The 56481-nt window shown below is 63.3% G+C and carries 57 protein-coding genes (1 of these 57 only partly in view); 27 read left to right on the top strand and 30 right to left on the bottom strand.

The features are described 5' to 3' along the window. On the top strand, positions 1-1125 hold the 3' portion of the coding sequence (gene recD2, locus ACXJKO_RS04550) for an SF1B family DNA helicase RecD2 (protein WP_457089895.1). 1074 nt of this gene lie to the left of the window's left edge; 1125 of the gene's 2199 nt are visible here — the last part of the coding sequence; its start codon lies beyond the left edge, outside the window; the stop codon is at positions 1123-1125. A 49-nt stretch (positions 1126-1174) separates the two neighbouring features. Here recD2 and ACXJKO_RS04545 read toward each other — a convergent pair whose 3' ends face one another. Next, positions 1175-1501 carry a hypothetical protein gene (locus ACXJKO_RS04545; RefSeq protein ID WP_457089894.1) on the bottom strand — a complete coding sequence of 109 codons (327 nt, stop codon included), beginning with the start codon at positions 1499-1501 and terminating at the stop codon, positions 1175-1177. Between the two features lie 768 nt (positions 1502-2269). On the opposite strand from ACXJKO_RS04545, the gene ACXJKO_RS04540 reads away from it, so the two are divergent. After that, a protein-coding gene (locus ACXJKO_RS04540; protein WP_457089893.1) for an IS5 family transposase occupies positions 2270-3035 on the top strand; the annotation gives its coding sequence in 2 pieces (ribosomal slippage) (positions 2270-2586 and positions 2585-3035; 768 coding nt in all). Between the two features lie 4 nt (positions 3036-3039). On the opposite strand, the gene ACXJKO_RS04535 is transcribed toward ACXJKO_RS04540, so the two are convergent. After that, positions 3040-3741, bottom strand: a complete 702-nt coding sequence (locus ACXJKO_RS04535; RefSeq protein ID WP_457089892.1) for a DarT1-associated NADAR antitoxin family protein — start codon at positions 3739-3741, stop codon at positions 3040-3042. Between the two features lie 4 nt (positions 3742-3745). After that, complete coding sequence (locus ACXJKO_RS04530) at positions 3746-5179, bottom strand: DarT ssDNA thymidine ADP-ribosyltransferase family protein (RefSeq protein ID WP_457089891.1); 1434 nt, start codon at positions 5177-5179, stop codon at positions 3746-3748. Between the two features lie 383 nt (positions 5180-5562). On the opposite strand from ACXJKO_RS04530, the gene ACXJKO_RS04525 reads away from it, so the two are divergent. After that, on the top strand, positions 5563-6261 hold the full coding sequence (locus ACXJKO_RS04525) for an IS6 family transposase (RefSeq protein WP_457089890.1): 699 nt from the start codon (positions 5563-5565) through the stop codon (positions 6259-6261). A gap of 519 nt (positions 6262-6780) precedes the next feature. Here the strand turns inward: ACXJKO_RS04525 and ACXJKO_RS04520 are convergent. Together ACXJKO_RS04520 and ACXJKO_RS04515 are read right to left on the bottom strand one after the other, a co-directional pair. Continuing rightward, on the bottom strand, positions 6781-7419 hold the full coding sequence (locus ACXJKO_RS04520) for a class I SAM-dependent methyltransferase (protein WP_457089889.1): 639 nt from the start codon (positions 7417-7419) through the stop codon (positions 6781-6783). 71 nt (positions 7420-7490) lie between these two features. Continuing rightward, a complete protein-coding gene (locus tag ACXJKO_RS04515) occupies positions 7491-8375 on the bottom strand; it encodes an MBL fold metallo-hydrolase (RefSeq protein ID WP_457089888.1) in 885 nt (294 codons plus the stop codon). A 123-nt stretch (positions 8376-8498) separates the two neighbouring features. Here ACXJKO_RS04515 and ACXJKO_RS04510 point away from each other — a divergent pair, with 123 nt between their 5' ends. The 4 genes from ACXJKO_RS04510 to ACXJKO_RS04495 are packed head-to-tail and all read left to right on the top strand — an operon-like array spanning position 8499 to position 10739. After that, the gene (locus ACXJKO_RS04510; RefSeq protein WP_457089887.1) at positions 8499-9044 is read left to right on the top strand and encodes a rhodanese family protein; all 546 of its coding nucleotides are present in this window, start codon (positions 8499-8501) and stop codon (positions 9042-9044) included. Positions 9045-9086: 42 nt separating this feature from the next. Next, positions 9087-9869 carry a sulfite exporter TauE/SafE family protein gene (locus ACXJKO_RS04505; protein ID WP_457089886.1) on the top strand — a complete coding sequence of 261 codons (783 nt, stop codon included), beginning with the start codon at positions 9087-9089 and terminating at the stop codon, positions 9867-9869. Positions 9870-9892: 23 nt separating this feature from the next. Then, positions 9893-10285 (top strand): thioredoxin domain-containing protein, encoded by a 393-nt coding sequence (locus ACXJKO_RS04500; RefSeq protein ID WP_457089885.1) that lies wholly within the window; start codon positions 9893-9895, stop codon positions 10283-10285. A gap of 13 nt (positions 10286-10298) precedes the next feature. After that, on the top strand, positions 10299-10739 hold the full coding sequence (locus tag ACXJKO_RS04495; protein WP_457089884.1) for a TIGR01244 family sulfur transferase: 441 nt from the start codon (positions 10299-10301) through the stop codon (positions 10737-10739). A gap of 69 nt (positions 10740-10808) precedes the next feature. On the opposite strand, the gene ACXJKO_RS04490 is transcribed toward ACXJKO_RS04495, so the two are convergent. Further along, positions 10809-11720, bottom strand: coding sequence for a DMT family transporter (locus ACXJKO_RS04490; protein ID WP_457089883.1), 912 nt, complete (start codon positions 11718-11720; stop codon positions 10809-10811). A 214-nt stretch (positions 11721-11934) separates the two neighbouring features. Here ACXJKO_RS04490 and ACXJKO_RS04485 point away from each other — a divergent pair, with 214 nt between their 5' ends. The 3 genes from ACXJKO_RS04485 (at position 11935) to ACXJKO_RS04475 (ending at position 14520) form a co-directional block, all read left to right on the top strand. Beyond that, on the top strand, positions 11935-13260 hold the full coding sequence (locus ACXJKO_RS04485) for a molybdopterin-dependent oxidoreductase (RefSeq protein ID WP_457089882.1): 1326 nt from the start codon (positions 11935-11937) through the stop codon (positions 13258-13260). Positions 13261-13272: 12 nt separating this feature from the next. Beyond that, positions 13273-13644: a hypothetical protein gene (locus ACXJKO_RS04480; protein WP_457089881.1), complete on the top strand. Its 372-nt coding sequence runs from the start codon at positions 13273-13275 to the stop codon at positions 13642-13644. A gap of 180 nt (positions 13645-13824) precedes the next feature. Further along, positions 13825-14520, top strand: coding sequence for a gamma-glutamylcyclotransferase (locus ACXJKO_RS04475; protein ID WP_457089880.1), 696 nt, complete (start codon positions 13825-13827; stop codon positions 14518-14520). An 18-nt stretch (positions 14521-14538) separates the two neighbouring features. On the opposite strand, the gene ACXJKO_RS04470 is transcribed toward ACXJKO_RS04475, so the two are convergent. The 6 genes from ACXJKO_RS04470 to ACXJKO_RS04445 form a co-directional block, all read right to left on the bottom strand. Beyond that, complete coding sequence (locus ACXJKO_RS04470) at positions 14539-14928, bottom strand: rhodanese-like domain-containing protein (protein WP_457089916.1); 390 nt, start codon at positions 14926-14928, stop codon at positions 14539-14541. Positions 14929-14936: 8 nt separating this feature from the next. Further along, positions 14937-15848, bottom strand: coding sequence for an MBL fold metallo-hydrolase (locus ACXJKO_RS04465; RefSeq protein WP_457089879.1), 912 nt, complete (start codon positions 15846-15848; stop codon positions 14937-14939). Positions 15849-15912: 64 nt separating this feature from the next. Then, positions 15913-16371, bottom strand: a complete 459-nt coding sequence (locus ACXJKO_RS04460; RefSeq protein WP_457089878.1) for a DUF6691 family protein — start codon at positions 16369-16371, stop codon at positions 15913-15915. A 3-nt stretch (positions 16372-16374) separates the two neighbouring features. Next, positions 16375-16800 (bottom strand): YeeE/YedE family protein, encoded by a 426-nt coding sequence (locus tag ACXJKO_RS04455; RefSeq protein WP_457089877.1) that lies wholly within the window; start codon positions 16798-16800, stop codon positions 16375-16377. A gap of 12 nt (positions 16801-16812) precedes the next feature. Further along, positions 16813-17148, bottom strand: coding sequence for an ArsR/SmtB family transcription factor (locus ACXJKO_RS04450; protein ID WP_457089876.1), 336 nt, complete (start codon positions 17146-17148; stop codon positions 16813-16815). A gap of 261 nt (positions 17149-17409) precedes the next feature. Beyond that, positions 17410-17880, bottom strand: a complete 471-nt coding sequence (locus ACXJKO_RS04445) for a pyridoxamine 5'-phosphate oxidase family protein (RefSeq protein WP_457089875.1) — start codon at positions 17878-17880, stop codon at positions 17410-17412. Positions 17881-18134: 254 nt separating this feature from the next. Here ACXJKO_RS04445 and ACXJKO_RS04440 point away from each other — a divergent pair, with 254 nt between their 5' ends. The 5 genes from ACXJKO_RS04440 (at position 18135) to ACXJKO_RS04420 (ending at position 22149) form a co-directional block, all read left to right on the top strand. Next, positions 18135-18416 (top strand): hypothetical protein, encoded by a 282-nt coding sequence (locus tag ACXJKO_RS04440; protein WP_457089874.1) that lies wholly within the window; start codon positions 18135-18137, stop codon positions 18414-18416. Between the two features lie 9 nt (positions 18417-18425). Then, positions 18426-19409, top strand: coding sequence for a zinc-dependent alcohol dehydrogenase family protein (locus ACXJKO_RS04435; RefSeq protein WP_457089873.1), 984 nt, complete (start codon positions 18426-18428; stop codon positions 19407-19409). A gap of 64 nt (positions 19410-19473) precedes the next feature. Then, positions 19474-20319, top strand: coding sequence for a universal stress protein (locus ACXJKO_RS04430; RefSeq protein ID WP_457089872.1), 846 nt, complete (start codon positions 19474-19476; stop codon positions 20317-20319). A gap of 48 nt (positions 20320-20367) precedes the next feature. Continuing rightward, entirely contained in the window at positions 20368-20805 is a 438-nt protein-coding gene (locus ACXJKO_RS04425; RefSeq protein WP_457089871.1) for a universal stress protein, read from the top strand. A gap of 90 nt (positions 20806-20895) precedes the next feature. After that, positions 20896-22149, top strand: coding sequence for an MgtC/SapB family protein (locus tag ACXJKO_RS04420; RefSeq protein WP_457089870.1), 1254 nt, complete (start codon positions 20896-20898; stop codon positions 22147-22149). Between the two features lie 71 nt (positions 22150-22220). Here ACXJKO_RS04420 and ACXJKO_RS04415 read toward each other — a convergent pair whose 3' ends face one another. From ACXJKO_RS04415 to ACXJKO_RS04405, 3 genes are all read right to left on the bottom strand, one after another. After that, complete coding sequence (locus ACXJKO_RS04415) at positions 22221-22535, bottom strand: c-type cytochrome (protein WP_457089869.1); 315 nt, start codon at positions 22533-22535, stop codon at positions 22221-22223. Continuing rightward, positions 22535-22939, bottom strand: a complete 405-nt coding sequence (locus ACXJKO_RS04410; RefSeq protein ID WP_457089868.1) for a hypothetical protein — start codon at positions 22937-22939, stop codon at positions 22535-22537. Before ACXJKO_RS04410 ends, ACXJKO_RS04415 begins: the two co-directional genes overlap by 1 nt. A gap of 130 nt (positions 22940-23069) precedes the next feature. Then, complete coding sequence (locus ACXJKO_RS04405; RefSeq protein WP_457089867.1) at positions 23070-24692, bottom strand: MBL fold metallo-hydrolase; 1623 nt, start codon at positions 24690-24692, stop codon at positions 23070-23072. Positions 24693-24772: 80 nt separating this feature from the next. Here ACXJKO_RS04405 and ACXJKO_RS04400 point away from each other — a divergent pair, with 80 nt between their 5' ends. Continuing rightward, on the top strand, positions 24773-25468 hold the full coding sequence (locus ACXJKO_RS04400; RefSeq protein WP_457089866.1) for a DUF1003 domain-containing protein: 696 nt from the start codon (positions 24773-24775) through the stop codon (positions 25466-25468). A gap of 6 nt (positions 25469-25474) precedes the next feature. Here ACXJKO_RS04400 and ACXJKO_RS04395 read toward each other — a convergent pair whose 3' ends face one another. Then, complete coding sequence (locus ACXJKO_RS04395) at positions 25475-27301, bottom strand: heavy metal translocating P-type ATPase (RefSeq protein ID WP_457089865.1); 1827 nt, start codon at positions 27299-27301, stop codon at positions 25475-25477. A 414-nt stretch (positions 27302-27715) separates the two neighbouring features. On the opposite strand from ACXJKO_RS04395, the gene ACXJKO_RS04390 reads away from it, so the two are divergent. The 3 genes from ACXJKO_RS04390 to ACXJKO_RS04380 are packed head-to-tail and all read left to right on the top strand — an operon-like array spanning position 27716 to position 31969. Further along, complete coding sequence (locus tag ACXJKO_RS04390; RefSeq protein WP_457089915.1) at positions 27716-28435, top strand: ABC transporter ATP-binding protein; 720 nt, start codon at positions 27716-27718, stop codon at positions 28433-28435. Further along, entirely contained in the window at positions 28432-30780 is a 2349-nt protein-coding gene (locus tag ACXJKO_RS04385; protein WP_457089864.1) for an ABC transporter permease, read from the top strand. The genes ACXJKO_RS04390 and ACXJKO_RS04385 overlap by 4 nt, the downstream gene beginning before the upstream one ends. Before the next feature lies 1 nt (position 30781). Further along, complete coding sequence (locus ACXJKO_RS04380; protein ID WP_457089863.1) at positions 30782-31969, top strand: efflux RND transporter periplasmic adaptor subunit; 1188 nt, start codon at positions 30782-30784, stop codon at positions 31967-31969. A 108-nt stretch (positions 31970-32077) separates the two neighbouring features. On the opposite strand, the gene ACXJKO_RS04375 is transcribed toward ACXJKO_RS04380, so the two are convergent. From ACXJKO_RS04375 to ACXJKO_RS04360, 4 genes are all read right to left on the bottom strand, one after another. After that, on the bottom strand, positions 32078-32617 hold the full coding sequence (locus ACXJKO_RS04375) for a hemerythrin domain-containing protein (RefSeq protein WP_457089862.1): 540 nt from the start codon (positions 32615-32617) through the stop codon (positions 32078-32080). 105 nt (positions 32618-32722) lie between these two features. Next, positions 32723-33304, bottom strand: coding sequence for an NAD(P)H-dependent oxidoreductase (locus ACXJKO_RS04370; RefSeq protein ID WP_457089861.1), 582 nt, complete (start codon positions 33302-33304; stop codon positions 32723-32725). Beyond that, positions 33301-35898 (bottom strand): cation-translocating P-type ATPase, encoded by a 2598-nt coding sequence (locus ACXJKO_RS04365; RefSeq protein WP_457089860.1) that lies wholly within the window; start codon positions 35896-35898, stop codon positions 33301-33303. Before ACXJKO_RS04365 ends, ACXJKO_RS04370 begins: the two co-directional genes overlap by 4 nt. Before the next feature lie 33 nt (positions 35899-35931). Beyond that, positions 35932-36765, bottom strand: a complete 834-nt coding sequence (locus ACXJKO_RS04360) for a universal stress protein (protein WP_457089859.1) — start codon at positions 36763-36765, stop codon at positions 35932-35934. A 175-nt stretch (positions 36766-36940) separates the two neighbouring features. Between ACXJKO_RS04360 and ACXJKO_RS04355 the strand changes: the two genes are divergently transcribed. After that, positions 36941-38800, top strand: a complete 1860-nt coding sequence (locus tag ACXJKO_RS04355; protein WP_457089858.1) for a PHA/PHB synthase family protein — start codon at positions 36941-36943, stop codon at positions 38798-38800. 20 nt (positions 38801-38820) lie between these two features. On the opposite strand, the gene ACXJKO_RS04350 is transcribed toward ACXJKO_RS04355, so the two are convergent. The 3 genes from ACXJKO_RS04350 to ACXJKO_RS04340 all read right to left on the bottom strand — a co-directional run bounded on the left by ACXJKO_RS04350 (position 38821) and on the right by ACXJKO_RS04340 (position 41558). Then, entirely contained in the window at positions 38821-39894 is a 1074-nt protein-coding gene (locus ACXJKO_RS04350; protein ID WP_457089857.1) for an NAD(P)-dependent alcohol dehydrogenase, read from the bottom strand. A 187-nt stretch (positions 39895-40081) separates the two neighbouring features. Beyond that, a complete protein-coding gene (locus ACXJKO_RS04345; protein WP_457089856.1) occupies positions 40082-40663 on the bottom strand; it encodes an Hsp20/alpha crystallin family protein in 582 nt (193 codons plus the stop codon). Between the two features lie 280 nt (positions 40664-40943). After that, positions 40944-41558: a DUF6448 family protein gene (locus ACXJKO_RS04340; protein WP_457089855.1), complete on the bottom strand. Its 615-nt coding sequence runs from the start codon at positions 41556-41558 to the stop codon at positions 40944-40946. A 184-nt stretch (positions 41559-41742) separates the two neighbouring features. Between ACXJKO_RS04340 and ACXJKO_RS04335 the strand changes: the two genes are divergently transcribed. Both ACXJKO_RS04335 and ACXJKO_RS04330 read left to right on the top strand, forming a co-directional pair. Beyond that, positions 41743-42303: a Spy/CpxP family protein refolding chaperone gene (locus ACXJKO_RS04335; protein ID WP_457089854.1), complete on the top strand. Its 561-nt coding sequence runs from the start codon at positions 41743-41745 to the stop codon at positions 42301-42303. Between the two features lie 705 nt (positions 42304-43008). Next, positions 43009-44943 (top strand): M2 family metallopeptidase, encoded by a 1935-nt coding sequence (locus ACXJKO_RS04330; protein WP_457089853.1) that lies wholly within the window; start codon positions 43009-43011, stop codon positions 44941-44943. Between the two features lie 399 nt (positions 44944-45342). On the opposite strand, the gene ACXJKO_RS04325 is transcribed toward ACXJKO_RS04330, so the two are convergent. The 3 genes from ACXJKO_RS04325 to ACXJKO_RS04315 form a co-directional block, all read right to left on the bottom strand. Continuing rightward, entirely contained in the window at positions 45343-45591 is a 249-nt protein-coding gene (locus tag ACXJKO_RS04325; RefSeq protein WP_457089852.1) for a biotin/lipoyl-containing protein, read from the bottom strand. A 99-nt stretch (positions 45592-45690) separates the two neighbouring features. Beyond that, positions 45691-45924, bottom strand: coding sequence for a hypothetical protein (locus ACXJKO_RS04320; protein WP_457089851.1), 234 nt, complete (start codon positions 45922-45924; stop codon positions 45691-45693). 69 nt (positions 45925-45993) lie between these two features. Further along, positions 45994-46830, bottom strand: a complete 837-nt coding sequence (locus ACXJKO_RS04315) for a universal stress protein (protein WP_457089850.1) — start codon at positions 46828-46830, stop codon at positions 45994-45996. A gap of 363 nt (positions 46831-47193) precedes the next feature. On the opposite strand from ACXJKO_RS04315, the gene ppsA reads away from it, so the two are divergent. Both ppsA and ACXJKO_RS04305 read left to right on the top strand, forming a co-directional pair. Then, on the top strand, positions 47194-49626 hold the full coding sequence (gene ppsA, locus ACXJKO_RS04310) for a phosphoenolpyruvate synthase (protein ID WP_457089849.1): 2433 nt from the start codon (positions 47194-47196) through the stop codon (positions 49624-49626). Between the two features lie 25 nt (positions 49627-49651). Further along, the gene (locus ACXJKO_RS04305) at positions 49652-50704 is read left to right on the top strand and encodes a glucokinase (RefSeq protein ID WP_457089848.1); all 1053 of its coding nucleotides are present in this window, start codon (positions 49652-49654) and stop codon (positions 50702-50704) included. 2 nt (positions 50705-50706) lie between these two features. Here ACXJKO_RS04305 and ACXJKO_RS04300 read toward each other — a convergent pair whose 3' ends face one another. The 4 genes from ACXJKO_RS04300 to ACXJKO_RS04285 all read right to left on the bottom strand — a co-directional run bounded on the left by ACXJKO_RS04300 (position 50707) and on the right by ACXJKO_RS04285 (position 54623). After that, positions 50707-51546, bottom strand: a complete 840-nt coding sequence (locus tag ACXJKO_RS04300) for a universal stress protein (protein WP_457089847.1) — start codon at positions 51544-51546, stop codon at positions 50707-50709. A 337-nt stretch (positions 51547-51883) separates the two neighbouring features. After that, positions 51884-53320 carry an alpha-glucan family phosphorylase gene (glgP, locus tag ACXJKO_RS04295; RefSeq protein WP_457089846.1) on the bottom strand — a complete coding sequence of 479 codons (1437 nt, stop codon included), beginning with the start codon at positions 53318-53320 and terminating at the stop codon, positions 51884-51886. An 18-nt stretch (positions 53321-53338) separates the two neighbouring features. Next, a complete protein-coding gene (locus ACXJKO_RS04290) occupies positions 53339-53503 on the bottom strand; it encodes a hypothetical protein (RefSeq protein ID WP_457089845.1) in 165 nt (54 codons plus the stop codon). Positions 53504-53633: 130 nt separating this feature from the next. After that, a complete protein-coding gene (locus ACXJKO_RS04285) occupies positions 53634-54623 on the bottom strand; it encodes a 1-phosphofructokinase family hexose kinase (RefSeq protein WP_457089844.1) in 990 nt (329 codons plus the stop codon). A 126-nt stretch (positions 54624-54749) separates the two neighbouring features. Between ACXJKO_RS04285 and ACXJKO_RS04280 the strand changes: the two genes are divergently transcribed. The 3 genes from ACXJKO_RS04280 to ACXJKO_RS04270 form a co-directional block, all read left to right on the top strand. Further along, on the top strand, positions 54750-55205 hold the full coding sequence (locus tag ACXJKO_RS04280; RefSeq protein ID WP_457089843.1) for a hypothetical protein: 456 nt from the start codon (positions 54750-54752) through the stop codon (positions 55203-55205). 139 nt (positions 55206-55344) lie between these two features. After that, the gene (locus ACXJKO_RS04275; RefSeq protein WP_457089842.1) at positions 55345-56166 is read left to right on the top strand and encodes a universal stress protein; all 822 of its coding nucleotides are present in this window, start codon (positions 55345-55347) and stop codon (positions 56164-56166) included. Positions 56167-56192: 26 nt separating this feature from the next. After that, positions 56193-56481 (top strand): STAS domain-containing protein (locus ACXJKO_RS04270; protein ID WP_457089841.1); only part of this gene is annotated, 289 nt, incomplete at its 3' end.

The raw sequence follows: 56481 nt of genomic DNA, 5'->3' as shown, positions 1-56481 counted from the left end.
CCCGGCGTCGGCAAGACGACCCTTTTGGACACGATTCTCCGGCTCTTGGTGGCCAAGGGCGTAAAGGTGATGCTGACGGCTCCAACAGGTCGCGCCGCCAAACGTATGACGGAGCAGACTGGCATTGAGGCCAAGACGGTCCACCGGCTCCTTGAGATCGACCCCAAGCACGGCGGCTTCTCGCGTAACGAGGAGAACCCGCTCGACTGTGATCTCCTTGTCGTGGACGAAACCTCAATGGTCGATGTGCCGCTGATGAATGCACTCACCAAGGCCATACCATCCCATGCTGGTCTTCTCTTGGTCGGCGCTGTGGACCAGTTGCCTTCGGTTGGGCCGGGGCAGGTCCTGGCCGATATCATAGCCTCAGAACGTGTTCCGGTAGCCCGGCTGACGGAGGTGTTCCGGCAGGCGGCGGAAAGCCGGATCGTCGTCAATGCCCACCGGATCAACCACGGGCGGATGCCCGAACCACCGCAATCCGGAGAGGAAAGCGATTTCTACTTCATCGGCATTAGCGAGCCGGAACAAGGTGTCGGCAAGATCATCGAGATGGTCAGGGAGCGGATGCCAAAGCGGTTCGGGCTTGATCCGATCAAGGACATTCAGGTGCTCTGTCCCATGAACCGGGGCGTGCTCGGCGCCCGCAATCTCAACATTGAACTCCAGCGTGTGCTTAACCCTGATCCTCCAGCCACCGTAGAACGGTTCGGCTGGCGGTTTTCGCAGGGGGATCGGGTGATGGAAACACAGAATGACTATGACCGGGAGGTGTTCAATGGCGATCTTGGCATGGTGGTTCGGCTAGATGACGAGGAAGGGGCACTGATCGCCGCCTTCGACGGGCGGGAGGTTTCCTACCCATATGGTGAACTCGACACCCTGGTGCCCGCTTACGCGACAACCATCCATAAATCGCAAGGCTCAGAGTATCCCGCCGTCATTATCCCTGTCGTGACACAGCACTACACCATGCTCGCGCGCAATCTGCTCTATACCGGTGTGACCCGAGGCAAGCGTCTGGTTGTACTGGTCGGCCAGAAGAAAGCTGTGGCCATGGCAGTTCGAGGTGGAAACATGAAGCGGCGCTGGACCAAGCTGCGACAATGGCTATCGGCACCTTGATCGCGGAGGACTGGGCCTCCGCGTCACTGTCGTATGGGGCCATAGTCACTTAGTCGTTTTCGATCACGTGGAGGTCCATTCCGTTAATTAACTCGGCACGGCGGGCCTCGTATGCGCTGATCCTTCCAGTGATTTGATCCAGGGAACCCCGGCTTGTTCCAAGAAGGCTGATCCCGGCGAGTGTGGCGGCAATCCCGGTGACGACGAGGACTGGATCAGACCGCATCAAGCCTGTGAGAGACGCCCCGACCAGAAGGATGCCCACTCCAGTCGCGATCTTTGCCAGGATCATTGTTTTCCGRCAACGCTCTGCTGCATCCGACAGGTTGTCTACTTCAGCTTCAAGGTCGGCGATCTGCTGGTGGAGGTCGGTCATTCAGGTGCCGTTCTCAGCGGTTCGAACATGAACAATCAGGGCTTGCCGTAGCGCAAGTGGGTAAGGCAGGCCAAGAGCAGGATAAATACCTCGGAAACTAATTCAGCCGAGGCCATCATGCGCTATCAAGAGATTGTCGCCACCCCAGACCCAAACCCGCAAAGGAGGCTTTCGACCGCTACGCTATATGTGCTGCCCCACGAATGGGATCGCCTGGAAATTCTCCTGCACCCCCACGGCCCTACAACGATGACTGGAAAGTGGGCGCTCGCCCCAAGATTCCCAGGCCATTCGGTTGATGTGGAGTGCAGCAGCCCGGAGGTGGCGTCAAAGTTGCTGGGAGCGTGGACCAAGGGTTCTGGGCGGAATTGAGTAAAGAAACAAAACCGCTCGCTCCTCCATCACATCGCGATTGATTCCCCCCGGTATGTGCTCGCCCTGGTGCCCTGAAGCGGCGTATCGTCGATCATTGGTGGCCTGAACCCACAATGCCCCGGACAACTCGCTATCGGTGGTCTGGAGCCCGCTCGCGGTAAATTGTTTCCGCCACAGGACCAGGGCTCATCTTCCTTGTCACCACACTGGCTCCAGGCGTCGTACTAGTGATTAAAATCTAACACTTGGTACCCGATCCGCGATGCCCTGCCCAAACGCGCCACGCCTGCGGATCAGAACTTTTCACTTGGGTATTATCTAGGTCGTGAACCCATAAAAGATCTTTTCTTTGCAGTGAGTTGATGATTCACCTCGCAGTTTCGGGAGGATCTGATGCGCCGTCATGAGCTGACTGACTTCGAGTGGAAGGTGATCGAGCCGCTGCTGCCCAACAAGCCGCGCGGCGTGCCGCGGGTGAACGACCGCCGGGTGCTCAACGGCATTCTCTGGCGCTTTCGCACCGGCTCGCCCTGGCGCGACATCCCCGAGCGGTATGGGCCTCCCACCACTTGCTACAATCGTTTCGTGCGTTGGCGCGAGGCCGCCGTGTGGGACCGCATTCTGGATACGGTCTCGGCCGCTTACGACGGTGACCTGATCATGATCGACAACTCCTGTGTGCGCGTCCACCAGCATGGTGCTTCGGGTAAAAGGGGATCAAGATGGTGGCATGGGACGTTCCCGTGGCGGCCTGACCACCAAGATCCACGCGCTGGTGGATGCCGAAGGACGCCCGATCCGGATCTCTCTCACGCCGGGACAGGCGCATGACGGCACCGCCGCCGAGGAGTTGTTGGCCAACTTGAAGCCGGGCGCCACCCTGTTGGCCGACAAGCCTTACGACAGCAACGCCATTCGCGATCAGGCCCGGGAACAAGACGTCTGGGCCAACATCCCGCCCAAGAGCAACCGCAAGGGCTCGTTCGTCTTCAGCACCTTTCTGTATCGCTACAGAAATCTGGTGGAGCGCTTCTTCAACAAGCTTAAACAGTTCCGCGGCATCGCCACCCGATACGATAAGAACCCGGAAAACTTCCTGGCTGCCATCAAGCTGGTCTCAGCCCGCATCTGGATCCGCAGTTATGAGTCTACGGCCTAGGAAATTAAAGGAGGAGTCCTTGCCTGTCTTCGTTCTGTCTAGCGTTGCTGATAGGACGACCCCGGATTAGTTCAAGGAAAGCCTCCCTGTGGTCTGTGACCTCTTTCAGGAGCCTGCGCTTGTGCAGGGAGACGTATAGCGCGACCGCGTAAGCTTGGCAGTTGATCGACTTCTCTGGATTGAACTCAATATCGGTGAACGCCGAGTAATCGAGAACGCTCTCGGCCAGTTCCGGGTTCTGCGTCAGTGCGCGAATGTAAAGCCAGTCATAAAATGCCGTCTGAGGCTCAAGGGGCCAGTCCACGTCCACGAACCGGAAGCCGGTCAGTCGCCCAGACGACCGGATACGGTCGTCCTTCTTCGCTTCACGGGATGTCTTCCGGTAGAGGTCCGTAAAAGGACCACCCTTCTCGAATACCTTACTGCCTTGGAAGGCGCATTCCACGCTGAGTTCCATGAACTGGTCGGGCGTTGCGAACCTGAGATTGAAGGCGCTGAGATCGATTCCCAACGTTTCCCTCGACTTGCTGGACACCTCAAGCACCCTCTCGATACCCTTCAACTTCATCGCGGAGGCGTGCAGGGAGTCAATCGAACGCTGCTTCTGGGAAAAGTGCATCCCTGGGAACCATTCGAACGTGACGCGTTCGGTGCGTACCAACGTGCCGCCGTCGAAATTGGGAATAAAGAGGGGGCGCTGTGCCATTTGATTAATTGTATGCCTTTCGCACAAAGCTTCGACTTGCGAAGATTCCTCTGTTCTTGGAACCAACACGCCACATCCGTCGATTGTCCATCAGATGAGAATACTTGCTCATGATCTCATCACTCTCGAACGCGACATATTCAAGCAAGTCCGGCTCTATGGTTTCAAAGACTAGGACTTCGGCTTGGGGATCGGTGGGATCATGCCCCTCCAATCTTTGTTCCTGGCGTGAGGGAATGCCTTCCAATTCCTCGAACATGCCGCGAAGCGCATCAGCATTCATGAGATCGAAGGCCGACCGCTGTCGGATACGGTGATCGGCGGCATTGCGCTGGCAAAAGGCGCATTTCTTCTGCCAAAGTATGCCTGGTCCTATCACTAGGACCGCCCAATCCTCATTGGGCTCCTCCTGCCGATACTTGTAAAACATTTTGTAATTGGGAAACGAGATCGACAACGAGATCGCATCCGTATGACCATCGAGGCGGAGTGGGTCATTTGTATGGGGCTTGATACCCAGTACCCGGGACGTGGCGTTTGAGCACAAGCCATGCTTGAAGATAGATTCCAAGTTACGAGCACGGGTAAAATGCAAGAGCAAAGGAATCTTCAGCGCGATTGCGGCTTCCATTATTTCTTGCCTTTCTACGTCCGGCCGAGACGAGCTTTCTCCCGCTTGGGCAGGCAAACCGACAGTCGCATTCGACGAACCTGTTGCAGCCGGTGGCTGGGGCTGTTGCTTGCTTAATAATAATGCGGCAAGCGCCCTACCTTGCTCTGTTAATCGGACCTCGCGTGGGCGGGGTGATGATACGGGTGGAGACGGCGCATCGAGCTTGTTCTGGACATGCCGTTCGTTGAATTGCTGCATAACGGGTTGCAGCCGGTTGTAGTTTTCGATGTACAACTGCTTCAATTCAGGATCGGCTGACAGCCTTTTCTCAAGAGCTTTCTGGCGCTGCGCCTCTTCCTCAGCGGCATTTTCATGGAGTTCCCTGATATAGACCGCTTCTTCAATCTTTTGACGCGCGATCTGTTTGGCCTTGGCCTCCTCGATATTCTTATCCAGAAGGTCAAGGCCGGATGCAGCGGATTCGACAGAACGAGAGGTGGCATTCGCTGCGGTATTGATGCGGTCCAAGACGGAGACAGGATTGTTTCCATCATGCGATGCCTGGATGGCAGAGGCGCTTGAGTCTTTACTCTTCGGCTGCCCGGATTGCGAGCCGCCGTTATCCGAGTTGCGCCTGAGTCCACCTAGCAGGGCGAAAGTGCCCCAGATCACGAGCAATTGCAAAATTATCAGCGGTGGCCAAAACAGGTTGAGTAGCGTCAGGACAGTCCAGATCAGGGCGGCTGTTGAAAGTCGGGCCGGAGCCACAACCCGTGTGAGGACCAATGTCACGACAATAGCCAACTGATACAGCAGTACCGCCACGTTCTCGCCCCCGCGTGAATAGGGCTTTGTGGCATGGACAGGAACTACTTCTCAACTGGAATCTTGTATTACGACACTTCCGGTGAGTCACACGGCCTTGATCCCGGCTTCATCAGTGATTCGCGTTGTTGCACGAATAGGCGAGTTCGTAACCGGAACCGGGCGACATAGGAGGACCGTGCCCCTCCTGTCGGACATCTGCCATGCCCTTCAAGGCCAATGCCGCTCGCCGTCACCGCATCCCCAAGCAGCGATACCGGGTGACAAACTGGGCCAAGTACGACGCCAGTCTGCGTCAGCGAGGCAGTCTGACCGGTTCCGTCGCAAACCGTTTGTTTCAGAGTTTCAGCTACTGCTCTCCCGGTTCAGCGACGGAGGGTAGCATGTTCAAGGGCAGGCATTTTGATCAATCCGTGATCCTACTCTGTGTGCGGTGGTATTTGGCCTACAATCTCAGTCTCCGGAATCTGGAAGAGATGATGGCTGAGCGAGGCATCTCCGTCGACCATGCGACGGTGCATCGCTGGGTCATCCGGTACTCACCCGAACTGCTGAAGCGGTTCAATCAGCGAAAGCGAACCGTCACCGCCAAGTGGCATGTCGACGAGACATATATCAAAGTCCGGGGCCAGTGGCGCTATCTCTACCGCGCTGTCGACAGCAACGGCGACACCGTCGAGTTCTGGTTCAGCGAGCGGCGCAATCTGGCTGCGGCCAAACGGTTTCTGCAAAAGGCCCTCAAGCGGCATGGCCGACCTGAGAGGATTGTGATCGATGGCAGTCAGACCAACCGCGAGGCGATCCTGTCGTGTGATGCCGAAGGCCGTCTGCAGGATTGGTCAAGAGGTCGGATCAAGCCGATCCGGATCCGGCAAAGCGCCTACTTGAATAATCGCATTGAGCAGGACCACCGTGCCATCAAGCGGCGGGTCAGACCCATGCTTGGTTTCAAGTCTCTTGCCACTGCCCGCGTCATCCTCGACGGGATCGAAATGGTCCACATGATGCGGAAAGGACAGGCGAAGTACGCCTGCAATTTGAACCTGTCACTTGCGGAGCAGTTCGACCTGCTCGCCGCATGAGCGCTTCAGAGAACTTTAGCTCCCCTTTCGTCCTGCTCAGAATTTGCGACGCAACCGACGGGCCTCCTGGGTCCTCAATGGATCGCTCTGCATCTTGGCCGGCATCACAATCTGCCAGGCAGTCTCACAGGAGGCCTTCTGCCGGGCGCCCACGAGTATTCGCTGGCCATCGCGTGGCTCGCTTGGCAGCATGATGCGCGTACCTTGGTTGAACTCCGCAACGGGGCCACTGCCGCTCGCGCCTCTTCTACAACCGGGTCAAAGGTGAGGTGGAGGAGGCGATACGGGCGTCAGGTTCCCATTCCTGACCATCGTACGCCCTGCCTTGATCGGCGACCGAGAGGAGTTCCGCCCCGCAGAGTTCGCGGCCATGCGGATCCTGCGGCTGGCCGCACCGATACCGGGTGGTGCCTCGTGAGCGCATCGTCGCGACCTTTCTGGAGGCGGCGGCATCGCCCCATCCGGGGAGCACATCATCGAGTCCGGGCAATCAGGTCGGCGGCAAGTTAGCTTCCAGGCTCAGGCGACCCTGCCCAGCGGAGGATGCCGTTGAAACCGGGTAAACACGAACCTCTGTTGACTGCCAGACGGAGTCTGATGGTCCTCCTCGAAAGCATCCAGAAGATCAAAGCCAGGTCCGAGAAGGGTTGCAATCGCGCCCGGGTCCACCCGCAGAATTGGCAGACCGCTGCACTGCTCGGGCCCGGTCGGCGCAAAGCCCGAAATCAGCACGTAGCCGCCGGGTTTCACCGCTTGGCGAAGCGCATCTGCGTAAGCTGCCCGGTCCCGCGGCTCCGTCAGGAAATGCAGGACCGCCCGGTCGTGCCAGAGGTCAACGGCGACGTCGGGGCGCCAAGCCGCAATGTCGGCGACAATGAAGCGAACCGAGCGCCCTTTGCCGCCAAGGCGCGCTCTGGTCCGCTCCAGGGCGGCGGCCGCGACGTCCAACAAGGCTATGTTGGAGTACCCTTCGGCCAGGAGGGTGTCCGCCAGGCGGGATGACCCGGCTCCGACATCGAGGATAACCGCTTCCTTCGGAAGACCGCACGCTCGGATCAGACGCAAGGAGGTTTCCGGCACGGCCTGGAACCAGCTGACCGCCTCCTCCAGCTTGGTTGCGAAGACCTTGTCCCAATGCTCCTGCCGTGTGCCTGACATGGTCATACCCTCAAGGTTTGATCTCAGTGGGTGACTGGCCCCGGCCGTCGCCAAGGCCGGGGCTCCTCTTATTATACGACGTCCTCGGCCCCGCCCTTCAGCTTCACCGGGATCATCAGGTAGCGGACACCGTTTGCCTCCGCAGGCGGGAACTTGCCGGCGCGGATGTTGGTCTGGATCGAGGGCAGCAGGAGACGTGGCGCCGCGAGCTTCGCGTCGCGGGCCGTGCGCATGGCCACGAACTCCTCCTCCGTGACGCCGTCCTTCAGATGCACATTGTTCCTCCCCTCAGCGACCGTGGTCTCCCACGCATAGGTGTCGCGTCCGGGCGCCTTGTAGTCGTGGCACATGAACAGCCGCGTCTCGGGCGGAAGCGCCAGCAGACGTTTAATTGAGTGATAGAGCTTGTGGGCGTCGCCACCGGGGAAGTCGGCGCGGGCGGTGCCGTAGTCGGGCATGAACATCGTGTCGCCGACGAACACCGCATCCTCGACCTTGTACGAGATGTCGGCCGGGGTGTGGCCGGGCGTGTGCAGCACCTCCACGTCGAGCTCGCCGATGGTAAAGTGCTCACCGTCCCTGAACAGGTGGTCGAAGTCGCTGCCATCCGGGTTGAGGTCGGTGGCGTTGAAGATCGGACGGAAGATCTTCTGCACGTCCTTGATGTGCTCGCCGATACCGATCTTCGCACCGGTCTTTGCCTTGATGTAGGGCGCACCCGACAGATGGTCGGCATGGGCGTGGGTCTCCAGCGCCCATTCGACGGTGTAGCCCGCCTCCTCTGCCGCCCTGAGCATCGCCTCGACCGAGCGCGTGTCGACCGTGCCCGAGTTGTGGTCGTAGTCGAACACCGGATCGATGATCGCCGCCTTCTTGGTCGCCGGATCCGCCACGAGGTAGCTGACGGTGTTGGTGGGCTCGTCGAAGAACGCCCGGATGATGGGTTGGCCTGACATGGTCTGAACCTCCTCAATGGTTCGTTGCCGTTGTGGTTGACAATATATAAGCAATCACTAAATAAGCAATACCTAATAGAAGCGCGGGCTGTCTTCAAGGCTGCCCCACATCGGAGACCCGCCATGCCGCTTGCCACCCTCAGCCCCATCGAAGCCAAACGCCTGCTCGACCAAGGCGCCCTTCTCGTCGACATCCGCGAGGCCGACGAGCATGCCCGGGAGAAGATCCCTGGCGCTCGTTTGGCACCCCTGTCCCGGCTGGACCGGACGGACCTCGCCCTGTCCGAAGGCCAGCGGGTGATCTTCCACTGCAGGAGTGGCGCCCGGACCCAAGGCAACGCGGCCCGCCTTGCCGCCAAGGTCGGCAACGCCTGCGAGGCCTTCATCGTTGAGGGCGGGATCGACGCCTGGAAGAAGGCGGGCCTGACGGTGGCCGTCGACCGCCGTCAGCCGCTTGAACTTCAGCGCCAGGTGCAGATCGGGGCCGGCAGCATGGCCTTCCTCGGCACGATGCTGGGCCTGTTCGTGTCGCCCTGGTTCTTTGCCATCCCGGCGTTCGTCGGCGCCGGCTTGACGATGGCGGGCATCACCGGGTTCTGCGGCATGGCCCGGATCCTGAAGAGGGCCCCCTGGAACCGGGCCGCCTATGCCCAACCCAAGCACGCCTGACGCATTTAACAACCCGTGCAGCGGCTCTAGCAGGAGATCATGATGGATTTGTCGCTCACCCAGAGCGCCCTTGGCCTTGCCTCGGGCTCGCTCGTCGGCTTCACGCTTGGCCTCGTGGGCGGCGGCGGCTCAATCCTGGCGGTGCCGCTGCTCGTCTATCTGGTCGGTGTGACCAACCCCCATGTGGCCATCGGCACGAGCGCGGTTGCGGTGGCGGTGAATGCCCTGGCCAACCTCGGCAGCCATGCCCGTGGCGGAACCGTCAAATGGCGCTGCGCCCTGGTCTTTGCCGTCTCAGGCGTGATCGGCGCGTTCGGCGGCTCGACGCTCGGCAAGATGATGGACGGGCAGAAGCTGCTCGCGCTGTTCGCCGTGCTGATGATGATCGTCGGCGCTCTAATGCTACGAAAGCGCTCCGGCGAGGGCAACGCGTCGGTTAAGCTCGGGCGGGACAACTTCCCGAAGCTCGTCGGCATCGGCCTAGCGACAGGCGCCCTGTCGGGGTTCTTCGGCATCGGCGGCGGCTTCCTGATCGTGCCGGGGCTGATCATGGCGACCGGCATGCCGATCCTCAATGCCGTCGGTTCGTCCCTCGTGGCGGTGTCGGCCTTTGGGCTGACCACGGCGTCGAACTATGCCCTGTCGGGCCTGATCGACTGGCCCCTGGCGGCGTTGTTCATTGCCGGCGGCGTCTTGGGTGGCCTGCTCGGTACGCGCTCCGCCAAGCTGCTTGCGGGCAGGAAAGGTGCACTGAATACGGTGTTCGCTGGCCTGATCTTTGTTGTGGCGGTCTACATGCTGGTGCGCAGCCTCAACCTGCTCTGAGGTAAAAAGATTTGAGGTGGTCCATGTCGAAGTCGTTTCATGTGGTTTGCCCCCGCTGCGATGCAGTCAATCGCGTGCCGCGGGACCGGCCTGCGTCGCAGGCGGTCTGCGGCAGCTGCAAGGCGAAGCTCTTTGAGGGTCATCCCATCGAGCTTAGCGGCGTTCGCTTCCAGCGTCACGCCGAGCGCAGCGACATTCCGGTGATCGCCGATTTCTGGGCGGCGAAGGAGCTCGAACCGAAGGCCCGCTTCGTCAAGATCAACGTGGACAACGAGCCGGAACTGGCCGGGCGGCTTGGCGTTCAGGGCATTCCGGCCCTTTTTGTCCTCAAGAAAGGCTCCGTTGTCGCCCGGCAGGCGGGGCTGGCCAATCTGTCCACCCTGCAGAATTGGGTCCGGCAGTTCTCAACCCCATGAAAGGAGACGTCGCGTGAAGGTCACCAAGCTGACGCCCAACATCTCGGTCGCCCATCAACTGACCGAACAGGATTTTGAGCAGGCCGCGGCGGCGGGCTTCAAGACCATCATCAACAACCGTCCCGACGGGGAGGCGCCGGATCAGCCCCGAAGCGATGAGCTTGCGGCTGCCGCGAAGCGCCTGGGCCTCGCGTACCAACCCATCCCGGCCGTCTCCGGCCAGATCTCCAACAATCAGGTCGAGGCGTTTCGCACGGCCCTCGGCGGGGCCGCGAAGCCAGCGCTGGCCTTCTGCCGCACAGGGACGCGCTCAACGACCCTGTGGGCGCTGGCGGCCAGCGACCGCCTCTCGGCCAGCGAGATCCTGAAGACGATATCGGAGGCTGGTTACAACCTGGAGGCCTTGCGGCCCCAGCTGGAGGCCACCTCGAACAAGCGGTCGTCCAGTACCTGATCGTCCTGAACCTGTTTGATTGATGTCTTTAGTGAAGGGCGGGCGGCCGTTCCTGCCCCTCCGAGCCCTCTAACGCCAGAACAGGACGGCGGTGCCAAGAACCGTCACGAACGCGCCGCACCAGGCCTGCCACGCGAGCCTGGTGCCTGTGCGCAGCCACAGCATCGGCAGAATGGCGACCGGCGCCATCGAGGAGAGGGTCGAGGCGACGGCCACGCTGGTGCCGGTCAGGGCCACCATGAGCATCGACATCCCAACCACGTAGCCGATGAAGACCCCAAGCGAGACCCGGGCCAGGGTTTTTCGGTCCGGCACGGCGATGCCGGTCTTCCACGTCTTCGGGGACGCAAGGTGCCAAGCCCAAAGGACAACGACGGCCACGAGCCCGCGGGCCGCCATCACCGCAAACGGATCCGGGTTGTCGAGCATCACGGGCCGCATGGAGAGGATACCCACCGCTTGGCCGAAGGCGGCGAGCACGGCCAGCAGCACGCCCGCGGCCGACAGCCGGACCTCGGCATGGACGGATGCGTTCCGGTCCGACCCGGTGCCTGAAGTCGCCGGCCTGCGGCTGAAGCCGACGGCGAAGGCAATCCCTCCCGCTACCAGGGCGCAGCCGACCAGCTGGCTCGGGCCCAGCGTCTCCCCGAGAACCAAAAATCCCAACCCCGCGGCGAAAGGCGCGCTCAGCGAAAAGATCAGCCCAGTCCGCCGCGCTCCGATGAGGGCGATGCCCGCGTTCAGCGCCGGGTCCGCCACGACGATGGCCACAAGGCTCGACAGCACGATCAGCGGGAGGTGGCTGCCCGTCAGGCTGCTCCAACGTCCAACGGCTGTTGCGATAAGGGCCAGCATGAGAAAGCCGATGAGCATGCGCCAGCGCGACAGCGCCATGGGGCCGCCGACCGCCTTCACCACCTCGGCGGAGATAAGCGTTGCCAGCGCGATGCAGAACGATGTGCCGAGAGCAACAAGGGCCAAGGGGATGTCCTCGCCGGGGTTGTTCTCCCGGTTCTTGGATGGGATCAGATGCTTCCTCTAGCAGATGTCGATGAAACGGCTACAGGGATCGACCGGGATCAGCACGGCCCTGCACTGCCGCCTTGTCTTCACAGGCTAAGCTTGGTGTCCTACCATGCGGCAAACGACGCTGCGGCCACGGGCCTGGCGCGACGGGGGCATGTGGAGGAACGCCATGACACGCGAAATCAAGCGGTCGCCCCAAGAACCACCCATCAATAACCCGGAGCCTCAGGAGCCTGGAGGAGTTAGCCGCCGCAGCTTCCTCGGCAGCGTCAGCCTCGTGGGCCTCGGGGCCACCGTTGCGCCCCTCTCCTCCAACCTGTCAGGCTCAATCATTCCGGAAGCTATGGCACAGGGGGCTCCCGCATCGGGTGCTCCTGCCCAGCCTTCAGGGCCGCAGGCCCTCGACTATCCCGGCAAGGAGAAGGGTCTCGTCGTACTCGGGGAGCGGCCGCTGGTCGCCGAGACGCCCGAGCACCTGCTCGATGACGAGACCACCCCTATCTCGAAGTTCTTCATCCGCAACAACGGTCAGATCCCCGAGCCGGCGGCGAACCCGGATGCCTGGAAGCTCACCGTCGACGGCGAGGTGAACAACAGGCTTGAGCTGACGCTGGCCGAGCTGAAATCCCGCTTCCAGCCCAAGACCTACCGCATGGTGCTCGAATGCGGCGGCAATGGCCGCTCCTTCTTCCAGCCGCAGGCCAGAGGCAACCAATGGACCAACGGTGGCGCGGGCTGTGCCGAGTGGACCGGCATCCCGCTCACCGAGGTGCTCCAGGCCGCGGGGCTGAAGGACACAGCGAAGTACACCGCCCATTATGGCGCCGACCCGCACCTGTCGGGTGACACGACCAAGGACTCGCTCTCCCGCGGCATGCCCATTGCCAAGGCAATGGAGCCGCACAGCCTGATCGTCTACGCCATGAACGGCGAGCCCTTGCCCACCATCCATGGCGGGCCGCTGCGGCTGGTTATCCCCGGCTGGCCGGGATCGCTGTCGCACAAGTGGCTGACGCGGATCACGATCCGGGACCGCGAGCATGACGGCCAGGGCATGACCGGCACCTCCTACCGGGTGCCGAACACGCCCATGGTGCCGGGCGGGAAGGCGGACGAGAAGGACTTCCGCATCCTCGAATCCATGCCGGTGCGCAGCATCATCACCAGCCCGGCCAACGGCACGAGGCTGCCGGCCGGCACGCGGGAGGTGGCCCTGCGCGGCGCCGCCTGGGCCGGCGATCTCACAGTGAGCCGCGTCGACGTCTCCACGGATGCGGGCCAGACCTGGACGCAGGCGACGCTGGCCCCGCCCCGCAACCGCTACGACTGGAACCGGTGGACGGCGACCCTGCAACTGCCGTCGGACGGCTATTATGAGATCTGGACACGCGCCACGGACACGAACGGCCGGATGCAGCCGCCCGTCGCCCATAACTGGAACCCGCAGGGCTATGGCGGCAACACCATGCACCGCGTGGCCGTCCTGGTAGGTTGAGGGGCATTGATCGTGCGTCTGTTTCCCTGGCTGCCGATGCTTGCCCTGGCGGCATCGGCCTCTTTCATTCCCGCGCAGGCTCAGCAGGGGCCTGCACCCGCCTTTACGCCCAAGGACGAGCAGGTTGAGGACCTGCCGGAAGGGCCGGGCCGCGAGGAGACGTTCGGCCTGTGCACTGCGTGCCACGGCTACAGGCTGGTGTCGAACCAGGGCATGACGCGGGACAGATGGGACGAGACGATGACCTGGATGACGGAGCGGCACAGCATGCCTGACATCCAGGGCGCCGACCGCGACCTGATCCTCGACTACCTCGCCAAGCACCACCCGCCCAAGGCGCCGGCGCGGGCTGGCGGTTTCAGGAACCCGTTCGCGCCCCAATAACTCCCCGACGGTCGACCGGGCGTCACTTGTTCGAGCCGGCGCACCATGCGTGACACTGCCATGCGCCGGCGGCATGAACATCCCAGCCCCCCAAGACTTACATACCGGCCGATGGCATGCAGAGAGCCGAAGGGAACCGGCCCCCACGGCCACGTGAGTGCCGACCCAGTGGAGATTGGAATGGAAGGATCTGCCGCGCCGAAGCGGTCTCATCGCCTGATCCGGGAAACCCTCCGGGATGGCTTCGTGCATGAGATGATCGCCCGCTCCGGGACCAATCTGCCCGTGCTGAGCGATGCCGAGCGGCATGCATCCCTCCAGGCGACCCTGGCCGCGCAGCCCGCGCCGGGCGATGTCTGGCTGTTCGGCTATGGCTCCCTGATCTGGAACCCGGCCTTCCATCATGTCGAGCAGAAGCCGGTCCTGATCCGGGGCTGGCACCACGAGTTCTGCCTGTCCACGCCCATCGGGCGCGGCACCCCGGAGGCCCCCGGCCTGGTGCTTGGGCTCGACCGCGGCGGCTCCTGCCGGGGCGTGGCCTTCCGCATCGCCCGAGCCGAGGCGGAGGCCGAGCTGGAACTGGTCTGGCGGCGCGAGATGGTGACGGGCGCCTATGTGCCGCGCTGGGTCAGGCTGCACGGCCCCGACCTGCCTGAAGACACGTTCGGCATCGCTTTCACGATCAACCGCAAGGCCCCGAACTATGTCCGGTCCGCCTCGGAGGCCGATACGGCCCGGGTGATCGCCACCGCCTGCGGGGCGCTCGGCTCCTGCCGGGACTACCTCTTCGACACCATCCATGGATTGGAAGGCTTCGGGATCCACGACCATCATCTCAACCGCATCGCCCACCAGGTGCGCGAGCACCGGGGCTGAGCGACCGGTCAGTGTGGCTCAGCGGCCCTCTTCGATGGGCGCGCCCGCCCGCTGGAGGGCCGCAAAGCCGCCCGCCACATGCGCCACGTTCCCGATGCCCATCTCCTTTAGGGTCTTTGCCGCGAGCGCCGAACGGCTGCCGGAGCCACAATAGAGCACCAGGCGCTTGCCGCCGCCCAGTTCCGGCTTGTGCGAGGCGCTGGCCGGATCGGCCTGGAATTCCAGGAAGCCGCGGGGCACATGCACCGCGCCCTGCACCTTGCCGGTCTTCTGCAGCTCCTCGCCTTCCCTGACGTCCACCAGCACCACGCCGGGGCCGCCCACGAGCTTCACGGCGTCCTCGGCCGACAGAGTTTCGACCGTCTGGTTGGCCTCGGCCACGAGGTCCTTTGCCGACTTCGTCATGATCGTCTCCTTCACTCGTCCCAGGGGGCGCCGTCGAGCGCGTCGAGGGGGATCTTGAGGTAGCGCTTGCCGTTGCTCTCCGGTGCCGGCAGGCGGCCGCCGCGGATGTTGACCCGCAGCGAATGCAGAATGAGCTTGGGCATCGGCAGCTCGCGGTCGCGCGCCTCGCGGAGTGCGACGAAGTCCTCTTCCGTCTTCGCCTTCACCAAGTGTTTGTTCTCGCGCCGCTGCTGCCCGACCGTGCTCTCCCACTGCGCCTCGCGCCCGCCGGGCTGGTAGTCGTGCCCGGTGAACAGGCGGGTGGCGTCCGGCAAGGCCATGATGCGCTGGATGCTCTGCCACAGCGCCTTGGCGGAGCCCCCGGGGAAGTCGGCGCGGGCTGTGCCGCTGTCGGGCATGAAGAGTGTGTCGTGAATGAAGGCGGCGTCACCGATCACGTAAGCGATGGATGCCAGCGTGTGGCCGGGGGTGAACATCACCTCCACGTACAGGTTGCCGATTTTGAACCGCTCGCCGTCGGCAAACAGCCTGTCCCACTGCGAACCGTCCGTCGGAAAACTGTCGGGCCATTTGTAGAGGCCCTTCCAGAGCTTCTGCACCTCGACCACCTTCTCGCCGATGGCGGTGGGTACGCCGGTCCTGTCCGTGAGGTAGCCTGCAACCGAGATGTGGTCGGCATGAGGATGCGTGTCGAGGATCCATTCGAGGGTGTAGCCTTCACGCTCGATGTGGGCGAGGAGCTCGTCGGCCTGGATCGTGGCGGTCGCGCCGGACTTCGGGTCGAAGTCGAGCACCGGGTCGATGATCGCGCATTGCTTCGTCTCAGGATCGGCGACCACGTACTGCACGCTGCCGGTGCGCTTCTCGTAGAAGCCCTTCACGATGGGGCGGCCGTGCAAGGGTGACGAGGTCTGAGCAGACATAACGCGTGCTCCTGTTCTCAGGGAATGACGCAGTGTTTGAGATCCGGGTTGGCGGGCTTGAGCCTCAGCCATCCATGCGGGGGGCTTCGCGGCGGAAGGTGACCTGCGGCCAATCGGCGGGCACGAGGCGGAAGACTGCCATGCCGGCGATCATGGCAACGACGAAGACGAACACCTGCCACGGGCCGAAGGTCAGGCCGACCAGGGCCGGCCCGGGGCACAGGCCGACCAGGCCCCAGCCGATGCCGAACAGGGCGGCACCGCCGATCAGGCGCGGGTCGAGGTCGCGCCGGGTCGGGATCTCCAGCCGCGGCGCCAGCACGGGCACGCCGCGGCGCTTGGCGACAAGATAGCCCAGCGCCGACACCACAACGGCGCCGCCCATGACCAGGGCGAGGCTCGGGTCCCAGTTGCCGAAGATGTCAAGGAAGCCGAGCACCTTGGCTGCGTTGACCATCTGCGAAACGATCAGCCCAAGGCCGAACAGCAGGCCGGACGCGAAGGCGGAAACGATCAGGGGCATGGCTCACATCCCGATGACGTGACGGGCGAGGAAAACCGTGGCGATGGCAGTAGCCATGAAGACGAGCGTCGCCACGATGGAACGCGGCGAGCCCCGGCCGATGCCGCAGACGCCGTGGCCGCTGGTGCAGCCTGCCCCCAGACGCGTGCCGAAGCCGACGATCAGGCCTGCGACGACCAGAAGCGACAACGAGGCATCGAGCTTAATGGCTGGCAGCGACCCGCCCGACGCGACATAGGCCAGCGGCGCGATGAACATCCCGGCCAAAAAGGCGAGGCGCCAACCGGCTTGGCCGCGCTCGGGCGGGATTAGGCCGCCGAGGATGCCGCTGATGCCCGCGATCCGTCCGTTCAACACCAAGAACAGAGCGGCGGATGCGCCGATCAGAAGACCGCCGATGAGAGCGGAGACGGGAGTGAAGTTGTCCATGATCAACTCCGATCAGCGGGACTTGTTGGTCTTGGCCGGCTTGCAATACAGCTCATAGAGCATGCCGAAGAGCTGCTCGATGCGGGGGTCGGCGATGCGGTACCAGATCGTCTGGCTCTCGCGCCGGGTGGTGACGATGCCCTCATCCCGCATCTTGGCCAGATGCTGCGACAGGGCCGACTGCGACAGACTCACCGCTTCGTTCAGGGAGGTCACATTGGCCTCGCCCCACTCCACGAGCTTGCACAGGATCATCAGACGGCGCTCGTTGGCGAGCGCTCGCAGGATATCCGCGACCTCGGTCGCCTTCTTTTCAAATAACTCCAGATCGAGTTCCACACGGGTCATACGCACGCCTCAGGAAAATAAGATATTTCTAATTTAGAATATACTGATATTTATGCAAGAGGGCTGGCACGGCGTCTGCGCCTGTTGCCGCGCCATTCATCAGTGAGCCAGCATTGCCCCCGCGCCGTCCCTGACTGAGCCACGGCTGCCGTGCCTGGTCGAATTTGCGTCGGGCGGACAGGACACATCAAATGGCTTGATGCTCGGCATCCCCCGGCCAGCGACGGGGGACGTCGCTGAAGGCGATCACGGACGATGAGTCTATGCAGGCGTCAGGCCGAGATCGTTGCTGACGAGATCTGTGTGGCCGAAGCCCTTACGGTAATCGAGGACGGAGACGACTTTCGGGACGACCTTGAAGAACGCGACGCCCATCAGTGCGCCCGAGGCATATTCTGCGATCCCCTGCGGGAACTTCTGGAGCAGGAGCCGCCCCGCCTGCTCGATTTCGTCCGGGTCCGTGAGGCGGTTTGCATGACCTCCAATCGAGACGCCGCGGATCTCGCCCCAGTTCGCGTAGGGCAGGTTGATCGTGAGCGACACCTTGCCGTTGCGACTGATGTTCCGGGATTTCTGGGAATCCTCCGAACATCCGAAGTAGATGTCCAACCCCTCGTTGGCGTAGCTGACCGTCGTAGCTTGCGGGTATCCGTCCTGGCGGATCGTCGCGATCGTCATGTCGTTCGCACGATCGAGAATGGACAGGATCTCTTCGCGAATACCTGAGTCCATGGCGGCGTCCTCACAACAGACGGACCTTATCGAGCTGACAACCTATGATGGCTTCGCTCTCAGCCAACCACTTTGATTTAGATCAATGCCGCGTTGGACAAAGCCATCCATGATCTGTGCAGGTTCATTGAGAATGGCCCCTCGGTTAAACGCCAAGCGGCCGCGCCTTTCCGACGGCATCCAGCCCGATCTTCGCGTACCATCACAGGGCGCGAGCGAGCTTTTCACGAACCGGAACKACAGCGGAGGGCTCCATGATCGTCCGTGATGAGCGTTTGCAGGCTCCAGGTGAGCGGAAGGGTGACCGGGTCTATGATCCGGACATCCTCCCCAAGCTTCAGACTCTGCTCGCAATCCTGGCTGACCTGGATGTCGCCCACGGGAGCAATCTGCTGGTGATTGAGAGCAGGCCAATGGACAACGCCCGCAAGGACCAACTGATCGCCGATCTGTGGCAGACCCATTGCAAGCGGCGCGCATCCTACCTTCGCGAAATCGAGGCGCTCAGGAAGCGGGCGGAAGCCGCGTTCGGTTGAGGCGGTGCCATGAAAGCCATGGTCCTCCACAAGGTCCGCACACCTCTGATCATGGAGGAGCGCCCGCTGCCGTTGCCAGGATCAAGCGAGATCCGCGTTGCGGTGGAGGCCTGTGCGGTCTGCCGCACCGACCTTCACGTGGTTGATGGCGATCTTCTAAATCCCAAGCTGCCAATCATCCCCGGCCATGAGATCGTCGGAAGGGTGGAGGTGCTCGGATCCGGTGTCCGCGATCGGAAGCTGGGGGAGCGCGTGGGCATTCCCTGGCTCGGCCATACCTGCGGACATTGCCCCTACTGCATCGCGGGACACGAGAACCTGTGCGACGAACCGTTGTTTACGGGCTACACCCGCGACGGCGGCTTCGCTTCCCATGCAGTAGCCGATGCGGCCTACGCCTTCGGCTTGCCGGAGGACGATGATCCCATTGCCCAGGCTCCGCTCCTCTGTGCCGGATTGATTGGCTGGCGTTCGCTGGTGGCCGCCGGTCCCGGCGACAGGATCGGCATCTTCGGGTTCGGCGCGGCGGCTCATATCATCACCCAGGTCTGCACCTGGCAGGGGCGGCGCATTTTTGCCTTCACGCGCCCGGGCGATGTCGCGGCGCAGGATTTTGCCCGCTCGCTCGGCGCCGCCTGGGCCGGGGGCTCCGATCAGGAGCCTCCCGAACGTCTGGACGCGGCGATCATCTTCGCGCCCGTGGGCGATCTCGTGCCTCTGGCGCTCCGCGCCGTGCGAAAGGGCGGCCGCGTCGTTTGCGGCGGCATTCACATGAGCGACATTCCGCAATTCCCCTATCGGCTTCTTTGGGAGGAGCGGCAGATCKTATCCGTCGCCAACCTGACCCGTCAGGATGCCTTGGATTTCCTGGTGATCGCTCCCAAGGCCCGGATCAGAGCACAGACGGTCCGTTATCCCCTGGAGGCCGCCAATGAAGCCTTGGACGACCYGCGATCAGGACGGCTTCAAGGGGCTGCGGTCCTGATCCCCTGATGGAGGACGAAAGCAGATGTCATCAGATTCAAAAACAGAGCGACACGTCGAGAGGGAGGATTCCATGCTCCAGAACATTCGCAGCATCCTGATCGGGATTACGGAAGAAGGGGATGCCGAGGAACGCTCGTCCGCCCTGGCCTACGGGCTGTCGCTCGCCCGGCAGGCGAACGCCCATGTCACCATCCAGGCTGCCTCCCTGAAGCTCACTCTGACCCACGCCTTCATCAGCGCCTTCGCCGAAGGGCTGGTGGTCGCCGAGAACCGCCGGCTGAATGCGCTTGCGCGCGCGGTCGCCGACTCGTCGCAACGGGCCGCCGCCGCATCGGGCCTCGCCTGCACCACGCAGGCGCCGCAGCTTGCCTACCCGGCCCTCATCAGGAGCTTTGCCTCACTTGCCCGCGCCCATGACCTGACGATCCTCGACGCGGAGCCGATTGCCCTGGCCGTCGACCGGGGACTGATCGAGGCCGTGCTCATGGACAGCGGTCGGCCTCTCATCGTCGTGCCACAGGATCGCGAGGCCTTCGCGGGAAGCAGGATCGTCGTGGCGTGGGACGGCAGCGCCAAGGCGGCACGTGCCCTCAACGACGCCCTGCCGTTCCTGCGGGCCGCCACTCAAGTCGAGTTGGTCAGCGTCACGGGCGAGAAGGACCTGGAGCACACTCTGCTGCCCGGCGTGGAGATCGCTCCGCATCTCACCCGCCATGGTCTCACGGTGAATGTCCTGGTGCTGCCGGCCAAGGACGGGGATGTGGCCGAGACCTTGCGCAACCATGCTCATCTGACGCGGGCCGACATGATCGTCATGGGCGCCTATGTCCATTCACGCCTGCGCGAAATGGTGCTCGGCGGCACGACCCAGTCCCTGCTCAGGAACACCCCGGTGCCCCTGTTCCTATCCTACTGACCTTAGAGGTCCGGCATTCGCGCACGCTCTTCACCAAGGGAGGTCCGCATGTACAAGAACATTCTGATTGCCACCGACGGCTCATCCCTGGCGACCCGTGCCGTCGAACACGGAGTCAACCTCGCCAAGTCGCTGGGTGCGAACGTCCTGCTCCTGACGGTCACCGAGCGCTTCCATGTCTTCGCCCTTGAGGCCGAGCAGTTGGAGGAAACGTCGGACTCGTTCAGGGAGCACATGCAGAAGCTGGCCGACCGTACCCTGTCCGAAGCTTCCGAAATCGCGCGCAACCTGGGGGTCGAGGCCACGACGCTTCAGATGGAGGACGACGCGCCCTATCGGTCAATCATCCGCATGGCCGAGGATCACGTCTGCAACCTGATCGTCATGGCTTCGCATGGACGTGGTGGGGTCTCGGCTCTCCTTCTCGGGAGCGAGACGATGAAGGTGCTCGCACACTCGAACATCCCTGTCCTCGTCGTGCGCTAGTGTGCCCTCAGGCTCGTTGCTAACGCTTGCACCTGCGGCGCCTTCGAGAGTGGTTTAGGGAACGGGCCGGGTGGTCTGACGGCATCTCTCATGACTGACAGCTTGATCCTGCGTCTCGGTTTTGCGCTGGCGATTGGCCTAGTCGTCGGGATCGAGAGAGGCTGGCGCGAGCGGGATGCTCCCGCCGGAAGCCGCACGGCGGGTGTTCGCACCTACGGGCTCTCGGGTCTTCTCGGAGGGGTCTTTGCGGCTCTGGCGCAGGCCGTCGGAGCCCCGCTGCTGCTGGCGGTCGGGTTTCTCGGCTTTGCCGCGGTGTTTGCGTGGTTCAAAGTCCGTGAGGAGCAGGCCGATGAGAGTTTTAGCGTCACAGGCGTCGTGGCAGCGCTGGCGGTCTTTGGCCTCGGGGCGCTGGCTGTCGCAGGTGATTCCAAAGTTGCGGCTGCGGCTGGGGTCGCGACCGCCGGACTTCTTACCCTGCGCGATCCACTGCATGGCTTCCTGGAGCGCCTGACTTGGCAGGAGTTGCGCTCTGCGCTGCTTCTCGCTGCCATGACGGTCATCGCCCTACCGAACCTGCCCAACGCAACCATCGATTCCTGGGGAGGCGTGAACCCGCGGGAGATCTGGTTCTTCACGGTGCTGACTGCGGGCATCTCCTATGCCGGCTACGTTGCGGTAAAAGTGGCGGGCCCGGCGCGGGGCGTGCTTTTGAGTGCTCTGGCGGGCGCCGTTGTCTCCTCCACGGCAGTCACCTTGGCCTTTGCGCGCCGCGCCGCGGCCGGGGAGCCCGCGGGCCTCCTCGCGGCCGGCGCCTCTCTGGCGGGTCTCGTCTCGGTGCCGCGGGTCGTCACGATTGTCGTGATCGTCCGTCCAAGTCTGGTGCCTCACTTCGCGGTGCCGGCTCTTATCGGCGGTGYCACCTTCGGAGCCGGCGCCCTGATCCTGCTGCGCCAGCCTGGGGAGGCCAAGGCGCCCGATCCCGAAATCGGCAATACGTTCGACCTGGGGCCGCTTCTTCTGTTTGCAAGCGCGTTTGCAGGCGTCGCCCTTCTGAGCGCTTGGGCGACGCAGCATTTCGGATCTGGCGGCATCTATGTGACGTCGGGGGTGTTTGGCGTCATGGATGTTGACGTGGCGACACTGACGGCCGAGCGCTTGGCCGGCACCAGCATTTCCCTGCCGGCCGCGGCCCGGGCCATCCTCCTGGCGATTGCCGTCAACGCGGTCATGCGCGTCGTTTACGCAGGCTTTGCGGGTCCAGTCCCGTACGCCTTGCGGTTTGCCACAGTCACGCTCGCGGCGGTCATCCTCGGTGGAGTCATGGCGATAGCCACCGCGATGTGATGTCAGGCTTGGCGTCGCTTCTCAGGAATCGCACGAACCATTGGCCTCGGCGTATCATCGAGCGCCTGGACCTATCCCTGAACGGATTGCAGATAGGCGAGCAGGTCGTTGATCTGAGCCGGATCGAGCTGGAACTGGGGCATGGACGGGTGGCCCGTCGTGATGCCTTCCGCGAAGGCCTCGGCAAGGTCCTCGACGGGATAACGCGTGTGCAGGGCCCGGAAGGGCGGCGCCTCGGGAATGGGGCTCTCGCCGACACGGCCGATGGCATGGCATTGGGAGCAGTTCGTCTGCGCGAACGTAAACCCGCGTTGCACCCGGCCTGATTGCGCCAGGGCGGTCGACGAGGCGCATGCGACGACAAGGAGGAGAGCGAGCTGCCTCATCATCGCTGCTCCCCTGCCATGCCGGGTTCCGCCGGAGTCACCGAGACGACCTGGAACGTGTAGGGCTTGCCGTCATCGTCCTCGATGGTGACATACTCGCCCTCAATGAAACGATGCTGATGCAGGTGATAGCCCGCTTCTTCGTCGCCGGGCCGATCCTGGTTGTAGTCGATCATCCAGGTCGCTCCTCCGGCCCCGCCCGGCCGATGGACCAGAACACCCTGGCGTTCGCCCTCGTCCGCCCAGAAGCGCCTGACCCGGCAGTGGTTCCGTTTCGCTCCCCATTCGTCCTGATCGAGGCGCCCCTCTGTATCGAGCGGCGCGGTGATCTCGTAGCCATAACGAGAGCTTCCCTCCGGAAACTGCTTGCTGCGGGCCAGGTGGAGCGTGACGTGATGGAGCATGGGTCCCTCCCGGGTATGGCCGCGCCTCGAACAGGACAGGCCATTGTGGCAGAGCGTAGGGGGAACTCGCTCCGGCACCTTGATCCTGATCAACTTGGAACCAAACGGAGATCTTAAAGCCGATCCGAGGCTATTCGCGGGCTCCATCCTTCAAGGCATCCCTGAGGCGCCGGATGATGACTCCCTTTGCTTTCCTGCCGGCCGCTGCGTCCACGGCGTCGTTGATCTCAAGAAGCAGCTCCGCGTAGTCGTTGTGCCAGTCCCGGTGCCCGGCGCTTGCGCTCGGCAGACGCTCCTCATGGCGCTCGATCCGGACCGCCTGGTCGCCCGCCAGATCATAGACATCGTCAATCTCCGGGATGGTCGCGCGTGGCACGTGGTCGAGGTCGGCAAGGGACGCTTGCAGCGCCTTGAGGGGCGCATCCTCCCCATGCACGAGGAAGACCCCGCGCCGGACCGGAAGGCGCTCGGCCAGCCAGGCCTTCAGCTCGGGCCCGTCCGCATGCCCGGAATAGAGGTCGAGCGTCCGCATCTTGGCACGCACCTTCACCTCCTCACCGTGGATCCGGACCTTCGAGGCGCCGTCCTGAAGGATCCGTCCGAGCGTGCCCTGTGCCTGGAAGCCGACGAAGAGCACGGTGGCCTCGTCCCGCCAGAGCCACGCCTTCAGGTGATGCCGGATGCGGCCCGCCTCGCACATGCCGCTCGCCGCAATGATGATATGGAAGCTGTGAATGCGGTCGATGGCCTTGCTCTGCTCGACACTCTCCGTGAAGCGGACCCATCGGGACTCGAGCGCCTGAACCAGGTCGGCGCCGTTCCTGAGTTCTCCGGCATGCCTCTTGAAGATGCCGCTGGCCTTCGAGGCCAGGGGCGAGTCGATGAAGATCGGGATGTCCGGCAGTTCGCCTGATTCCATCAGTTCCATGAGATCGACGAGGAGTTCCTGCGTCCTCTCGACCGCGAACGATGGAATGAGCAACACACCGCTCGGATGCATGGCCGCGCGGACCTCGTCGCGCAGCAATTTGCGGCGGCTCTCGATGGTGGTGCCTGCGCGATCCGTGTCGCCATAGGTGGATTCCAGGAGGACGTAGTCGAGGTTGCGGGGACCGTCAGGATCGGGTTGCAGGAGCTTGTGGTCGGGTCCGACATCACCGGAGAACAGAAGGCGCGTCGGCTTCCTGTCGCCGCCGGACGTCACCTCTATCTCGATAGACGCCGAGCCCAGAAGATGACCCGCATTCCAGTAGCGGGCCCGGAAGCCGGGGGCGACATCCTGCCATTGGCCGTAAGCCACAGGCCGGAACTGCGTAAGGCATGCAATGGCGTCCTCTTCCGTGTAGATCGGGGACACCGTCTCTCGCCCGCGGCGGCTGTTGCGGCGGTTGAGCTGGTCAACCTCCATCTCCTGGATGTAGCCGGAGTCCGGCAGCATGATGGACGCAAGATCGGCCGTTCCGGCCGTCGCATAGATTGGCCCGTCGAACCCGGCTTTCACGAGCTTCGGCACGAGACCGCTATGGTCGATGTGGGCGTGGGTGAGGCAGAGAGCGTCAATGCCGGCCGCGCGGAACGGGAAGTGCTGGTAATTGAGCTCCCTCTCCTCCTTCGATCCTTGGAACATTCCGCAATCGATCAGGACGCGGGCCGCTACCGTCTCGAGCAGGAAACAGGAGCCCGTCACGGTTCGGGCGGCGCCGTGGAAGTGGAGGCGAAGCGACAAGGGAACCTCCTGGATGCGAGGACGCATCAGCTAAGGAGAATGGCATCTTGGTACACCCTCGTCGAGCCGTTAGGTTTGATCCATGCCAAACCAGCGGAACGGCGATCATGACCTCCCACGCAGCGTCATCCAGCGGCACCTGTCCGATCACGGGCAGAACCTACCCTCCGAGAGAGTTCATCCTCATCGATCAGTTGCATCCGGCCCTGGCGGAAAGGATCCGGCAGGAACACCCGAACTTGACGGATCATAGCCGTGTCAGCCGAGCCGCGGTCGATCAATATCGCCTGCTCTACGTGGAGGAACTCCTGCGCCAGGAACGCGGGGAGTTGAGCCGGCTCGACAAGGAGGTGGCGCGCAGCCTCGCCGAAGGCATCCCGGTCACAGCCAATGTCGAGGAGAATTATGACGAGAGTCGCACTCTCGGCGAGCGGCTGTCGGACGGGCTGGCCACTTTCGGCGGAAGCTGGCCGTTTCTCATTGTCTTTGCCCTTGCGCTTGGCGTGTGGATCATCTTCAACGTCACGCGCGGGCCTGCGGCCTTCGACCCCTATCCGTACATCCTGTTGAACCTTCTCCTATCCTGCCTTGCCGCCGTTCAGGCTCCCATCATCATGATGAGCCAGAGGCGCCAGGAGGCGAAGGATCGATTGCGCTCCCTCAACGACTATCAGGTCAACCTGAAGGCGGAGCTCGAAATCCGGCACCTGCACGAGAAGATCGACCACCTGATCACGCGCCAATGGGAGCGGCTCGCGGAAATCCAGGAACTCCAGATCGAACTCTTGCAGGAGCGCCGCTGATCGTGATCAGGATGGCTCTGATCCCCACAAGGCCCGCAGGGCATTGAGGATCACGGCGACATCGATGGCTTCCTGGATCAGGGCTCCCTGCACCGGCGTCAGGTAACCCAGCCCGGCCACGATCATCCCGACGACGGACAGGCCGATCCCGGCATAGACGCTCTGGAGCGCGATGTGGCGGGAGCGGCGCGCTACCTCGATCGCCGCAGGGATCTTGTCGAGGCGATCGACGAGAAGGACCACGTCGGCCGCTTCGGCGGACGCGGCGGCACCTTTCGCGCCCATGGCGACGCCGAGATCGGAGGCGGCAAGGGCCGGCGCATCGTTGACGCCGTCGCCGATCATCATGACAAGTCCGTGCCGCTTCTCGTCCTGCACGATGCCGATCTTCCGCTCCGGCGTGAGATCGGCATGGACTTCGTCGAGATGCAAACCGACGGTGACCGCCTCCGCCACGTCGTGGCGGTCACCCGAAGCCATGATGATGCGGATAATCCCCAACCGACGAAGACTATGGATCACCTGCGCGGCCTCCGAGCGCAGTGAATCTGCCAGGATCAGGAGCCCAGCGGGTTCGCCATCGACTGCCACGGCCACCACGACCGACCCGATGGGATAGTGGCCGTCCGCAAGCGCCCCAGTGGTCTTCGGAACACGTTGCGAGACGAAACGGACTCCCCCCACAACCACACGGCAGCCATCGACGATCCCTTCCAGCCCCTCGCCCGGGATCTCCTCGACGTCCGTGGGAGGCCGGAGATCGAGCCCCCTGGACTGCGCCTCCAAGACGAGAGCACGCGCAATGACGTGCTTCGATGCCTGGTCGAGCGACGCTGCAAGCTGGAGAAGCTTCTCAGGGGATGGTCCCGCCACCGGGCGAATGTCGACGATCCGCGCTTGCCCGTGTGTGAGGGTGCCGGTCTTGTCGATGACTAGCACCCGCACGCGGGCGAGCGCTTCCAGTGCCCTCCCGCCCTTCACCAACACACCGGCCTTCGCGGCGCGAGATACCCCCGACACGATGGCCACGGGCACGGCAAGGATGAGAGGACACGGGGTCGCGACGACGAGCACGGCCAGGGCCCGGATCGGATCGCCGCTCCACAGCCAGGCACCACCGGCGAGCACGACCGTCAATGCGAGGAACGCTATGGCGAACCGATCCGCGAGCCGCGCCATGGGGGCCTTCGAGGCTTGCGCGGCTTCGATCAGGCGGACGATGCCGGCATAGGTGCTCTCGGCGGCGCGATGCGTGGCCGACAGATCGAAGGCGCCGCCCACGTTCGTCACCCCGCTGATCACAGGCTCACCGGCTGACTTCTGCACGGGGATCGACTCGCCCGTCAGTGCCGACTGGTCGAGGATAGCCACACCCTCCACGACGACCCCGTCCACCGGCACCACATCCCCTTGGCGGATGAGCAGACGATCTTTGATCTCGACGGCGTCGAGAGGAACCTCCTCAAGCCTGCCGTTGCGATGGCGGACGGCCGTGCGCGGCACGCGCGACAGAAGGGCCGTCATCTCGCGGTTGGCACGGCGCTCGGCGAAGCTCTCCAGGTACTGTCCGCCCGCATACATGAGCGCGACCACAACAGCCGCGAGGTGCTCCCCGAACGCAAGAGCACCCGTCATCGAGAGGGCGGCGACGATATCGAGCCCTACGTCCCCCCGCCTGAGGCTTACCACGATCTCGACGAGCAAGGTGCCCAGGACCGGGACGGTCGCCGCGGCCCAGATTGGCCCGGACCATTGCCCGGCTCCCGCAAGACGCGCTCCAAACCCCGCGACCAGCCCTAGCGTGGGCAGGATCACCAGGACCGGACGGATCACCCTACGGAACCTGTGCAGCAATGGCACAGCAGGAGCATCCGGAGGCGGAAGCCCGGCGGACGCCGAAGGATGGAGTTTCTCAGAGCCGAGCATCAAGCAAGGTCCATGGATGTGGCAGCACAATAGTGAGATCATCCAGAGCGCCCATCAACCCAGGTCCATCCCGGACGGCCCAAGATGGCCGAAGGAATGGGTCGCGGCAGAACGAACATGGTGGCATCATGGCAGCCGGACGTATGAGGTCCATGACCTTGATCAAAGGCATGCATGGACGGATCAGCCCTCAACACGGATTGCGGCCGATCAAGGCGGCGGGCGCGGCTCAGGGCTTTTGCAAGGACGAGTGGAGAGGAGTTCCCCAAGGTGGCCGCGATACCCGCTCCCATCAGCGAGGGCTCGTCGATCAGCGAAGCCGTGCCGCACGGCGCGCCGGCCCCCGTCTTCGTCGCCCGCGGCTTGTGCAAGACCTATGGCTCCGGTGAGGCTCTCGTCTTTGCCCTGCGCGACGTGGACCTCGACATCTACCAGGGCGAGTTTGTCGTCCTGCTCGGCCCCTCCGGCTCGGGCAAGTCGACCCTCCTCAACATCCTTGGCGGACTCGATGCCCCCACCTCCGGCAAGGCCACCTGGCGCGACCACGAGCTGACCGGGGCCTCCGAGGCGCAGCTGACCGAATACCGCCGCGAACATGTCGGCTTCGTGTTCCAGTTCTACAACCTGATCCCGAGCCTCACCGTGCGTGAGAACGTGCAGCTCGTCGCCGAGATCGCCGACAACCCGATGAAGCCGGAGGAGGCGCTTGCCCTCGTTGGCCTGTCCCACCGGCTCGACCACTTCCCGTCCCAGCTCTCTGGCGGTGAGCAGCAGCGAGTGGCGGTCGCCCGCGCCATCGTCAAGCGGCCGGACGCCCTGCTCTGCGACGAACCGACCGGCGCTCTCGACGTCGAGACCGGCAAGCTGGTGCTCGCCGCCATCGCCCGGGCCAATGAGGAGGTGGGCGCCACCACCATTGTCATCACCCACAACACCCCCATCGCCGGCATGGCCCACCGCGTCCTACGCCTCAGCGGGGGCCGCATCGTCGGCATTGACGTGAACCCGCACCGCGTCTCGCCCGAGGAGCTGACCTGGTGAGCGTGCTCGACCGCAAGGTGCTGCGCGATCTCTGGAACCTGCGAGGCCAGGTGCTCACCATCGCGCTCCTCGTCGCCACCGGCGTGACCGTCCTGGTGGGCTCGGTCAGCACCTATGCGTCGCTGCTAAGCACGCAGGAGACCTATTACCGGGACAGCCGGTTCGCGGACCTGTGGTCGGACATGAAGCGGGCGCCGAAGAGCCTGCTCTCCAGCCTGTCCAAGATCCCGGGGGCGGCACTCGTCGAGGCGCGGGTCGTCAAGGACGTGCGTGTCGCCTGGCCGCAATCCGATCTCTCGGTCGCGGGCCGCGTCATCTCAATTCCGGTCAACGGGCAGCCTCAGCTCAACCAGCTTCATCTGGTCAAAGGACGCTGGATCGATCCGCTCCGGCGTGACGATGTCCTCGTCAATGTCGGCTTCGCCGAGACATGGGCCGTCGTGCCCGGCGATCCCATCGAGGTCATCCTGAACGGACGCATGCAGACGTTTCATGTGGCGGGGATCGCCCATTCGCCCGAGTTCGTCTATGCCTCACGTCCCGGCAACCCGCTGCCGGACGACCTGACCTTCGTGGTGCTCTGGGCCGGCGAGGACGCCGTCGCGGCGGCCTTCGACATGGAGGGCGCCTTCAACAACCTTGCCGTATCCCTCGCGCCCGGCGCGTCCGCCGCCGTCGTCATGGCGGCGCTGGATGACCGGTTGGATCCCTACGGTGCGCCCGGAGCCTATGAACGCCGCGATCAGCCGTCCCACCGCTTCCTGTCGGACGAGCTCGCCGAGCAGCGGACGCTCGCCATCACCGTCCCGGTGGTATTCTTCGGGATCGCGGCCTTCCTGCTCAACGTGGTGCTTGGCCGGCTCGTGGAAGCCCAACGCGAGCAGATCGCTGCGCTCAAGGCGCTGGGCTTCCCGACGCTTCCCATCGGCCTGCACTACGTGAAGTTCGTCGCTGCGGTCTGCGCGCTGGGATCCGTCGCGGGGGTTCTCGTGGGGATCTGGTACGGCCACGGCATGCTGAACAACTACCGCCCCTTCTTCCGCTTTCCGGAGCTGGCCTACACCTTCCCGCCCTGGCTGCCCGTTGCGGCCCTGGCGGTGAGCTTTGGGGCGGCGGTGGCTGGCGTCCTCGCGTCCGTGCGGCGGGTGCTGCGCCTCACGCCGGCCGAGGCGATGCGCCCTCCGGCGCCCGCCGCCTTCAGCCGGGCCCTGGCGGGCGGACGGATACGGCCCGGCGCCAAGATGGTCCTGCGGGGCATCATCGGGCGGCCACTCCGGTCGCTCCTGACCATCGTCGGACTGGCCTTTGCAATCCCGATGATCGTCCTCGGCCTCTTCTGGTGGGACGCCCTCGACCACATGGTCGCCGTGCAGTTCGATGGCATCGAGCGCGGCGACGCCTTCGTGACCTTCTCCGACCCAGTCTCCAGCCGGGCGGTTCGCGAGATCGGGCACATCCCCGGTGTCCTCACTATTGAGGGGCAGCGGATCGTTCCGGTCCGCCTGCGGGCCGGGCACCGCACCTACCGGATCGGCCTAACAGGCCTGACTGAGGGATCGGAGCTGCGGGTGCCGCGCGACAGCGACTTGGCTGCCCTGCCCGTGCCGCGTGACGGGGTGATGATCAGCACCGGGCTGGCCGGGAGACTAGGGGTCGGGATCGGCTCGGACCTGACGGTCGAGGTCCTCGAAGGCGAGAGGCCGATCCGACAGCTCCCGGTGGTGGCCCTTGTTGACGAGATGCTCGGCTACAGCGCCTATATGGAGATCGGCAGCCTCAACCGTTTCATGCGCGAAGGCGACCTTGTCTCCCATGCGGCGCTGCGGGTCGATCCGGCCCTCGCCACGGAGGTTTGGCGACGCCTCTCGGAGTTCCCGCGCATTGTCTCCACGTCTGTGAAGTCCGTCTGGCTGCGCGTGTTCGACGAGAAGATCGCCGGCATGGTGTTGATCTCTGCCGTCGTGCTCACGGCCTTCGGCCTTATCATCGCAGTCGGTGTCGTCTACAACAGCGCCCGGATCGCGCTGCAGGAGCGCGCTTGGGAGCTCGCCAGCCTGCGGATCCTCGGGTTCAGTCGGGCCGAGGTGTCGCGCATCCTGCTGGCTGAACTCGGGATCGAGATGCTGGTCGCGATCCCGCTCGGGCTGGCCATGGCGCAGGGCATCGTCGGGCTTCTTCTCGGATTGCGCGACACCGAGACGTTCCGGATCCCGGCGGTGATCAGCGAGGCAACGTTCGCGACCGCCGCCCTGACAGTCGTGGCTGCCGGAGTGGTCAGCACCCTCCTGGTGCGGCGCCGGATCGACCGGCTCGACCTCGTCGCCGTTCTCAAGACGCGAGACTGAAATGCGGTGGCTGACGCGTATCACGGTGTCGGTGGCCCTGCTGGCGGTGCTGGGCGGGGCGATCTACTGGGCGTTCCGGCCGAAGCCCATCCCCGTCGAGATCAGCTCAGTGACGGAAGGACCGTTTCGCGCCACAATGGAGGAGGACGGGCGGACCCGGGTGCGTGACCGCTATGTGGTCTCGGCGCCGCTGGCAGGACGGCTGCTGCGCGTGGAGATCAAAGCCGGCGATCCGGTGAAGGCGAACGGGCGTGTGGCGACCCTCATGCCTTCCCTGCCGCAGCTTCTGGATCCCCGCACCCGGCGCGAACTCGAAGAGCGGGTGGGCGCCGCCGAAGCCACCATCCAGGAGGCGGACGCCCGCAGGGAACGGGCCCAAGCGCAGCTCTTGCAGGCGCAGGCCGACGTCCAGCGCGTGCGCACCCTGCAGCAGAGAGGGGTGGCCGCGGTTCAGCAGCTGGAGCGGGAGGAGCTTAGCCTTCGCTTTGCCGAACGCGACCTGCAGGCCGCCACGTTGCGCAAGCATGCGGCCGAACACGAGCTCGATCAGGCCCGCGCCATGCTGCGCCGCTACGACCAGCCCGAGCCTAGCGAGGGCTGGGAGATCACCACGCCGGTAAGCGGACGCATCCTGCGGGTGACGCAGGAGAGCGAAGCTGCCGTTCCGGCAGGGGCACCGCTTGTCGAGATCGGGGACCCGGACGACCTTGAGGTGATCGTCGACGTGCTCACGACAGATGCTGTCGCCATCCGGCCGGGTGCGCCGGTCGAGATCACGCGTTGGGGTGGCCCTCGGGACCTCCAGGGCCGGGTGCGCTTGGTCGAACCATCGGCGTTCACCAAGGTGTCGGCATTGGGCGTGGAGGAGCAGCGGGTCTGGGTGGTGATCGATATTACCTCGCCGCGGGAGGCGTGGATGGCGCTGGGCGACGGCTACCGAGTCGATGCCCGGATCATCGTGAACGAGATCCCCAAGGCCACGCTCGTCCTGGCCGGTGCGCTCTTTCGGCGGGGCGACGGCTGGGCGGCGTTCGTCGTCGCCGACGGTGTCGCGCAGGCGCGGATGGTTATGGTGGCCCATCGCTCGGGCCAAATGGCCGCTATTTCGGACGGGCTGCGCCCGGGCGAGCGGGTAGTGCTCTATCCGCCGACCGCGCTCTCGGACGGAGCGTCGGTCCGGGAGCGCTGATGGCTGCCGTGGCTGGCGCAGGCTCTTCCGTCGATGACGTGATCGCGCCTGGAGGCGACCGTTACGGTGTTCCCAACCCGGCCCGGGTCACGGTCGATGGAACGATCCTCAGTGAAGGTACTTCGCCTTCAGCGCGTGAAGCATGTGATGAAGCTCCTCATGCCGTCCATGCCCGATCACCTCGTCCTCGTGCTTTACGAATGCGCGATGAAGCGTATTCAATTTAACTTCGTCAAGGACCTGCTCCGCCGTGGGGAACAGGATCTTGTTCTCCCTCTCGATGTGGGCCCTGAGGTGACGTGAATAGGCCTTTGCGGCTGCAGAGAATTGTTCAGGCTGGAGCACTGGGTGGCTCGCCTCCTCCATCGCCTTGATGAGGGCCCGCCCCTGCTCATGCTCGGACAGTAGCGTGGGAACAGACGGCTCCCGTTCTGATGCTCCCGCCCTAGTCAAAGCAGGGAACAGCATTCTCTCCTCCTTGCCGTGGTGGCACTTATCCACGAACTCTTTCAGGAAGCTGATGAACGCCGCAATGTCACCGGTTGCGGCGGCGCCCTGCCTTGCTTCGACTTCGATACGGTCGAGGATATCCAAGGCCGAGAGGATCGCGTCATGTTCGCGCCTGAGATCGTCAATAGCCTGGCTCATGATCGTCTCCTGTGAGTGCGATTGTCGTCCCTTGCAGCGTCTGCATCAACCTTGTCGATCCGCGGCAGTCGGCAGACTGGTAAAACCAAGAAGCCCACGCAATGGTCATCGAGCCCTCTTGCCGAGGCGGCGCATGGCATCGAGCCATGCCGCCCGTTTGGCGTCGTTCATGCCCTCGATCAAGCCGATGAGCGTATGCCGGTTTGGGCCCATGCCGACGAGGGACAGGATGCTGCGCTTGAGGCTCTTGAGGCTGTGCGCCCCAAAGTACCATCGGTAGACGAAGGCGGGCATGCCCATGGTGATTACGATCCGGGAGGATCTACCCTTGAGCGCGCTCTTCCAACTCGCGCCTTCCCGGCCGCCCGTCATGAAGGCTGGGCGCAGAGCCTGCTCCAGAAAACCCTTGAGGAGGGCCGGCATCCCTCCCAGCCACAGCGGATAAATGATCAGCAGATGCTCGGCCCATTCAATCGTCCGTTGAGCTTCCGCAATGGCGGATGGAGGCGGGGCGCCGTCCCAATCGGCTTTCGAGCGCAACAGCGGGAAGTCGCGGTCGGCAACCATAATGAGACGGACCTGATGGCCGCCTGCGAAGGCCCCTTCCGCGTAGGCCTCTGCCAACGCGTGGCAGAAATGCCCGCCGCCGGATGTGGGATGGCCCTGGATGAGGGCGATGCGCGTCATGCCGTTGTCCGCTGCTCGTTGCGTGGTGCCCACACTGCCCGGAGTCGCTTGGCCAATCCGAACCAACCGCCGGCGAGAACCGCGACTGTCAGGGTAATCGCCAACCATGTCTGGCTCGGCGCTGCGATACGAAGGATGGCGGATAGGGGTGGAACATAAAGGATCGTGACAACGAGGACGGTAGCCCCGGCTCCGATCCCCCAGAACGCGAGTCTCCTGCTGTCGAAGAAGGAGGTTCCCGGCTCGGCCGCGTCGGCGAAGGCGAGAACAAGGTTGCCGAGCACCAGGGCGACAAAGGCCACAGCCCGTGCCTGCATCTCGGGGACGCCGGCATGCAGCGCCCACACATAAAGGCCGAGGACGGCCCCAAGAACGACGGTTCCCTGAATGAATCCGAGCACGACCTGCGAGGCGCCGAAGAGTCGCTCGGTGGCGGGCCGCGGCGGCTTCTCCATTGCATGCCGCTCACTGGGTTCCCCCTCGAACACGAGCGAGCAGACCGGATCGATCACCAGTTCCAGCAGGATCACGTGCATCGGATACAGGATCGGCGGCATGCCCATAACGAGGGGCAGCAGGGCCAGCCCGGCGATGGGCACATGGATCGCCGTCACGTAGGTCAGCGCCTTGCGCAGGTTCGCAAAGATGCGCCGCCCGAGCCGCACGCCGCCGATGATTGAGACGAAGCGGTCGTCGAGGAGCACGAGATCCGCGGCCTCCCGGGCCACGTCGGTGCCACGCTGGCCCATGGCGATGCCGATGTGGGCGGCTTCGAGCGCCGGCGCGTCGTTGACGCCATCCCCGGTCATGGCGACGACCTCGCCATTGGCCTTCAGCGCCTCGACCAGCGTGAGCTTCTGCTCTGGCATGATGCGGGCGAAGATCCGGATCCCCCGCACCCGCTCGCGCAGGGTCTCCGGATCGAGGTCGGCCACCTCGTTGCCCGTGAGCACGCCAGCGCTCGTGTCGATCCCGGCCTGGCGGGCGATCTCCCGGGCCGTGGCCGGATAGTCGCCCGTGATCATCGCAACGGTGATCCCGGCCCGCTTCGCCTCGGCGACGGCCTGCGGGACATCGGATCGGACCGGATCCGCGAAGCCGATCAGGCCCTCGAAGGTGAACGCCAGGTCCTCGGGTGCGGTCGGGTGGTCGTGATCGTCGCGCCGGGACGCCACTCCGAGCACCCGAAGGCCGCAGCTCGCCAAGCCCGAAACCACCTTGTCCATGGTGTCCCGTTCGTCGTCGCTCATGTGGCAGAGCCGGAAAATCGCCTCCGGCGCCCCTTTCGCCGCGAGCAGGACGCCGCCGCGCGGTTCCGCCCAAACCTGGATGAACGCCAGAAGCTCGGGACGGAGCGGATAGGTTCGGAGTGGAGCCCCGACTCCATCTGGCTCTGACGGAGGTTGCACACCCAATTCATGGACGGCCCTGTCCATCGGGTCGACGGGGCGCACGGCCGAGGCAAGGGCAGCAACCTGAAGCGAATGCACAACAGACTCGGGCAGCCTACTACCGTCCTTGAGCTCCTGAAGTCTGCCGTCCCGCCAAACCGTGGTGAGAGCCATCCGGTTTTCGGTCAGCGTGCCGGTCTTGTCGACGCACAGAAAGGTGGCTGCCCCGAGCGTCTCGATCACCGCGGCGCGGCGCACCAGCACCTTCTGGCGGGCGAGGCGGAAGGCCCCGAGCGCCATGAAGATCGCCAGCACCATCGGGAATTCTTCCGGCAGCAGCGCAATGGCCAGCGTGATCCCAGACAGGGCGCCTCCGACCCAGTCGTCCCGCAACACGCCATATGTCACGGCGACAAGAGCGCAGAACCCAAGCGCGAGGATGCCGAGTTTGGCGATCAAGGCGCCCGTCGTCTTCTGCAGCAGTGTCGGCTCGTCCTCGATGGCGGCCAGCGAGGCGCCGATGCGCCCGAGCCGGGTCGAGGTGCCGGTGCGAACGACGTGAACCATGCCTTGGCCGCGCACGTTCAAGGTCCCCGCAAAGAGATACGGGGTGTCATCTCCCCCCGGCTCGGGATCACCGACATCCGTGACCTGATCAGCCGATGGCCGTTTGGAGACCGGCACGGACTCGCCCGTGAGGGCGGACTCGTCCACCGTCAGCGCATCGCCGGCGATCAGAATACCATCGGCGGGCAGGCGCTCCCCTTCGCCGACAAGGATGAGATCGCCCGGCACGAGTTCGCGCGCCGGGATGCGTCGCTCGCTTCCGCCGCGGATCACTCGGGCGAAAGGCTCCGTGAGTTCGCGCAGGGCGGCGAGCGCCCGCTCGCTCCTGGCTTCCTGCAGCACGACCAGCCCGATTGTCACGGTGGCGCCGGCCATCATGAACAGGCCCTCGCCGATGTCGCCGAGCACCAGGTAAAGCCCCGCCGCGGCCAGCAGGAGCAGGAACATCGGCTCGCGCAGGATTCCACGGACAATGTCGACCAGGCTGCGGGAGCGCTTCCCCGCGACTGCGTTGGGCCCATGCCGCGCGAGGCGGCCCTGCGCCTCGGCCTCGTTGAGACCGGTCAGGCTCGCAGGCATGACGGCCGGAGCGCCAGTCTCATTGTGGTTCGACGCGCCCCGCGCCTGCACAGGCATGCCCTGCTCTCCAGGCAATTGGCACGGCCCGCCTCAATGGGCCACCAGCAGCGGGCTGTCCGCTGCGGACAAAATATCCCGCGTCGCACCACCGAACACATGCTCCCTGAGGCGGGCATGGCCGTAGCCGCCCATAATGATGAGATCCGCCGAGACGCTCCGCGCCTCGTCGAGGATGACATCGGCGACGCTGCGGTCCTGGCTCTCGGCCGTGGCGACCTCCGCGACCACGCCATGCCGGGCGAGATGGCCCTCCACCTCCACCCAGGGCATCGTGTCCGGCGGGGGATCCACGACGAGGACAACTATGCGCTTCGCCTGCTCGATGAAGTCCATGCCCTCACGCAGGGCGCGGGCGGCCTCGCGGCTGCCATTCCACGCGACCAGCACGGTCTGGATCGGCCCCTGCCGATGGCGACCGGGCGGCACGAGCAGAAGCGCACGCCCGCTGCCGAAGAGCACCGCCTCGACAAGGTCCGGCCAAACCGGTGTCTCGGTCCCACCATAGGGCAGCGTGGCGATGAAGAGATCGGCGCAGCGGGCCTGCTCCACCACCTTTCCCGACAAGGCGCCGAAGATCTCGTCGAGCCGCCGCAGCTCGCTCGGCACATGCAGGCTGGCCAGCCGCTCGGTCAGCCGCTGGGCGGTGGCGTCGCCGTCCTGGCGGGCCTTGTCCTCCAGCTCGGTCAGCACCTGCATCGCGGCCGCACTTACGTCTATCGGCATGGCGACGGTGAGGTCGGGCAGCAGGTTGGTGAAGATCCCGATCAGGTGGGCCTGCCCGGCGGATGCGATGGCCTGCCCGTGCTCCAGACGGATCTCATCCTCGGCGCTTCCGTCGAGATGCACCATGATGTCCCTGATCATCGCCCTCTCCCCCTGCGTACCCGCACACACCTCTTGTGCCGGAGCTACTATCGATCATCATGTGGTCGAAACCAGGGTGGATACTTTGATCTGGAGCAATTCGCCTGAGAATGTCTGGGGCTAGTATCAAACAATCTACTGGTCTCGGCACATGTGGCAAACCCTGGAGGTTGCGATGCCGTYCCGTTCATCCGGTGCTCTCGCAGGCGGTCGCGCGCCCAGCGCATCTGTCGTCCCGCTGCCTGCGAGGATGCCCGATCCGGCTCCCTCCCCCGCAGCGCCCTCGGCCGACCTGTCGGATGATGCCGAGCTTCACCAGGTCCGGGATGCCCTCGATCATGCCGCTCATGCCAGTCTGGCGCACCTCACGGGCGGCTTGTCGCCTGCGGCACTCACCGCCGCCTACATGGATTGGGCTGTCCATCTTGCCATCTCGCCGGGCAAGCAGGTCGAACTCGCCGCAAAGGTAGCCCACAAGTGGACCCGTCTGGCCCAGTTTGCCACTCGTTGCGCCATGAACGGTGGGATCTGCGAGCCATGCATCGAGCCGCTGCCCCAGGATCGTCGTTTTGTCGGGGACGAGTGGCAGCGCTGGCCCTTCAACATCATTCATCAGGCTTTTCTGCTTCAGCAGCAATGGTGGCACAACGCGACGACCGATATCGATGGCGTCACCCGGCAGCATGAGGCAGTGGTCGAGTTCGTCTCGCGCCAGATCCTCGACATGGCAGCGCCTTCGAACTTCGTGGCCACAAACCCGATGGTGCAGCGGCGCATCCTGGAAACGGGCGGCCAGAACCTCGTGCAGGGAGTCGGCAATTTCCTGGATGATTGGCAGCGGATCGTTCGCTCAAAACCCGCGGTCGGCACCGAGGCTTTCCAGGTCGGTCGCGACGTGGCCGTCACCCCCGGCAAGGTGATCTACCGCAACCGTCTCATCGAGCTGATCCAGTATGCGCCAACGACGGATCATGTCCGACCTGAACCGATCCTGATCGTGCCCGCCTGGATCATGAAGTACTACATCCTCGACCTGTCCCCGGCAAACTCTCTGGTCCGGTACCTGACGGTCCAGGGCTTCACCGTGTTCATCATCTCCTGGAAGAACCCGACCGCGGAGGACCGAGATCTCGGGATGGACGACTACCGAAAGCTCGGGGTGATGGCCGCGCTCGATGCGGTCAGCGCCATCGTGCCGGACCGCAAGGTTCACGCGGTCGGCTACTGCCTCGGCGGCACGCTCCTGGCGATTGCCGCGGCTGCCATGGCGCGTAACAGAGACGAGCGCTTGCAGACTTTGTCGCTGCTGGCGGCGCAGGCCGACTTCCGGGAGGCGGGAGAACTCACCCTGTTCATCAACGAGAGCCAGGTTCACTTCCTGGAAGACCTGATGCGCAGCCAGGGCTATCTCGACACCCGGCAGATGGCCGGAGCTTTTCAGCTTCTGCGCTCGAACGACCTGATCTGGTCGAGGCTCGTGCGGCATTACCTGATGGGCGAGAGGACGCCCATGAACGATCTCATGGCCTGGAACGCCGACGCCACCCGCATGCCGTACCGCATGCACGCGGATTACCTGGAACAACTCTTCCTCGATAACGACCTAGCCGAGGGCCGCTTCAAGGTCGACGGCCGCCCCATCGCCGTCAGCGACATCCGCGCGACGATCTTTGCCGTTGGCACGGAACGCGATCACGTGGCACCGTGGCGATCGGCCTTCAAGATCCACCTGCTGGCCGACACGGATGTAACCTTCCTCCTCACGACGGGCGGCCACAACGCCGGCATCGTAGCAAACCCGGACCGTCCGGGCGGGCGTTTCCAGGTTCTGACGAAGTCCGCCACGGACCATTACCTCGATCCGGACACCTGGGCCAGGATCGCGCCCTGGCATGAGGGCTCGTGGTGGCCGGAATGGACGAAATGGCTGGCCTCGCATTCCGGCAGGACCACGCGTCCTCCCGCAGTGGGCTCGCAGTCGCGTGGCTATCGCGCTCTTTGCGACGCCCCCGGAACGTACGTCCTGCAAACCTAGTCCTGTGCACCCCGGCAGAGCTACGGCGTGATCGCCACCTTCAGCACGCCATCGCGCTGATGGCCGAACAACTCGTACGCCTCCTCAATCTGATCGAGCTTGAAGCGATGGGTCACCAAGGGGCGCGTGTCGACGCGTCCTGAAGCGACCACCTCCATCAGGCGCCGCATTCGCTCCTTGCCGCCGGGACAGAGTGTCGTCCGGATGGTGTGGTCGCCAAGCCCAGCCAGGAAGCCGTCGAGCGGGATCTTGAGATCGCCCGAATAGACCCCGAGCGACGACAGCGTGCCACCGGGACGAAGCACACGGAGGGAGGCCTCAAAGGTCTGCTGGCGTCCGAGCGCCTCGATGGAGACATCGACTCCGCGGCGATCCGTCAGGCGGCGGATCTCCTCGACCGGATCGACCTTCGTGAAGTCGACCACATGGTCTGCGCCCATCCGGCGCGCCATCTCCATGCGCTCGGGCACGCTCTCGACCGCAATGATGGTCGTCGCGCCCATCAGCCGTGCGCCGGCCGTGGCGCACAGGCCAATCGGCCCCTGCGCGAACACCGCCACCGTATCACCGATGCGGATGCGCCCGCTCTCCGCTCCGGAGAAGCCGGTCGACATGATGTCGGGGCACATGAGCACCTGTTCATCGGTGAGCCCGTCCGGCACAGGGGCAAGGTTCGTCATGGCATCAGGAACCAGCACGTATTCAGCCTGGCAGCCGTCGATGGTGTTGCCGAAGCGCCAGCCGCCCATCGGCTTCCAGCCGTGCTTGGTGCCGGCCCCGTCCTGAGAATGGCAGCCACACAGGCAGGCCGCGCTGTGTCCGCTCGGCGTGATCGCACCGGCGATGACCCGCTGGCCCTCGCGGTAGCCCTGCACCGCCGAGCCGAGCTTCTCGATGATGCCGACCGGCTCATGGCCAATGGTGAGCCCTCGGGCCACCGGGTACTCACCTTTGAGGATGTGAATGTCGGTGCCACAGATGGTGGTGGTGGTGATGCGGATAAGGGCATCAAGCGGTCCGACGTCGGGGATTGTCTTCTCATCGAGAACAATGCGGTCGGGCTCCACAAAGATGGCGGCTTTCATCTTGGGCATGGCAGTCCTCCCCGTTTGGTTCATGTGGGGCGTGTTCGCATCTGGAGTACGCGATACGGATCGTGGCGTAGTTGCCGGACACCGACATTGACCTGGATCAAAACCATTCGAGGAGCCTCGCCTCTCCGTGGCACAGGGCCGTCCTCAATGGGGACAGGTGCACGCCCACTATCACATGGGCTGACGRTCAGCCGGATTTCGTGTCTTCGGATTGGTCCGATGGACCGGTTGGCTCCGCCCCTCTTCCACCAGATGAGCCTTGGACAGTCGCGCCCCGTCCTTGAACCTGGATGCGCCGGGAGCGCTCCTGCTGGGTCGTCTTCGGCAGCGTCACCGTGAGCACGCCGTTCTCGAAGCTGGCCTGCACCTGCTCCGGATCCACCGGGAAGGGCAGCCGCAAGGAGCGCTGGAAGGTGCCGTAGGAGCGCTCGACGAAGTGGAAGTTCTCCTTATCGTCCTTGCGCTCGAACTTCTTTTCGCCCCGGATGGTCAGCACATCGTCGTCGAGGCTCACGTCGATGTCCTGCTCGGTGACGCCGGGCAGCTCTGCCGTGATGCGGATCTCCTTGTCCGTTTCCGACACGTTCATGCTGGCGTTGACGAAGGTGCCGACATCGCCCTGGCCTTGGCTGCTGGTCGCAGCGGGCAGACCAGTGCCGCGAAAGACATCGTCAAAGAGGCGGTTCATCTCGCGATGCAGCGAGAGAAAAGGATCACCCGGAACCATTCCGCCACCGGGACGGAAAGGGGTCATGGGGTTACGGGCCATTGTGCGCTCCTCCTCATTCAACCTGAGATCTGCGGCCGGGGCGTTCCGCCCCGGAAGGGCAATACAACTCGGACTGGATGTTGTCGGATCGGGCTTTTTCGCCATGGGCGGAGCCGGAGCGAAGGCGCTCGATCCGCAGGACAAATCATAATCCTCCATCGATCGCGCCGAAATGAAAATTAGGACTAGGTGGCGCCGCCGCCCGGAGTCTGTCGACAGCCATGTGGAGGCGCATCGCCGGCTGCACATGCTGACGATCAACGGCCGGGCTGGGCGGTCCTCAGTGCCCACACTCCTTGGCAGCCGCCGCTCCCTCGCCATGACCGCTCCCCTTCACGGCGAGGTAGATCCCTTCCACGTAGCCGATGAACCCGAGCTGCTCGCGGGCACGCTCGCGGGCGACAGGCAGGTCCGCCGCATCAACCGGTTCCCTGGGTTTGGCACCAGCTGCGTGAGTGAAGCGCTCGCGCACGCCGTGCTCGATCTCGCGTGACAAGAACTCCAGAAGAGTTTCGACCTTACCAGAGGCGAGGGCCTGCTCGGCCGCAGGAATAGCCGGACCGAAATCGGTCCCGGCCGGCTTGAGGCCCGTGTAGGGAGCGCCCTCCCCGGCCCGATGCAGCCGGACCGCCGTCTCCATAAAGTACCGGTCGGCCAAGGCCTTGGCCTCGGGCCCACCTGCCCGCACGGCCATGGCCTGGGCAAAGGCCGTCGTCAGCTCCGGCTCGTCGGATGCCGGGACATAGGGGAGAACGGCATTGACGTTGCTGGTGTCGAGCGCCTGCACTGCTTCCGACGTGACAGGTCCATCAATGCTGTCGCAGTGAGCGTGCGTGGGCGCGGCAACACCAAGGCTTGCTCCAATAATCGTTGCAAAGAGAAAAGGCCTCGGCATGGTTGGCTCCGCCCGGGATTGTTCGGGTTGCAATCGGCAGGTTACGTGAGTCCTCAGCCGATGAATTGCGGTTTGTCAAAGACGGCCAGTTCCTGCCGCCAGATCATGGATTCTGTTGGCGCATAAATCTGGAGCGGGGCAGGATTGATACGCTCTGTTCCCGATCCAGGCGGAGGAGAGTCTCATGAGAAAGCTGATACGTCTGGCAGGCATCCTCACAGGAAGCCTTTTTGTACTTGGTGCACCGGCCGTCGCGCAGAGCGTCGACGCAATGTCGGACATGATGATCAACAGTCCTGACAGATGCATGATGAGCCGCTTCTCCGCCGAGGACATGAGCGCCTTCGTCGATGCCCATATCGCGGCCCTGAAGGCCGGGCTGAAGCTGTCGGCCGAGCAGGACAAGTTATGGCCCCCCGTCGAAGACGCGATGCGTAATCTTGGGAGCCTGCACCTCACCCACATGCAGTCCGCGCACCAGGATCAAAGCATGACCGGAGACGATCCGGTCGGTCTGCTCCGCCGCATGGCGGACCGCATGAGTCAGGGCGCGGACGCGATGCGAAAACTCGCGGATGCGGCAGCTCCGCTCTATGCGATGCTTGATGACACACAAAAGCGGCGGCTTCATGCGCTCCGCCGTGCGGGCATTTGTGGCTCGGCCGGCGCGAGCATGATGGTCCCCGGCAGCCAAGACACGATGAGGAGATGGTTCCGTAATGATGATGATTCTGGCGAACGCTGAGGTGCCACCACTCTGTTCATATCGGCAGTCTCTGGAAACTTTCCCCTGCAGGACTCTTCAGTGCATGGTCGACAAGACCACCCCTTTTGTGGTTCAGGCTCGACATGGGTAGGCAATCAGACCGCAACAGCCGCGGCCAAGGGCATTCCGGCATTGGGTCGGATGATGAGCTCCGGAGGCCCTTCGGCGAGAGACGAACATAGCGAAAGTCTCTGCAGCATCAGCTGTCTAATCTTCGCCGTGGCAATCCAGGGGCACCCGCCATGACACGCCCTCTTCGCCTCGCTCTGATCATGCTTCTGATGTGCGCCGGCATCGTTGTCGCGGCGCCCCTTGTCACGAGGGTCAACACAAGCGAGCGGGCCTTGACTGCTAAGCCTGGTCCGGCCCTGGCGCGTGAAACCTTCGTTCTTCAGGTCGACCGAAGGTCCGGATGCGTCTGGCGGGTCTCAACCACGACCGGCCGGCGTGAACTGGGCTTTCTACCCTGTCGGCGAACCAAGCAGCATCTGGACCTCCGGCTTCTGTCGGGTCCGCAGGTGAGACGGGAAGCCCAGACTGCACCGACGATCCGCAACACGACAGGCCAACGGAGGTCTCGGTAAGCTGATGAAAACACAGCGGCACAGCAGGGTGAGCTCTCCTAGCCGACCGACCCGCGTCGCATCAGGAACGGGCCCTGGTGAGCAGAAGGCGCAACCGATCATGGCAACAGCAATCCGATCCACGGTATTTGCCCTCACCATGCTCCTCGCCAGCTGTATCCCTGCCCTGCTAAACTCAGTGGCTCTGGCGGCTTCACCGGTCGTGGAGGCGGATAGAGAGCCAGCCGCTGCTGATGTGCCCACTGCAACGGAAGCTGAGGCCTTTCTTGTCCGCGTGGAACAAGAGCTGGCAGACTTCTCCGTCCTTGAAGCCCGCGCTGGCTGGGTGAACAGCACCTACATTACTGATGACACGGACGCGCTCGCCGCCTATTTCGGAGCACGCGGAACCGAGATGGGCGTCCGCTTTTCCCTTGAGGCAGCCCAGCATCTCAAGACGGAAGGCCTGAGCGACGACACCCGGCGCAAGCTCGACATCCTGCGCAGTGGGCTTGATTTGCCGGCGCCAACCAGCAAAGGAGCCGCCGCCGAGCTCAGCACCATCGCAACACGCCTGACGTCCGCCTATGGCCGGGGCCGTGGCAGCCTGCGCGGCCAGTCCATCCCCGGCAAAGACCTTGAGATCGAGATGGGCACCAACCGTAACCCGGCCGAACTCCAGGAGATGTGGACGAGCTGGCACAGCAGTGTCGGGGCGCCAATGCGAACGGACTACACGCGGCTGGTGGAGATCGCCAACCAGGGGGCACGCGAGCTGGGCTATGCCGATGTCGGGGCGCTCTGGCGCTCGCGGTACGATCTCTCGCACGAAGCATTCGCCGCCCTGACAGATCAGCTCTGGGCTCAGGTGAAGCCGCTCTACGAGCAGCTCCACTGCTACACCCGAGCCAAGCTGCACAAGTACCACGGCGACGCTGTCCAGCCGGCCACCGGCCCGATCCGCGCCGATCTTCTCGGAAACCTGTGGGCGCAGGAATGGAGCGAGATCTACGATATCATCGCCCCCACGGGAGCCGGGGATGTCGGCTACGACCTCACGGATCTGCTCATCAGCCACAACTACGATGCCCGCCGGATCGTCAAGACGGCGGAGAACTTCTTCAGCTCACTGGGCTTCGCGCCGCTTCCCGAGACCTTCTGGCAGCGCTCGATGTTCACCAAGCCCGCCGACCGGGACGTGGTCTGCCACGCCTCGGCCTGGAACCTGGACAGCCGGGATGACCTGCGCATCAGGATGTGCACCGCAATCAATGCGACGGACTTTGTGACCGTCCATCACGAGCTCGGCCACAACTACTATCAGCGGGCCTACAACCGGCAGCCTTATCTCTACCGGGGCAGCGCGCATGATGGATTCCACGAGGCCATCGGCGACATGGTGGCTTTGTCGGTCACGCCCGAGTATCTCGTTCAGATCGGGCTCCTCAGCAAGGATCAGGTTCCATCTCCGGATAAGGACCTCGGCCTTCTGCTCCGCCAGGCGCTGGACAAGATCGCCTTCCTGCCGTTCGGTCTGTTGGTCGACCGCTGGCGCTGGGGCGTGTTCGACGGCAGCATTCCAGCCTCCTCCTACAACACAGCCTGGGACGACCTGCGCCGGCAGCACCAGGGCATCATCCCGCCAATCGAGCGGACCGAGGTGCAGTTTGATCCGGGCGCCAAATTCCACATCCCGGCGAACGTGCCCTACACGCGCTACTTCTTGGCAGGCATCCTTCAATTCCAGCTCTACAAGGCAGCCTGCGACCAATCCGGCTGGACAGGACCGCTTCACCGCTGCTCCTTCTACGGCAATCAAACGGTGGGACAGCGGCTCAACACCATGCTCGCTCAGGGAGCTTCCAAACCATGGCCAGACGCCCTTGAGGCCTTCGCCGGCACCCGCGAGCTGTCAGCCGACGCGCTGCTGGAATACTTCCGGCCGCTGACGGCATGGCTTCAGGAGCAGAATTCACAACGCCAGTGCGGCTGGCGACCATCCGGCGTGATGGGTGCAGACTGTCAGGTGCCTCTTACTATGGAGGCTTCCAACTGAATAAGTGCAGCCGCTCAGCCATGAAGCTTAACTCGGGCGCAATTCTGCGCTCCCAGATTAGATAGACAGACAACCTTCAGAGTATTTCTTCCCTCTGCATTCCCTCTTTGTCCTCGGCCATCGCTGGAGAAGGAGTTTCTTGTGTGAAGATATTTCGAGAGCACCATCGACGGGAGGAATTCTCCGGAGGCGCGTGCACAGAGCTGACAGTCGAGCATGCCCTCAGGTCATCGCGCAGAGCCGCCTGAAATCGTCCGCTTGCAGGCCCTGAGCCCGGCCGAAGCTGACCCGGCGCAGACCATCGAACGCATGGTCAATGACCACGACGGCTCCGCCCACGAACAATGATGCTGCTTCAAGAAATCCCGCCTAAAGGCCAGCTAACCAGCGGGAACCGGCCTATTCTGCTTCAGAACTTACGCGCGCGAGGAGTGTCCCTGGTTCGATCACGCTGCTTTCGGCAGTGGTGATCGCGAGCCGTCCGTGGGCTGGGGCCATGATCTCATGGAGCGCTTCTTCGATCCTGATGATCGCAACGGGCTCACCTGCGCGGACGGTCGCGCCGTTGGACACGAGCCAGCGTTCCAGTACGCCTTCGGGCAGGGTGGCCGTAGCCCAGAGATCGTCAGGGACTTTTAAGTCCAGCATGCTCAACTCCATTCCAAACCCTCGGTCGAAGTAGACTGAATATACCACGTTCCATGAGGCGAGGAATCAGCAATCGGTGCTCCTCCAGACGCGTGGTGCTTACGGCTCCGCACGTCGTCCCAACTTGCACGTCCCCTGAGCATGCTCAGCGATGGCAGTCATGGCCTCGTCAAGCGAAGCATAGGGGCCGGATGAGATCCCTTCGAGTCCTGTGTTTCGACTAACCTCGATTGTTACCTCATCCATGCGAATCCAGATATGGCCGATGATGGCTTTTGCGTCAGTCGCCACATCATAGCGGTGAGGTCCAGCAGGCCATACGAGCGTGTTCATGACTCACATCCCTCCAATGGCTGCTGCAAAACGCCTGTTGTCCGTCCGAGGGGGGATAGGCGACGACTTTCAGTGGGCGAGAAGTAGCGGAATCGACGTGCGGTGGAGCAGGTCGCGGGTTGCCCCGCCCAGAACCCACTCACGAAGACGGGTATGCCCGTAGCCGCCCATCACCATGAGATCCGCGTCACTTCTGGCGACCTCCCGAAGAAGGATCTCGGACACCTTGAGTCCGTGTGTATGCACAACGCGGATGCCGAGTTTGATCCCATGATGCTCCAAATGCCGAGCGAGCCGCGCCCCTCGGAGATCTCCCACATCGCCAGGTTCCGGTTCAACCATGATAGCGGTGATCTCGCGGGCTTGCTTGAGGAAAGGCATTGCTTCGGCCACAGCATGCGCCGCCTCACGACTTGCATTCCATGCGATCAGAACATGTTCAATGCCATGGCAGCCTGACAGATCTTCGGGAGCGATCAAAATGGATCGACCGGACCCAAACAGGATACCCTCAGCAATCCCAAGCCAACGGGGCGTGCCATCAGATGCATATGGTCTGAGCAGGACGCAGATGTCGGTTGCACGGGCTTCAGTGATCGCGGCTTGAACAATCTGGTCGAAAGAGGCGTCAATGCGACGCATTTCGAAGGGAAGATTGAGACGGGAAAGCTTGTTCATCAGCCTCTTTTCTATCCGATCACCTTCTACGCGAACCTGCGTGATCACATGCTCGAGCGCTTCCCTGTCGAAATAGCCGGCCTCGACCGGGATGCTTCCAGTGGTGAGCCGATGAAGGAACAGACCGGTGACGTGTGCTTGAAACATCCGGGCGATAAGCCCCGTGTAGGCAATTCGCCATTCGTCGTCGTCGGTTCCATCAAGATGCACAAGGATGTCCTTGATCATAGGATCCTCCGCATGGTTGTGAGGGGTGCGTGCGGCACCCTCGCAGACGGAATCTGGCAAAGGCGCCGGCCGCCATTGGCGTGATCTCTGCAGCCGTTCCTTGCAGTGACCCAGCCCCGGAAATGGTGTTGCCGACAATAATGGCATCTGAGGAAGACGTTCTGCCAGTCTCGGGCCCTGACATTGATGAAAGTCAAAATGGAGCGATGAATCCGCAGGTAATAATGATAGCCGGAATCCAGGCGCCCGCAGCCTGGTTTCTGCATATCGGAGGATTCACTCATTCTGTGTGGTCGCTAACTGCGCCATATGGAGTGAAGCGAATCCCCAGCGGTAGATACCCTACCACGGGATGGAGCGGCTATGCCTTCAGGCTATCAATTCATCCGGTTCTTCCGCGACATCGGGCTCAACGACGTTCCGCTTGTCGGGGGAAAGAATGCCTCCCTCGGAGAGCTCTATCGCGAGCTGGCGCCGATGGGCCTGCGTATCCCGAATGGGTTTGCTGTCACCGCAGAGGGATACCGGTCGACGTTGCAACACGCCGGTATCTGGTCGCGCCTGCACGCCACTCTCGAGCCCATTGATCCTGACAACCTCTCCGATCTGGCCGAGCGTGCGCATCAGGCACGAGAACTCGTTTACAACGCTCCCCTGCCCCAAGAGCTGGTTGATGGAATCCTCTGGGCTTATCAGGAGTTGGCAAGCGAGTATGGCTCAGGCTTGACAGTTGCCGTACGGAGTTCCGCGACGGCTGAGGATCTCCCGACCGCGAGCTTTGCCGGGCAGCACGAGAGCTATCTCAACATCGCCGGCGAGGGGCAAGTTCTCGATGCCGTACGCCGGTGCTTCGCAAGCCTGTTCACGGACCGAGCCGTCCGGTACCGGATCAATAACGGCTTCGACCATTTCAAGGTTCTGAATTCGGTCGGCATCATGAAAATGGTGCGCTCCGATCTCGCCGCGTCCGGTGTCATCTTCTCGATTGATACCGAAACCGGATTCCCCGACGTCGTGTTTATTACCGGAGCCTATGGGCTTGGCGAGAACGTGGTCCAGGGGACCGTCGACCCCGACGAGTTCTATGTTTTCAAGCCGACCTTCAAACAAGGAAAGCGCACGGTGCTCCGCCGGGCTTTGGGTACCAAGAAAATCAAGATGGTCTATGCTCAAGGCGGCACGCGCGAGCATACCCGCAACATTCCAACCGATCGGAAGGAGCAGGAGCGCTACTGCATCAGTGACGAGGAAGCGCTGCTCCTTGCTGATTCTGCCATTAAGATCGAGGAGCACTACAGCGGGAGAGCCGGCGAGAAACGCCCGATGGACATTGAGTGGGCGAAGGATGGAGTCGACGGAGAGATTTACATCGTCCAAGCCCGACCTGAGACTGTCGCGTCAAGKATCGACCGCAGCAAGCTTGAGGACTATCATCTGGCCGGCACAGGAACGGTTCTGATTACGGGCCGCGCCGTAGGAACCAAGGTTGCGGCTGGCCGGGCCCGCGTCATCGCCCATCAGGCCGATCTGGCAGCCTTCCAGCCCGGCGAGGTTCTGGTCGCTGATACCACCTCCCCTGACTGGGGTACCGTGATGAAGGCAGCCTCTGCCATTGTCACCAACCGGGGCGGGCGCACCTGTCATGCGGCCATCGTCGCCCGCGAACTTGGTCTGCCCGCCGTGGTTGGCACCGACCGCGCGACCCGTGCGATCCGCACCGGCGATCTGATTACCGTTTCATGTGCCGAAGGGATTACCGGCCGGGTCTATGAGGGCATAGTCCCGTTCGATGTTGAGACAATCGACCTGTCCGCGATGCCGCGCCCTGCTACCCGGATCATGATGAACGTAGGCGAGCCCGACAGCGCGTTTGCCTTGAGCTTCCTCCCGAACGACGGCGTCGGCCTTGCCCGGATGGAGTTCATCATCACGAATGCCATCAAGATCCATCCGATGGCCCTCGTTGATCCGGATCGCCTTGATCCCGCGGAACGTGTTGAAATCGAGCGATTGACGGAAGGCTACCCGAAGCCGGCGGATTATTTCATTGAGCGCTTATCTGAAGGCATTGGAACCATCGCCGCAGCCTTCTTTCCCAAACCTGTCATCGTGCGACTGTCGGATTTCAAGACGAACGAGTACGCCAACTTGATCGGCGGCAGAGCGTTCGAGCCCGAAGAGGCCAATCCAATGCTCGGGTTCCGCGGCGCCTCCAGATATGCCCACCCCGCCTATGAGGCCGGCTTTGCGCTTGAATGCGCGGCGCTGAGGCGGGCTCGTGAGGAGATGGGGTTGACCAACATCGTCCTGATGATCCCATTCTGTCGACGGGTGGAGGAGGCGGAACGGGTCATTGCAAAAATGGCTGAGTTCGGCCTCAAGCGGGGAGAGAATGATCTCGAGATCTATGTGATGTGCGAGATCCCGAATAACGTCATCCTGATCGATGAATTTGCGCGGTGCTTTGACGGCTTCTCGATCGGCTCCAATGATCTCACACAGTTGACGCTCGGGGTAGATCGGGATTCCGAGATCGTCGCCTTTGACTTCGATGAACGCGATCCTGGCGTCTTGAAGCTGATCGACCTTGCCGTTCAAGGCGCACGCCGCAACGGCCGCCATTCAGGGATCTGCGGCCAGGCTCYGTCCGATTATCCGGAGGTGGCGGAATATCTCGTCCGGCTTGGGATCGACTCGATCAGTCTCAATCCTGACTCTGTTCTCAAGACCACGATGCGAGTTCTTGAAATCGAGCGGGAGATCAGGCGAACCGCTGGCAAGCAAATCGCGATCTAGTTCATAGCACCTGGGACGCGAGCATATGTTCACATTCCCGGTCCTGATTGGCGACATCGGCGGCACCACAAGCCGGTTTGCGATCCTGCCCGGCCCTGGAAGAGATCTTTCACGTCCTGTGCTCATGCCAACGTCTTCGCGCGCGACCCCGGTCATGGCCATTCGCACGGCTCTGGATGAGCTCGGCGGCGAGCCCCCGCGCTCTGCATTCCTTGGTATCGCCGGACGCGTTGGCTCTTCTGTCGCTTCCTTGACCAATGCTCCCTGGATCGTCGATGCGGAACGGATCGGCGTCGATATCGGCCTTTCAAACGTCGTGCTGGTCAACGACTATATTCCGGTTGCCGCCGCTACTCTGCTCCTCAATCCGGAACGGACGGATGAGCTTGTGCAGCTTGGGCCGACCCTTCCCTGTGGAAACGGTGCCCGTCTGGCCCTGGGCTCCGGCACAGGGTTGGGTGTTGCTGCCTGTATTCCGGTTGGACAGCGCCACTGGCTTCATTCCACCGAGGCGGGCCACATCGATTTCGGAGCGTGCCAGGTGGAAGAGCTTGCAACTTGGCCTTTCATCGACCATCCGGGTGGCCGGATCACGGCTGAAGCCGTGCTGTCCGGACCTGGTCTGGTTCGCCTCTATGGCGCGATCGCACGCCGGATTGGCGCCCCGGCGACCTGCGAGGAGCCTGCCGATGTGATCGCGAAAGCAGTCGGTCGCCAAGAAAGAGCCGCGTCCGAGGCGACCCGTCTTTTCGCGTCTCTCCTGGGGCGCTTCGCGGGCGATCTGACCCTCATCCTCGGCGCCACTGGCGGCGTTTTCCTTGGCAGCGGCATCCCCCGGCGGATCCCGAGCATGCTTGGCCACGGTGAACTGCGGACTGCCTTCGAACATAAGGCACCGTTTGAGGAGCTGATGCGGAAAACCGCAACCTTCATCATCACTCATCCCGAGCCAGGCATGCTGGGCCTCGCACTGGTGGCAAGCGCTCCGGACCAGTTCATTTTTGAGGCCCACGGATGGACCGCGCCTGAGGCTCCCATCAGGAGGGCCTCTGGGCCCGAAGAGTTCCAGTGCTCGTAAGCTCAGTGCGAGAGGAGGCAGCATTTCGGGCTATGCAAGAGCAGATCGCCGGTAACCCCGCCGAAGATCCATTCCCTCAGCCGCGCATGGCCGTAGCCACCCGCCACAACGAGGTCCGCATCCACTTGTTCGGCAACAAGAAGCAGCTCATCGGCGACGGATCTCTCGCGCTGCGTTCGGACTTCTGCTTCCGCGACCACTTTGTGCCGCTCCAGATAGGAGACGACGTCGTCTGCCCGTACGGCCGCGGGATCAAGGCCACGTTCCTCAGCGACCTCAATCACATGGACGCGTTCGGCTCTTTCCAGAAACGGCAGGGCATCCCATACGGCCCGGCGTCCCTCACGCGTGTCTTTCCACCCAATCAGGATGCGCTGTGCCTCGAGAGCACCCGTTCCAGGGGGCACCACGAGCAAGGGGCGACCCAGGCGCATCAGGATGTCTCCAGGATCGGCAGCCTGGGGCGGGTTGCGGCGGATCCGCTCCAAGTCACGTCCCACGATAACGACGTCGGCAGCACGCGCCTCTCGGGTGATGAGATCGGCCGGCCGCTCGATGGCCGAGCGCCAATCAGTGGACAAACCCTTGCAGAAGGGACTCTCGCGAAATCGGTCCTCGGCGGCGCTCAGATCCTCCTTGAGACGCGTCTCCTCCGCAGCAAAGAGTTCACCATCGATGACCACACCATACGGATCAGCGATGGGCAGGGGTAGCAATGCAGAGCCTGCCACTCCGATCAAAGTCGCATCGAATCGTTTCGCCAACGACGCGGCGAGCTCAATGCGTGCATCCGAGGACGTGCTGTCAATTTCAACGTGGACGAGGAACGATCGGTAATCCATGTCAAACTCCGTTCGGGCTTTGCGCCCTGTGGCTGTGATGCAGTATCAGCCTCATCCCTCCACGCCCGGCGCCTGTAGGCCGGCCGTCCGCGTCCCTGAGGGCACTCACTTACCGGAAGGCAGATGACGGCTTCCCTCCCGAGGTCCTTTCACTGCCCGCCCAGCTGTATCCAGAATGCCAAGTCCCGGTCTCGGGATATTGCGTTTAATCAATCACAGGAGGAGTTTTGCGCAGGACGCCGGATGCTGGGCCGTGTGCGTGGTCTGTATACCTGCCATCGTGTGATTGTGATGATGCGTTGAGTGGTTTGGACGTCTTGATGGAGGACATCTGCCGTCACCGCAAATAAGCCTCGCTGGCGTAGCGCCGCATCATGTGCTGACTGTTGAAGATCGGGCCAATTCTGCTGATCGTCTGCTTCATCATCCAGATCCACCGTGATCTGTCTTGTGTATAGAGCGGAAGAACGACCGTCTCCAATTTGTCGTAAAGAACCCTGGCGTGATCCGCTGTGGCCCCTTCAGGTGGATGGTCAATGCTCCAGCCCGTGATTCCCTCCTCACAAGCCTCAAGCCACCATCCGTCAAGAGTGCTCAAGTTCAGCACCCCATTGAGGGCGGCTTTCATGCCGCTTGTTCCGGAGGCTTCCAACGGCGGAAGCGGCGTGTTGAGCCAGATATCGCTGCCGGCCACGAGCGTCTTGGCCATCTCCATGTCGTAGTTCGGTATGAAGATGATGGGAACGTCACGGGCGTGGCGAGCATGCCCGGTGATCTCCTGGATCAGGGCCTTCCCACCCTCATCCCGGGGGTGGGCCTTTCCGGCGACGATGATCTGCAGCGAGAAGCGTCGGTGGAGGGCACGAAGGCGTCCCACTTCGGCAAAGAGCAAGTTCGGGCGCTTGTACCCTGTCATGCGCCGTGCGAAGCTGAGTACCGGTGAGTCAGGATCCAGGCCGATGCCGACGCGAGACCTGAGCAAAGCCAGYAGTTCGCGCTTTGCCTCCAAATGGGCTTCCCAGACACTCCCATCGCTGAGCTGATCGGCACGCGACAGCACTTCTGGCTCATGGCACCAGTGAGGGAGTATGTTCTGGAACACTTTCGCGAAGGCCGGATGGGTCCAATGCTCCACATGGACTCCGTTGGTGATGGCGCGAACGCGATAGCCAGGAAACAGCTGCCGCGTCGTTTCAGCGTGGCGCCGGGCGACGCCGTTGACGTAACCACTCAGGCTCAACGCAACCCGCGTCATGTTGAGGCGATCCGGCCCTCCAAGGATCTTCAACTGGTCGAGATCAATGAAGTCGCCAAGGATCCGGCTAATGTCCTTATAGGCGAAACGATCATGACCTGCCTCGACTGCCGTGTGCGTCGTAAAAATGCATTGCCTGCGAACAGGGGCGATATCGTAAGGGCTGGGCTCCGGCAGGTTGTTTGAACTCGCGCGACGGTGGCGACGCAAAAGAGTGGGGGGCAGAAGCGCTGCATGTCCCTCGTTCAGATGATACGTTTCGATACTGAACCCGAGCGCCCGCAGGATACGCTCGCCACCAATCCCAAGCACGGCCTCCTGCTTGAGGCGTTCGACTTCCCCGCCACCGTAGAGCTGACCTGTGATGTTACGGTCCCGAGCATCATTTTGATCGAGGTGAGTGTCCAGGAGAATCACCGGAACCTTATATCCGAGGGGAGATGCGAGCTCGTAAAGCCAGGGACGTATCCATACCTCGCGTCCGTCGAGTGCGACGGCGACCATTGCCGGCAGTAGCACAGCCCATATCTCCGGCTCTCAGGGATCAGGACGGTCGATTTGCCCCCCATCCTGATCGATCGTCTGAAGGAGGTATCCGTCCCGGCTGGCCAGCGTGACGAACACCATCGGGAGCTCCAGGTCGGCGGCGGAGCGTGCTACATCGCCCGCAAGGACACCAAGACCGCCTGCGTAGGTATGCATCTCGGGCCTTAGCGATTTCCATGGTGAGATAGGCAATCCGCGTTTGCGGTAGATAGGTCTCGATCGCCGACACAGCCACTCTCCCCATCCGCGCAGCGTCAGCTCGGTTCACGAGCGACGTCTTCAGCAATCAGGAACGACGGCTGGAGCGCTGAGCCTCACTGACAACCTCCAGGCGATCATCCGACGATCGCCCTTCGGTTGAGGCCTCATAAAGACGCTCCACATCCTCCCGCTGGCAGAGCTCCGTCCCCGGCGTCATGAGCGTGGCTGCCCCCGCAGCCATCCCCAGGCGCACGGCGTGATGAAGGTCCAGGCCCCGCGTAAGCCCGAAGACAATTGCGCCAACCATGCTGTCTCCCGCCCCAACGGCGCTCCGGATGGGAACCGCAATGGGAGCCAGCCACTCAGCTTCCTCTGCCGAAACCAGAAGAGCGCCTTTGGCGCCCAAGGAGACCACCATGACCTCACTCACACCTTGTGCGATCAGGCTACGGGCGGCGGCAATCTGGTCGGCCTCCTCGGGGAGATCCCGGCCCACCCATTCCTGAAGCTCGCGAAGGCTTGGCTTCAGGAGATACACTCCCGAGCGGGTCTGACGCAGCGCGTCTCCCGACGTATCGAGCACAAAACGGGTTCCGAGGTGTTTTGCCAGATCGGCCACTTGCTGAAAGAAGTCGGCGGGAGCCCCGGGCGGTAGGCTGCCGCTGGCGACAATGAAACGGGCACTCTCAGCCAGCCGCGCGAGACGAGCGAGACAGGCCTGCCATTCCTCCTCTGCCAAGGTCGGGCCGGGCAACACGAAGCGATACTGCTGTCCGCTCCGCCGCTCATCAACCGTGAAGCTCTCTCGTGTGACCCCCATGATCGGAACGCGGCAATAGAGAATGTGCTCCCGGTCCAGCAGAGCGTCCAGAGCCATTCCGACTGCTCCACCGGCAGGGAACACGGCAAAGGCATCACCACCGAGGGTCCGGATCACCCGTGCTACATTGATCCCACCCCCTCCCGGGTCGTACCGGGGCGCCCCACAACGGATTTTGTCCGTAGGGATGACCGCGTCGGCGCTTGTGGCGATGTCCAGTGCCGGATTCATTGTCAAGGTGATAACCTGGGGCATTTAGATTCCTCTCGCGATTGAAAGGTAGGACAGGCACTTGAGCTGACATGATCAAAGATAGCGGAGTTAAAGAAACTGACTGCTTGATCTATGATGGCCTGACCTGCTTCGCTGCGAGATGGTGCCATGGAAACCGATCCGGCGACTTTTTCTCTTCCCGAAATGATGGAGCCCGAGCTGGCTCGCCTCCAGACCTATTGGAAAGATCTTATCCGCGGGGAGAATTTCATGCCCTTCTCGGATGATATCAACCTGTCCGCGATTCCGGAACTCACCAGCCGCGTCATCTTGGTGCAAGCCTTCGAGAATCCGGAGCGCTTCCGCTTCGAGCACGCCGGAGAGCATATCACATCGCAATACGGTACCCCCTTGAAGGGATTGTTCACGGACGAGGTCCGGCAGCACGGGCCCTTGGAAGGACTGACGCGGCAATGCAGCGTCACGGTCGCGCGCGGTGCTCCGACATTTTTCCGATCTGCCGCCGGTGAAAAGGCCGCAGACTATGCGCGAATTCTCCTGCCGACATGGGGTGAGGGCCATATCATGCTGCTCCTCGGTGCGGTGGTCAGCTCTTCCAGCTAAGCTTCTTCGTCAACTTTCGACGACGTCCGCCAGTCAAGATTGCGTTAAGTCAAAGTTGGCGATCTCCTTTGTGACACTCTCTCTCCAGGGCGTGAGCAGTGATTGATGGGCAATCCGCGTAGTCCTGTGGGAGAGAGGCATGGCCCTCAAGGATCTCTTGGTTTTGGTCGGCCGGGGCATGGAAGCAGCCGGTGTCTATGCACTGTCGCTCTCAGCAGCCTGTGGCGCCTCCCTGACCGCGGCAACTCCCATCATCGAGCCTTCGCTCCCGCCCAACCTCGCCGCTGAGTTCTCGGAGGATGTTCTCTCCCGCATCAAAGAGGATGCCGAAGCTGCAGCGAGTAAGGCCATTGACGAATTCTCGCAAGCAGCCCGAGACGCCAACGCGTCGATCGATATTGTGAGATTCAAGGCCCTTGCCGGAGATGTCGGCTATTCCTTGAGCCAATTGGCGCGCTGCTTCGATGCGATCGTCCTACCACAGCCCGATCCGAACGGCGTTGACACCTCTGACATTGTTGAAGCGTGCCTCTTCGGCTCGGGGCGGCCTCTTGTCATTGTGCCGTATATCCGGACACGCCCCGCCATCGGAAGTGTCCTGATCGCTTGGGACGGCGGTCCGCCGGCGGCGCGAGCCGTCGCCGACGCCCTGCCGATCCTGGCGCTCGCCCACCATGTGGAGGTTGTCACGATCAGGAAAGAAGAGAACGAGAACCCCCATCTCTCGGGCAGAATGCTGGCCCGGCACTTGGCCCGGCATGGGGTTCAGGCCGACGCGAAGAGACTTCTCATCGATGACATTGACGTCGCCAACATGCTCCTGTCCCACGCGGCCGACACGGGCGCCGACCTGATCGTCATGGGTGGCTATGGCCATTCGCGCCTACGGGAGATGGTTCTCGGCGGCACAACCCGGGAGATTCTCCGCTCCATGACTGTTCCGGTGCTCTTGTCGCATTAGGCCTCACGCAGGAGGAACGAGCCACCATGACCCTCGAGGGTTCCGTCCCCCTTCTCGATCGGCCGGACAGTCTTTCACGCCACCCGCCGCAGTGGAGGCTCGGGCGGGATGGCCGGGAGGCCGTGGTCGAAATTTCAGGCTCCTGGAGCGCGGAACAAGCCACCGCCATGGAACTCGTCGCGGCAGACCTGATCGCCACCGCCAAGGGCACACAAATAACGTTCGATCTCTCCCGTGTCGAACGTCTCGATACCGCGGGCGCTTGGCTTCTGGACCGCACCCGACACGAGCTCAGGACTAAGGGCTGCACCATCT

The sequence above is a fragment of the Microvirga sp. P5_D2 genome, from assembly GCF_054049475.1.
This window is presented reverse-complemented; position numbering and strand designations above follow the sequence as displayed.

Bases quoted from the DNA above. Each gene is read 5' to 3' on its own strand.
- ACXJKO_RS04505 (WP_457089886.1), top strand. From the start codon at position 9,087: ATGGATTTGTCGCTCACCCAGAGCGCCCTTGGCCTTGCCTCGGGCTCG.
- ACXJKO_RS04475 (WP_457089880.1), top strand. From the start codon at position 13,825: ATGGAAGGATCTGCCGCGCCGAAGCGGTCTCATCGCCTGATCCGGGAA.
- ACXJKO_RS04320 (WP_457089851.1), bottom strand. From the start codon at position 45,924: ATGAACACGCTCGTATGGCCTGCTGGACCTCACCGCTATGATGTGGCG.
- ACXJKO_RS04405 (WP_457089867.1), bottom strand. From the start codon at position 24,692: ATGCGTCCTCGCATCCAGGAGGTTCCCTTGTCGCTTCGCCTCCACTTC.
- ACXJKO_RS04465 (WP_457089879.1), bottom strand. From the start codon at position 15,848: ATGTCTGCTCAGACCTCGTCACCCTTGCACGGCCGCCCCATCGTGAAG.
- ACXJKO_RS04380 (WP_457089863.1), top strand. From the start codon at position 30,782: ATGCGGTGGCTGACGCGTATCACGGTGTCGGTGGCCCTGCTGGCGGTG.
- ACXJKO_RS04500 (WP_457089885.1), top strand. From the start codon at position 9,893: ATGTCGAAGTCGTTTCATGTGGTTTGCCCCCGCTGCGATGCAGTCAAT.
- ACXJKO_RS04315 (WP_457089850.1), bottom strand. From the start codon at position 46,830: ATGATCAAGGACATCCTTGTGCATCTTGATGGAACCGACGACGACGAA.
- ACXJKO_RS04275 (WP_457089842.1), top strand. From the start codon at position 55,345: ATGGCCCTCAAGGATCTCTTGGTTTTGGTCGGCCGGGGCATGGAAGCA.
- ACXJKO_RS04425 (WP_457089871.1), top strand. From the start codon at position 20,368: ATGTACAAGAACATTCTGATTGCCACCGACGGCTCATCCCTGGCGACC.
- ACXJKO_RS04445 (WP_457089875.1), bottom strand. From the start codon at position 17,880: ATGGACTCAGGTATTCGCGAAGAGATCCTGTCCATTCTCGATCGTGCG.
- ACXJKO_RS04340 (WP_457089855.1), bottom strand. From the start codon at position 41,558: ATGCCGAGGCCTTTTCTCTTTGCAACGATTATTGGAGCAAGCCTTGGT.
- ACXJKO_RS04325 (WP_457089852.1), bottom strand. From the start codon at position 45,591: ATGCTGGACTTAAAAGTCCCTGACGATCTCTGGGCTACGGCCACCCTG.
- ACXJKO_RS04305 (WP_457089848.1), top strand. From the start codon at position 49,652: ATGTTCACATTCCCGGTCCTGATTGGCGACATCGGCGGCACCACAAGC.
- ACXJKO_RS04415 (WP_457089869.1), bottom strand. From the start codon at position 22,535: ATGAGGCAGCTCGCTCTCCTCCTTGTCGTCGCATGCGCCTCGTCGACC.
- ACXJKO_RS04460 (WP_457089878.1), bottom strand. From the start codon at position 16,371: ATGCCCCTGATCGTTTCCGCCTTCGCGTCCGGCCTGCTGTTCGGCCTT.
- ACXJKO_RS04285 (WP_457089844.1), bottom strand. From the start codon at position 54,623: ATGCCCCAGGTTATCACCTTGACAATGAATCCGGCACTGGACATCGCC.
- ACXJKO_RS04455 (WP_457089877.1), bottom strand. From the start codon at position 16,800: ATGGACAACTTCACTCCCGTCTCCGCTCTCATCGGCGGTCTTCTGATC.
- ACXJKO_RS04345 (WP_457089856.1), bottom strand. From the start codon at position 40,663: ATGGCCCGTAACCCCATGACCCCTTTCCGTCCCGGTGGCGGAATGGTT.
- ACXJKO_RS04520 (WP_457089889.1), bottom strand. From the start codon at position 7,419: ATGTCAGGCACACGGCAGGAGCATTGGGACAAGGTCTTCGCAACCAAG.
- ACXJKO_RS04280 (WP_457089843.1), top strand. From the start codon at position 54,750: ATGGAAACCGATCCGGCGACTTTTTCTCTTCCCGAAATGATGGAGCCC.
- ACXJKO_RS04430 (WP_457089872.1), top strand. From the start codon at position 19,474: ATGCTCCAGAACATTCGCAGCATCCTGATCGGGATTACGGAAGAAGGG.
- ACXJKO_RS04370 (WP_457089861.1), bottom strand. From the start codon at position 33,304: ATGACGCGCATCGCCCTCATCCAGGGCCATCCCACATCCGGCGGCGGG.
- ACXJKO_RS04350 (WP_457089857.1), bottom strand. From the start codon at position 39,894: ATGCCCAAGATGAAAGCCGCCATCTTTGTGGAGCCCGACCGCATTGTT.
- ACXJKO_RS04450 (WP_457089876.1), bottom strand. From the start codon at position 17,148: ATGACCCGTGTGGAACTCGATCTGGAGTTATTTGAAAAGAAGGCGACC.
- ACXJKO_RS04515 (WP_457089888.1), bottom strand. From the start codon at position 8,375: ATGTCAGGCCAACCCATCATCCGGGCGTTCTTCGACGAGCCCACCAAC.
- ACXJKO_RS04400 (WP_457089866.1), top strand. From the start codon at position 24,773: ATGACCTCCCACGCAGCGTCATCCAGCGGCACCTGTCCGATCACGGGC.
- ACXJKO_RS04440 (WP_457089874.1), top strand. From the start codon at position 18,135: ATGATCGTCCGTGATGAGCGTTTGCAGGCTCCAGGTGAGCGGAAGGGT.
- ACXJKO_RS04525 (WP_457089890.1), top strand. From the start codon at position 5,563: ATGTTCAAGGGCAGGCATTTTGATCAATCCGTGATCCTACTCTGTGTG.
- ACXJKO_RS04510 (WP_457089887.1), top strand. From the start codon at position 8,499: ATGCCGCTTGCCACCCTCAGCCCCATCGAAGCCAAACGCCTGCTCGAC.
- ACXJKO_RS04535 (WP_457089892.1), bottom strand. From the start codon at position 3,741: ATGGCACAGCGCCCCCTCTTTATTCCCAATTTCGACGGCGGCACGTTG.
- ACXJKO_RS04410 (WP_457089868.1), bottom strand. From the start codon at position 22,939: ATGCTCCATCACGTCACGCTCCACCTGGCCCGCAGCAAGCAGTTTCCG.
- ACXJKO_RS04300 (WP_457089847.1), bottom strand. From the start codon at position 51,546: ATGGATTACCGATCGTTCCTCGTCCACGTTGAAATTGACAGCACGTCC.
- ACXJKO_RS04485 (WP_457089882.1), top strand. From the start codon at position 11,935: ATGACACGCGAAATCAAGCGGTCGCCCCAAGAACCACCCATCAATAAC.
- ACXJKO_RS04330 (WP_457089853.1), top strand. From the start codon at position 43,009: ATGGCAACAGCAATCCGATCCACGGTATTTGCCCTCACCATGCTCCTC.
- ACXJKO_RS04365 (WP_457089860.1), bottom strand. From the start codon at position 35,898: ATGCCTGTGCAGGCGCGGGGCGCGTCGAACCACAATGAGACTGGCGCT.
- ACXJKO_RS04360 (WP_457089859.1), bottom strand. From the start codon at position 36,765: ATGATCAGGGACATCATGGTGCATCTCGACGGAAGCGCCGAGGATGAG.
- ACXJKO_RS04375 (WP_457089862.1), bottom strand. From the start codon at position 32,617: ATGAGCCAGGCTATTGACGATCTCAGGCGCGAACATGACGCGATCCTC.
- ACXJKO_RS04290 (WP_457089845.1), bottom strand. From the start codon at position 53,503: ATGCATACCTACGCAGGCGGTCTTGGTGTCCTTGCGGGCGATGTAGCA.
- ACXJKO_RS04335 (WP_457089854.1), top strand. From the start codon at position 41,743: ATGAGAAAGCTGATACGTCTGGCAGGCATCCTCACAGGAAGCCTTTTT.